At 56.6% G+C, this 57,671-nt stretch carries 53 protein-coding genes and 1 tRNA gene (2 of these 54 running past the window's edge); 14 read left to right on the top strand and 40 right to left on the bottom strand.

Annotated features, from left to right (window positions below; translation table 11 throughout):
- Nucleotides 1-706: the 3' portion of a ThiF family adenylyltransferase gene (locus ACLI1M_RS05605; RefSeq protein WP_248100394.1), read on the top strand. It extends 470 nt beyond the left edge of the window; only the last 706 of its 1,176 coding nucleotides appear in the window; the start codon falls outside the window, past its left edge; the stop codon is at nt 704-706.
- Nucleotides 707-843: 137 nt separating this feature from the next.
- Here the strand turns inward: ACLI1M_RS05605 and ACLI1M_RS05600 are convergent, their stop codons facing one another.
- The 20 genes from ACLI1M_RS05600 to uvrA form a co-directional block, all read right to left on the bottom strand.
- Entirely contained in the window at nt 844-1,017 is a 174-nt protein-coding gene (locus tag ACLI1M_RS05600; RefSeq protein ID WP_248100392.1) for a Trm112 family protein, read from the bottom strand.
- Nucleotides 1,018-1,073: 56 nt separating this feature from the next.
- Entirely contained in the window at nt 1,074-2,111 is a 1,038-nt protein-coding gene (locus tag ACLI1M_RS05595; RefSeq protein ID WP_248100390.1) for an ornithine cyclodeaminase, read from the bottom strand.
- Between the two features lie 12 nt (nt 2,112-2,123).
- Nucleotides 2,124-3,641, bottom strand: coding sequence for an amino acid permease (locus tag ACLI1M_RS05590; RefSeq protein ID WP_248100388.1), 1,518 nt, complete (start codon nt 3,639-3,641; stop codon nt 2,124-2,126).
- Between the two features lie 218 nt (nt 3,642-3,859).
- Nucleotides 3,860-5,290, bottom strand: a complete 1,431-nt coding sequence (gene argH, locus ACLI1M_RS05585) for an argininosuccinate lyase (RefSeq protein WP_248100386.1) — start codon at nt 5,288-5,290, stop codon at nt 3,860-3,862.
- A gap of 6 nt (nt 5,291-5,296) precedes the next feature.
- Complete coding sequence (locus ACLI1M_RS05580; protein ID WP_023021630.1) at nt 5,297-6,517, bottom strand: argininosuccinate synthase; 1,221 nt, start codon at nt 6,515-6,517, stop codon at nt 5,297-5,299.
- Nucleotides 6,518-6,598: 81 nt separating this feature from the next.
- Nucleotides 6,599-7,081, bottom strand: coding sequence for an arginine repressor (locus ACLI1M_RS05575; protein WP_049358438.1), 483 nt, complete (start codon nt 7,079-7,081; stop codon nt 6,599-6,601).
- Nucleotides 7,082-7,084: 3 nt separating this feature from the next.
- The gene (argF, locus tag ACLI1M_RS05570; RefSeq protein WP_248100384.1) at nt 7,085-8,005 is read right to left on the bottom strand and encodes an ornithine carbamoyltransferase; all 921 of its coding nucleotides are present in this window, start codon (nt 8,003-8,005) and stop codon (nt 7,085-7,087) included.
- Nucleotides 8,002-9,180: an acetylornithine transaminase gene (locus tag ACLI1M_RS05565; protein WP_248100382.1), complete on the bottom strand. Its 1,179-nt coding sequence runs from the start codon at nt 9,178-9,180 to the stop codon at nt 8,002-8,004. Before ACLI1M_RS05565 ends, argF begins: the two co-directional genes overlap by 4 nt.
- Nucleotides 9,177-10,112 (bottom strand): acetylglutamate kinase, encoded by a 936-nt coding sequence (argB, locus tag ACLI1M_RS05560; protein WP_411706720.1) that lies wholly within the window; start codon nt 10,110-10,112, stop codon nt 9,177-9,179. Before argB ends, ACLI1M_RS05565 begins: the two co-directional genes overlap by 4 nt.
- Before the next feature lie 13 nt (nt 10,113-10,125).
- Entirely contained in the window at nt 10,126-11,295 is a 1,170-nt protein-coding gene (gene argJ, locus ACLI1M_RS05555; protein ID WP_248100379.1) for a bifunctional glutamate N-acetyltransferase/amino-acid acetyltransferase ArgJ, read from the bottom strand.
- Nucleotides 11,296-11,311: 16 nt separating this feature from the next.
- Nucleotides 11,312-12,355 (bottom strand): N-acetyl-gamma-glutamyl-phosphate reductase, encoded by a 1,044-nt coding sequence (gene argC / locus ACLI1M_RS05550; protein WP_248100377.1) that lies wholly within the window; start codon nt 12,353-12,355, stop codon nt 11,312-11,314.
- Between the two features lie 149 nt (nt 12,356-12,504).
- On the bottom strand, nt 12,505-15,018 hold the full coding sequence (pheT, locus tag ACLI1M_RS05545) for a phenylalanine--tRNA ligase subunit beta (protein WP_411706719.1): 2,514 nt from the start codon (nt 15,016-15,018) through the stop codon (nt 12,505-12,507).
- Nucleotides 15,019-15,041: 23 nt separating this feature from the next.
- A complete protein-coding gene (gene pheS, locus ACLI1M_RS05540; protein ID WP_248100373.1) occupies nt 15,042-16,088 on the bottom strand; it encodes a phenylalanine--tRNA ligase subunit alpha in 1,047 nt (348 codons plus the stop codon).
- A 101-nt stretch (nt 16,089-16,189) separates the two neighbouring features.
- A complete protein-coding gene (locus ACLI1M_RS05535; protein WP_248100371.1) occupies nt 16,190-16,993 on the bottom strand; it encodes a TrmH family RNA methyltransferase in 804 nt (267 codons plus the stop codon).
- Nucleotides 16,994-17,100: 107 nt separating this feature from the next.
- On the bottom strand, nt 17,101-17,553 hold the full coding sequence (locus ACLI1M_RS05530; protein ID WP_248100369.1) for a TM2 domain-containing protein: 453 nt from the start codon (nt 17,551-17,553) through the stop codon (nt 17,101-17,103).
- A 155-nt stretch (nt 17,554-17,708) separates the two neighbouring features.
- Complete coding sequence (rplT, locus tag ACLI1M_RS05525; RefSeq protein WP_005323264.1) at nt 17,709-18,092, bottom strand: 50S ribosomal protein L20; 384 nt, start codon at nt 18,090-18,092, stop codon at nt 17,709-17,711.
- A 55-nt stretch (nt 18,093-18,147) separates the two neighbouring features.
- Complete coding sequence (gene rpmI / locus ACLI1M_RS05520; protein ID WP_023021641.1) at nt 18,148-18,342, bottom strand: 50S ribosomal protein L35; 195 nt, start codon at nt 18,340-18,342, stop codon at nt 18,148-18,150.
- Nucleotides 18,343-18,378: 36 nt separating this feature from the next.
- Complete coding sequence (infC, locus tag ACLI1M_RS05515) at nt 18,379-18,900, bottom strand: translation initiation factor IF-3 (protein ID WP_080970442.1); 522 nt, start codon at nt 18,898-18,900, stop codon at nt 18,379-18,381.
- A gap of 270 nt (nt 18,901-19,170) precedes the next feature.
- Nucleotides 19,171-20,019: a hypothetical protein gene (locus ACLI1M_RS05510; RefSeq protein WP_248100367.1), complete on the bottom strand. Its 849-nt coding sequence runs from the start codon at nt 20,017-20,019 to the stop codon at nt 19,171-19,173.
- Between the two features lie 8 nt (nt 20,020-20,027).
- Nucleotides 20,028-22,868: an excinuclease ABC subunit UvrA gene (gene uvrA, locus ACLI1M_RS05505; protein WP_284835792.1), complete on the bottom strand. Its 2,841-nt coding sequence runs from the start codon at nt 22,866-22,868 to the stop codon at nt 20,028-20,030.
- A gap of 65 nt (nt 22,869-22,933) precedes the next feature.
- Between uvrA and ACLI1M_RS05500 the strand changes: the two genes are divergently transcribed.
- The 4 genes from ACLI1M_RS05500 to ACLI1M_RS05485 all read left to right on the top strand — a co-directional run bounded on the left by ACLI1M_RS05500 (nt 22,934) and on the right by ACLI1M_RS05485 (nt 28,050).
- A complete protein-coding gene (locus tag ACLI1M_RS05500; protein WP_248100365.1) occupies nt 22,934-23,536 on the top strand; it encodes an MBL fold metallo-hydrolase in 603 nt (200 codons plus the stop codon).
- 77 nt (nt 23,537-23,613) lie between these two features.
- A complete protein-coding gene (locus ACLI1M_RS05495) occupies nt 23,614-24,630 on the top strand; it encodes a DoxX family protein (RefSeq protein ID WP_248100364.1) in 1,017 nt (338 codons plus the stop codon).
- Between the two features lie 157 nt (nt 24,631-24,787).
- Complete coding sequence (locus tag ACLI1M_RS05490; protein WP_023021647.1) at nt 24,788-27,013, top strand: HelD family protein; 2,226 nt, start codon at nt 24,788-24,790, stop codon at nt 27,011-27,013.
- A 20-nt stretch (nt 27,014-27,033) separates the two neighbouring features.
- On the top strand, nt 27,034-28,050 hold the full coding sequence (locus ACLI1M_RS05485; RefSeq protein WP_023021648.1) for an App1 family protein: 1,017 nt from the start codon (nt 27,034-27,036) through the stop codon (nt 28,048-28,050).
- 67 nt (nt 28,051-28,117) lie between these two features.
- Here the strand turns inward: ACLI1M_RS05485 and ACLI1M_RS05480 are convergent, their stop codons facing one another.
- From ACLI1M_RS05480 to rpsA, 7 genes are all read right to left on the bottom strand, one after another.
- Nucleotides 28,118-28,558 carry a universal stress protein gene (locus tag ACLI1M_RS05480; protein WP_005323273.1) on the bottom strand — a complete coding sequence of 147 codons (441 nt, stop codon included), beginning with the start codon at nt 28,556-28,558 and terminating at the stop codon, nt 28,118-28,120.
- Nucleotides 28,559-28,641: 83 nt separating this feature from the next.
- Nucleotides 28,642-29,094 (bottom strand): universal stress protein, encoded by a 453-nt coding sequence (locus ACLI1M_RS05475; RefSeq protein WP_023021649.1) that lies wholly within the window; start codon nt 29,092-29,094, stop codon nt 28,642-28,644.
- Nucleotides 29,095-29,225: 131 nt separating this feature from the next.
- Entirely contained in the window at nt 29,226-31,319 is a 2,094-nt protein-coding gene (gene uvrB / locus ACLI1M_RS05470) for an excinuclease ABC subunit UvrB (RefSeq protein WP_200287577.1), read from the bottom strand.
- 40 nt (nt 31,320-31,359) lie between these two features.
- Nucleotides 31,360-31,722 carry a DUF4259 domain-containing protein gene (locus ACLI1M_RS05465; protein WP_051138343.1) on the bottom strand — a complete coding sequence of 121 codons (363 nt, stop codon included), beginning with the start codon at nt 31,720-31,722 and terminating at the stop codon, nt 31,360-31,362.
- 67 nt (nt 31,723-31,789) lie between these two features.
- A complete protein-coding gene (coaE, locus tag ACLI1M_RS05460) occupies nt 31,790-32,398 on the bottom strand; it encodes a dephospho-CoA kinase (RefSeq protein WP_200287579.1) in 609 nt (202 codons plus the stop codon).
- Between the two features lie 81 nt (nt 32,399-32,479).
- Nucleotides 32,480-34,528 carry a glucose PTS transporter subunit IIA gene (locus ACLI1M_RS05455; RefSeq protein WP_023021653.1) on the bottom strand — a complete coding sequence of 683 codons (2,049 nt, stop codon included), beginning with the start codon at nt 34,526-34,528 and terminating at the stop codon, nt 32,480-32,482.
- Nucleotides 34,529-34,826: 298 nt separating this feature from the next.
- On the bottom strand, nt 34,827-36,287 hold the full coding sequence (gene rpsA, locus ACLI1M_RS05450) for a 30S ribosomal protein S1 (protein ID WP_023021654.1): 1,461 nt from the start codon (nt 36,285-36,287) through the stop codon (nt 34,827-34,829).
- 249 nt (nt 36,288-36,536) lie between these two features.
- Here rpsA and ACLI1M_RS05445 point away from each other — a divergent pair, with 249 nt between their 5' ends.
- Both ACLI1M_RS05445 and ACLI1M_RS05440 read left to right on the top strand, forming a co-directional pair.
- Nucleotides 36,537-37,268, top strand: coding sequence for a class I SAM-dependent methyltransferase (locus ACLI1M_RS05445; protein WP_248100363.1), 732 nt, complete (start codon nt 36,537-36,539; stop codon nt 37,266-37,268).
- Nucleotides 37,269-37,277: 9 nt separating this feature from the next.
- Nucleotides 37,278-37,748, top strand: a complete 471-nt coding sequence (locus tag ACLI1M_RS05440; protein WP_248100362.1) for an RDD family protein — start codon at nt 37,278-37,280, stop codon at nt 37,746-37,748.
- Here the strand turns inward: ACLI1M_RS05440 and ACLI1M_RS05435 are convergent.
- The 3 genes from ACLI1M_RS05435 to polA form a co-directional block, all read right to left on the bottom strand.
- A complete protein-coding gene (locus ACLI1M_RS05435; protein WP_248100361.1) occupies nt 37,712-38,068 on the bottom strand; it encodes a hypothetical protein in 357 nt (118 codons plus the stop codon). The two genes, ACLI1M_RS05440 and ACLI1M_RS05435, sit on opposite strands and share 37 nt — an antisense overlap.
- Before the next feature lie 93 nt (nt 38,069-38,161).
- Nucleotides 38,162-39,121 (bottom strand): DNA glycosylase AlkZ-like family protein, encoded by a 960-nt coding sequence (locus ACLI1M_RS05430; protein WP_301732511.1) that lies wholly within the window; start codon nt 39,119-39,121, stop codon nt 38,162-38,164.
- Nucleotides 39,105-41,753 (bottom strand): DNA polymerase I, encoded by a 2,649-nt coding sequence (gene polA, locus ACLI1M_RS05425; protein WP_248098839.1) that lies wholly within the window; start codon nt 41,751-41,753, stop codon nt 39,105-39,107. The genes ACLI1M_RS05430 and polA overlap by 17 nt, the downstream gene beginning before the upstream one ends.
- Before the next feature lie 149 nt (nt 41,754-41,902).
- Here polA and ACLI1M_RS05420 point away from each other — a divergent pair.
- Nucleotides 41,903-41,976: transfer RNA gene (locus tag ACLI1M_RS05420), tRNA-Leu, on the top strand.
- A 759-nt stretch (nt 41,977-42,735) separates the two neighbouring features.
- Complete coding sequence (locus ACLI1M_RS05415; RefSeq protein ID WP_239205600.1) at nt 42,736-42,918, top strand: hypothetical protein; 183 nt, start codon at nt 42,736-42,738, stop codon at nt 42,916-42,918.
- A gap of 106 nt (nt 42,919-43,024) precedes the next feature.
- Here ACLI1M_RS05415 and ACLI1M_RS05410 read toward each other — a convergent pair whose 3' ends face one another.
- Complete coding sequence (locus tag ACLI1M_RS05410; RefSeq protein WP_248098843.1) at nt 43,025-45,196, bottom strand: LamG-like jellyroll fold domain-containing protein; 2,172 nt, start codon at nt 45,194-45,196, stop codon at nt 43,025-43,027.
- A 443-nt stretch (nt 45,197-45,639) separates the two neighbouring features.
- On the opposite strand from ACLI1M_RS05410, the gene ACLI1M_RS05405 reads away from it, so the two are divergent.
- From ACLI1M_RS05405 to ACLI1M_RS05390, 4 genes are read left to right on the top strand one after another with little or no spacing between them, the layout of a single operon-like run.
- Nucleotides 45,640-46,476 (top strand): DUF368 domain-containing protein, encoded by an 837-nt coding sequence (locus tag ACLI1M_RS05405; RefSeq protein ID WP_248098845.1) that lies wholly within the window; start codon nt 45,640-45,642, stop codon nt 46,474-46,476.
- Entirely contained in the window at nt 46,476-47,363 is an 888-nt protein-coding gene (locus ACLI1M_RS05400) for an ABC transporter substrate-binding protein (RefSeq protein ID WP_248098847.1), read from the top strand. The genes ACLI1M_RS05405 and ACLI1M_RS05400 overlap by 1 nt, the downstream gene beginning before the upstream one ends.
- Nucleotides 47,356-48,309, top strand: a complete 954-nt coding sequence (locus tag ACLI1M_RS05395) for an amino acid ABC transporter permease (protein WP_023021665.1) — start codon at nt 47,356-47,358, stop codon at nt 48,307-48,309. Before ACLI1M_RS05400 ends, ACLI1M_RS05395 begins: the two co-directional genes overlap by 8 nt.
- Nucleotides 48,309-49,073, top strand: a complete 765-nt coding sequence (locus tag ACLI1M_RS05390; protein ID WP_023021666.1) for an amino acid ABC transporter ATP-binding protein — start codon at nt 48,309-48,311, stop codon at nt 49,071-49,073. Before ACLI1M_RS05395 ends, ACLI1M_RS05390 begins: the two co-directional genes overlap by 1 nt.
- An 84-nt stretch (nt 49,074-49,157) precedes the next feature.
- Here ACLI1M_RS05390 and ACLI1M_RS05385 read toward each other — a convergent pair whose 3' ends face one another.
- From ACLI1M_RS05385 to ACLI1M_RS05350, 8 genes are read right to left on the bottom strand one after another with little or no spacing between them, the layout of a single operon-like run.
- The gene (locus ACLI1M_RS05385; protein ID WP_248098849.1) at nt 49,158-49,901 is read right to left on the bottom strand and encodes a sulfite exporter TauE/SafE family protein; all 744 of its coding nucleotides are present in this window, start codon (nt 49,899-49,901) and stop codon (nt 49,158-49,160) included.
- Nucleotides 49,898-50,371, bottom strand: coding sequence for a pantetheine-phosphate adenylyltransferase (gene coaD / locus ACLI1M_RS05380; protein WP_023021668.1), 474 nt, complete (start codon nt 50,369-50,371; stop codon nt 49,898-49,900). The genes ACLI1M_RS05385 and coaD overlap by 4 nt, the downstream gene beginning before the upstream one ends.
- A 29-nt stretch (nt 50,372-50,400) precedes the next feature.
- Nucleotides 50,401-50,982, bottom strand: coding sequence for a 16S rRNA (guanine(966)-N(2))-methyltransferase RsmD (gene rsmD / locus ACLI1M_RS05375; RefSeq protein ID WP_023021669.1), 582 nt, complete (start codon nt 50,980-50,982; stop codon nt 50,401-50,403).
- The gene (locus tag ACLI1M_RS05370; RefSeq protein WP_023021670.1) at nt 50,983-51,195 is read right to left on the bottom strand and encodes a hypothetical protein; all 213 of its coding nucleotides are present in this window, start codon (nt 51,193-51,195) and stop codon (nt 50,983-50,985) included.
- Between the two features lie 19 nt (nt 51,196-51,214).
- Nucleotides 51,215-53,347, bottom strand: a complete 2,133-nt coding sequence (locus tag ACLI1M_RS05365; protein ID WP_411706718.1) for an ATP-dependent DNA helicase RecG — start codon at nt 53,345-53,347, stop codon at nt 51,215-51,217.
- A gap of 2 nt (nt 53,348-53,349) precedes the next feature.
- Entirely contained in the window at nt 53,350-54,693 is a 1,344-nt protein-coding gene (locus ACLI1M_RS05360) for a DAK2 domain-containing protein (RefSeq protein WP_411706717.1), read from the bottom strand.
- A 10-nt stretch (nt 54,694-54,703) separates the two neighbouring features.
- Nucleotides 54,704-55,342, bottom strand: coding sequence for a uracil-DNA glycosylase (locus ACLI1M_RS05355; protein ID WP_248098852.1), 639 nt, complete (start codon nt 55,340-55,342; stop codon nt 54,704-54,706).
- A 2-nt stretch (nt 55,343-55,344) separates the two neighbouring features.
- Nucleotides 55,345-56,382, bottom strand: a complete 1,038-nt coding sequence (locus tag ACLI1M_RS05350) for a thiamine-phosphate kinase (RefSeq protein WP_317001789.1) — start codon at nt 56,380-56,382, stop codon at nt 55,345-55,347.
- Between ACLI1M_RS05350 and ACLI1M_RS05345 the strand changes: the two genes are divergently transcribed.
- On the top strand, nt 56,330-57,229 hold the full coding sequence (locus tag ACLI1M_RS05345; protein WP_248098857.1) for a DUF3515 domain-containing protein: 900 nt from the start codon (nt 56,330-56,332) through the stop codon (nt 57,227-57,229). The genes ACLI1M_RS05350 and ACLI1M_RS05345 overlap by 53 nt on opposite strands.
- Before the next feature lie 14 nt (nt 57,230-57,243).
- Here the strand turns inward: ACLI1M_RS05345 and ACLI1M_RS05340 are convergent, their stop codons facing one another.
- Nucleotides 57,244-57,671: the end of a D-alanine--D-alanine ligase family protein gene (locus ACLI1M_RS05340; RefSeq protein WP_023021676.1), read on the bottom strand. It continues 634 nt past the right edge of the window; 428 of the gene's 1,062 nt are visible here — the last part of the coding sequence; its start codon lies off the right edge, out of view; its stop codon occupies nt 57,244-57,246.

The raw sequence follows: 57,671 nt of genomic DNA, 5'->3' as shown, positions 1-57,671 counted from the left end.
CCGGGGCGACTGCGCAGTGTGGTGGTCTGGGCCCGGCGCCGAGTCCGGCGTGGGCATGCGCGACCTCTATCCCCTGCAACCCGACCCAGATTCCGTGCCGGATTGCGCCACCGCCGGTGTGCTGGGCGTAACCACCAGCGTGGTCGCGGGCTTGATGTCCACCGAGCTAATCCAGTTCGCAACCGGCATGAACCACGACCGGGTGGGCTTGTTGAGCATCTACGATGCCCTGACCGCCTCCATCACTCACTTCCGCGTGCCCCACGACCCGGCACGCGAGCTAACCATACAGCTGCAGCAAGACTACGGTAGCGCAGCTTGTGCCGTGCCGGATGCCGATGCTGCCGCTGCCGCTGCCACTGCCCCCGAGATGTTCGAAGATCTGCGCGACGGTGCCACGGCCATCGACGTGCGCGAGGCCGGGGAGGCTGCCATAGATGATTTCTTTTTTGCTGCCGGCACAGAGCATTACCATTTACCAACCTCCGTGTGGCAGGACGATCCAGAGGTGGCGCGCTGCCTGCTCGATTCCCTGCAGGCCGAAGGGCAGCGCAAAGCGTGGGTATACTGTGCTTCCGGCAAGCGATCGGCCCACTTCATCTCGACCTTCGCCGCGGATGCAAAACAGCGTGGTATTAATATGCTAAACGTCGCAGGCGGCATAACAAGCCAGCCCGCAGCGTTCCACGGAATACCTAAGCACTAGCTAGACAATGATGTCGATGACAAGGTGATTCGGGTTTTCCGGTAGGTCCACCTTGAACTTCGCGTTGGATTCATAAAAAGGTGCTGGGGAGTCACCTGTTTAGCACAGAGTATCCAGACTTTACATAGAATCCAGATTCAGGAGGGCCATTTCATCGCGTGGCCTACCAGAATTACTGGAACGTCATCTTCAATGGGATAGGCAATACCCAGCCGCTCGTTGACGAGGACCTGTTTATCTTCCAGATATGTCAAAGGGCCCTTGTCTTGCGGGCAGACAAGGACCTCTAGCAACTTCGGGTCAAGACTCATGCGCCTTATCTTAGCGGGTAAAGGAAGAAGTTGGATCCCTCTACCCCACCTTGGCCTTAAAGAAGGGACGGAACGTTAGCCACCAAGGAGAAGAGATCCTTGGGATCATCCGGGTTGGCAATGATGTCGATCTCAGACTCCAATTCGGTTCCCTTGACGGAATCGCGCAGATAACGCAGGGCGGAGAAGTCGTTAATAGCGAATCCGACATCGTCGAAAAGCGTGATCTGCTCATCGTCATCACGGCCGGTGGCCTGGCCGGTGAGCACCTGGTAGAACTCGACAACCGGGAAGTCTTCCGGCTTCTGCTGAATTTCGCCCTCGATGCGAGTCTGCTCCGGGAATTCGACGAAGACCTTGGACTTGTCCAGAATGGAGCTTTCCAGCTCGGTCTTGCCTGGGCAGTCACCGCCAACAGCGTTGAGGTGGACACCTGGGGCGACGTGGCGCTCGGCCAGAATCTGGTTCTGTGCCTTGTCTGCAGTGCAGGTGGTAATAATGTCTGCACCAAGAACCGCCTCGTCGACGCTAGAGCAGGCAGTGATATTAAAGCCCAGTGGCTCCAGATTGCGCTTGAACTTCTCTACCGCCTCAGGGTCAATGTCATAAATAGTGATGTCCTCGATGCCCATCACGCCACGGAAGCCCAAGGCCTGGAATTCAGACTGGGATCCGGCACCGACCATGGCCATGCGCTTGGAGTCCTTGCGCGCTAGGTGCTTTGCCACCATGGCGGAGGTTGCAGCAGTACGCAGTGCGGTAAGCAGCGTCATCTCGGCTTCGAAGGTGGGGTAGCCATTGTCGACGTCGGCAAGCACGCCAAAGGCGGTAACGGTCTGGAAACCACGGGCCGGATTGGACGGGTGGCCGTTGACGTACTTGAAGGAGTACTCCTTACCGTTAGAGGTCGGCATGAGCTCGATGACACCGAATGGGGTGTGGGAGGCAACGCGCGGAATCTTGTCAAAGCGCTCCCACTCGCGGTAGTCAGCCTCGAGGTAGTCCACCATTCCGGTAATGATGTTTTCAACGCCCTCGCGCTGAATCCAGCGCGCCATATTTTCTACGTCTACGAACTTAACTGCGTGGTTCATAAAAGTTCCTTTCTATTTCTTTGGGTGAAGGTCTGTTTGCGGTGCGGCCGGGAAACTGGAGGTTGGCAGATGCTTGGCCTTCCTCTCTTCCGCGATTGTACGAATACGGTCGCGCCATGCGTACCACATTGCCATAAAGACCGGAACGAGGAGCAGGGTCGATGCAAGTGCAAAAGTGCCGATTGGATAATCAAAGGCCATCAAGATAATGACTAGGCCAATGAAGATGAGCACTGCCCAGTCTCCGCCTTCGCCAAACGGCGAGCGGTATCCCGGTCGGGTATAGCTTCCGCTCTTGGCTAGGCGCACAAACTTGAGGTGCGAGAGCGCAACTGCCGCCCAGGACGCCAATGTACCCAAGGCTGCCAGGTTGAGCACGATTTCAAACGCCATCTCCGGCACCACATAGTTGAGGAAGACGCCTACCAAGCCCACCATGGCCGCCATGACGATGCCGCCGTAGGGAACACCAGACTTGGACATGCGAGCGCCAAACTTCGGGCCGGAGCCGGAGGTGGACATGTTGTACATGATGCGCCCGGTGGAATACAGGCCAGCGTTGAGCGAGGAAATCGCAGCAGTGATAACAACAAGCTGGAAAATCGGAGCCGCCGCGCCAACGCCGAGGGACTCAAAGAAGGTCACGAACGGCGAAACGTCTGCGACATAGTTAGTGTATGGCAACACCAAGGTCAGCAATAGCACGGAGCCGAAATAGAAAATCAAGATGCGGAGCAGCACATTGTTGACTGCGCGCGGGATATGCTTTTCTACATTTTTAGTCTCACCGGAGGTGGTTCCAACAAGCTCGATGCCGGCGTAGGCAAAGACGACACCTTGGACAACGATGACGGCAGGCATGAGGCCATTGGGCAGCCAGCCACCGTTATCAGAAATGAGGCTAAAGCCGGTGGGATCGCCGCTCGGGTGGCCAAGAATAAGGACACCGATGGCCACCAACATGAAGATGATCAACGCGACAATTTTGATGAGGGAGAACCAGTACTCCAGCTCGCCGAAGATCTTCACCGAGAGCATGTTGAATACAAGGATGCCGCAGATAACAACGAGGGCCAGTGCCCACTGCGGAACGGCGTCGAGCCACGACGTGTACTGGCTAAACCACTTGATGTAGATAGCTACGGCTGTGCCGTCCGCCACCAAGGTCATCGCCCAGTTTCCCCAGTACAACCAGCCTGTGACAAAAGCGGTCTTCTCACCGTAGAACTCACGGGCATAGGAGACGAAGGAACCGGAGCTGGGGCGATAGACAATGAGCTCGCCAAGAGAACGCAGGATGATATAGCCAAAGAAGCCACAAATAAGGTACAGCACCGCTAGGAACGGTCCGGCGTCTTGCAAGCGGCTACCGGTACCCAAAAGAAGACCGGTACCAATGGCAGAACCGATGGCGATCATCTGGAGCTGGCGATTGCCCATCCCCTTTTGCAGGCCGTGGTCTTCCGAAGCGTAGACCGCCTTCTCGTGCTCGTGCGGCCCCGCTGTGGGCGGCGGCGAATTTACTGTCATGGGAGAGATCGTCCTTTCATTGACATGAATGAGTCTGTTAAGTCACATTCTCTGCAAGGATAGTACCGCACCACATTGTAACCCACGTCACCGGCACCCCCATTGTGTTCAACAATGCAGTTGGGGGGTTGGGAATAGGGGCTAATCCCCTACCCCCACATCTAGGCACAAAAGAACCGCATGGCCTACGGCCATGCGGTATTCCGAGGGAAAACTAGTTAGCGCAGTGGAGTCTGCGCCCAGGTACGGGCAGCGGCGGCCCGTTCACGTGCCTTTTCCCGTTGCTCTGCCACTCGAGCGCCGGCCGTGCCACCCTTGGTGTCACGAGAAGCCACTGCTCCGTCGATGGTGAGCACTTCGCGGACGCCCGGCTTTAGCCGCTTGTCGACGCCCGCTAGGTCCTCGTCGCTGAGGTCGATTAGGTCCACCCCACGTTCCTCAGCAATCCGTACGCAGGCGCCGGAGGCTTCGTGCGCTTCACGGAAAGGAACACCTTGACGGACCATCCATTCGGCCAAATCGGTAGCCAGCGTAAACCCCCGCGGAGCCAACTCGCGCATGCGGTCCTCATGAAACGTCAGCGTCGATACAAGACCGGTCATCGCCGGCAGCAGCAGGTTTAGCTGCGCCACCGAGTCAACGATAGGCTCCTTGTCTTCCTGCAGGTCGCGATTATAGGCCAGCGGCTGAGCCTTCAGCGTGGACAAAAGCCCAGTGAGATTGCCAATAAGGCGGCCAGTCTTGCCGCGGGTAAGTTCCGGCACGTCCGGATTCTTCTTCTGCGGCATGATGGACGAACCCGTCGACCAAGCATCATCAAGCGTGACATAGCCGTATTCCGGTGTGCACCAATAGATGATTTCTTCCGAGAGGCGGGACATATCCACCGCGATCTGCGCCAAAACGAAGGCAGTCTCGGATGCGAAGTCACGAGCCGCAGTGCCGTCCAAGGAGTTTTCAGCAGCGGAGTCGAACCCTAGCTCTTCTGCAATCGACTCTGGGTCGAGCTGCAAAGATGAACCAGCAAGCGCGCCAGAGCCATAGGGAGACACGGCTAGGCGCTTGTCCAAATCCTGCAGGCGCTCGATATCGCGCAGAAGCGGCTGCGCATGGCCCAAAAGTTCGTGTGCTAGCAGAATTGGTTGCGCGGCTTGCGAGTGAGTCTTGCCCGGCATGATGGCATCGGGATGGGATGCGGCTTGATCGGCCAAGGCATCCACCAAGTCGCTCACCTGGGCGGCGGTATCACGAATGGCATCGCGTACCCACATGCGAAACAGCGTCGCTACCTGGTCATTACGCGAGCGGCCAGCACGCAGGCGACCGCCTACTTCCGGCCCGACAATCTCAATGAGCCCGCGTTCCATCGCACCGTGGACGTCCTCATCTGTCGGCGCCGGGCGGAATTCGCCAGAATCCACCTTCTCCCCTAGCTCGGTGAGACCGGCGAGCATGGTGTCCAGGTCGGCGTCGGATAGCAAGCCTGCCTTGTGCAGCACTTTGGCATGCGCCTTGGAGGCTAATACGTCATAAGGCGCGAGGACCCAGTCAAAGTGGGTGGATACAGAGAGGGCAAACATTGCCTCGGAGGGTCCGCCGGAAAAGCGGCCGCCCCACAGGGCACCTTCATTAGTCTTATGTGATTCCATATGCTTCTACTTCTGGGCGCTGGTCGGGAAACCGCCATCGCGGTCGCGCTGATTGGAAATCTGGGTAGACAGGCCGTGCAGCTGAACAAAGCCCTTTGCGGCGGTTTGGTCGAAGGAATCGCCGGTGTCATAGGTGGCAAGATCAAAGGAATACAGCGACTGGCCAGAGCGGCGCCCGGTCACCGTGGCGGTGCCGGCGTGCATGCTTAGGCGAATATCGCCGGTGACGTTTTCCTGAGATTCCGCAATGAAAGCGTCCAGGGAACGCTTCAGCGGCGAATGCCAGAGGCCGTCGTAGACCTCCTCGGACCAACGAGCATCGGTGAGGCGCTTGTAGCGAGCCAACTCGCGCTCCACAGTGACATCCTCTAGCGCTTCGTGCGCTTGGATAAGGACCATTGCACCCGGAGCTTCGTAGACCTCACGGGACTTAATGCCCACCAAACGGTCCTCGACCATATCTAGGCGACCAATACCCTGTGCACCTGCGCGGCGGTTGACCTCTTCAATGATCTGCAGCGGGGACATCTTTTGGCCATCTACCGCCACGGGGATGCCCTTTTCAAAGGAGAGGATAATTTCATCCGGGGCATTGCCCAGACCCGGGTCCTCGGTGTAGGCGTATAGGTCCTTTGTCGGTGGATTCCACAGATCCTCTAGGAATCCAGTTTCGACGGCGCGGCCCCACAGATTCTGGTCGATAGAAAATGGCGAGGAGGCGGACTGCTCAATTGGCAGGTTGATCTCCTCCGCAAAGGCGATGGCCTTATCGCGGGTCCACGCATAATCACGTGCAGGAGCGATAATTTCGAGAGAAGGATCCTGGGCACGGAAAGAAACCTCAAAGCGTACCTGGTCATTGCCCTTGCCGGTGCAACCGTGGGAGACGTGGGTGCCGCCAAATTCCTGGGCAGCCTTAACAAGGTGCTTGGTAATGAGCGGACGGGAAATGGCCGATACTAGCGGGTACTGCTTCATATACATGCCGTTTGCCTGAATGGTGGGAACGCAGTACTCCTCTGCGAACTCATCCTTGGCATCGATAACGATGGACTCTACGGCACCGCAGTCAAGTGCACGCTGGCGCACCGATTCCATATCCTCGCCACCTTGACCCAAGTCCAGGGAAACGGCAACAACATCGCCGCCGGTCATTTTTGCCAGATACGGAATAGCAACAGAAGTATCAAGGCCACCGGAGTAGGCCAAGACTACGCGTGCGGACATGGTAAATCTCCTCGATCTATTGGAAACAATTCATTTAAGTACATAATATACGACGGTGGTAAGAATTTCCACTCCCACCGTCTAAAGATTCCGCGTGGTAAGCGTCACGGCCAAATCTGCGCCTGTGACACCCTCGCGCGCCAAGACGAAAATGGTGTCATCACCGGCGATACAACCAATGACATCGTGCAGCCCTACCCTGTCAATAAAACTAGCCAGGTACTGGGCCGCGCCAGCTGGCGTGCGCAGCATCGCAATATTGCCGGAAGAATCATGGGATACCACCAATTCATCGAGCATGCGTCGCAGCTTTTCGCGGGGCCCGCCCACCTGATCTTCAAATTGCTCCAGCTCACCGCCGACCATGTAATAGGAACGGCCGCCATCACGCTTTACCTTCTTCGCTCCCAACTCATCCAAGTCACGGGACAAAGTAGCCTGCGTGATGTCAATGCCGTCTGCGAGAAGCAGCTCGGATAGCTGCACCTGGCTGGTGACGCGATTGCGGTCCAAAATCTCTAGAATCTTGGCCTGCCGAGCATTGCGGGTGGTCGGGGTGTTCATTACTTAGTTGATCTCCTTATTTACTTCGAGCAACCAGACGAGAAGCGCCTTCTGCGCATGCAGGCGATTTTCCGCTTCATCGAAGACTCGCGACTGCGGACCATCGATCACCTCAGTCGTGACCTCATTTCCACGGTACGCCGGCAAACAATGTAAGAATATTGCATCCTTATGTGTTTTGCTCATTATGGTCGAGTCAACCTGATAAGGCAGGAACGGCGTGCGCCTATCACGACCATCATTTTCCTGTCCCATAGAAACCCAGGTATCCGTAATCACGACGTCTGCGCCTTCTACTTCATTGACATCATCGGTAATGGTGATATTGCCCCGCTGACGCGCACGGTCGACAAATTCCTGGCGAGGCTGAAATCCCTCTGGCGCAACGATGGAGACGTCCATACCGGCCGTGGCAAAACCGATCATGTACGAGTTGGCCATATTATTATCGCCATCGCCCAGGTAGACGGCCTTTTTACCCGGCAGATCACCTAGATTCTCGCGACAGGTCAGCAAATCAGCCAGGATCTGGCAGGGATGTAGGTCATCAGAAAGCGCATTAATCAAAGGTACGGTAGCAGTCTCTGCCATCTGGAGCAGATTGTCGTGCTCAAACGTACGCCACACAATGGCCTCCACGTACCTTGAAAGCACCGCCGCCGTATCTTGAAAAGATTCCCCCTTGCCCATCTGGGTTGTAGAAGTGTCGACGGTAATACCCCTGCCGCCCATATTCGCTACCGCGGTTTCAAAGGAAAAGCGGGTGCGCGTAGACGTTTTATCAAAGAGAACCGCCACGGTCTTGGGGCCTTCTAAGGGGCGCTCTGCAAAGGGCTCCTTCTTTAGCTTTTCAGCTAAATCTAAAACCGTCGCTTGTTCTTGTGGGCTGAGATCATCGTCAGCTAGGAAGTGCCGCAAGCTCATGCCAGTTCCTCCAATATGGTTCCGAGAGTTGATAGTGCTGTGTCGAGTTCATGCTGGGAAATGACCAAAGGTGGGGTTAGTCGAAGAACATTCTCGTTGGGAGCGTTGAGAATAAGCCCGTGTGCGAGCCCGTCCCGCACGGCCTGCTTAGCCACCGGTGCGCTTAATACAAGGCCCAGCATAAGACCTCGGCCGCGCACACGATCTACAATTGATAATTTTTCACATTCCTGCCGCACATAGTCCCCCTTGCGGGTCACCTCTGCGAGCAATTCCGCATCTACGGTGTCAAGAACTACGTTTGCCGCAGCGCACGCCACGGGGTTCCCGCCAAAGGTGGTGCCATGAGAGCCGGGCCCAAAAAGACCCTTGGCACGCCCTCGGGTAATCGTTGCGCCGATGGGTAGTCCGGCACCTAAGCCTTTCGCCATAGTGATAACGTCCGGTTGAATTCCTTCTACCTCGTGGGCAAAGAACGTCCCGGTACGGCCTACGCCTGTTTGTACCTCGTCAACGATTAATAGGACTCCGTATTCATCGCACAGCTCGCTGACCTTTTTCATGAACCCCGCAGGGGCCGGAATGACGCCAGTTTCTCCCTGAATAGGTTCCAGGATTATGGCCGCAGTGTCCTGGGGATCTTGTTCCACCAGCTGACGCAGATACTCCACATCCCCGAACGGATAGAACTCCACTCCTCCCGGCAACGGGCGGAAAGAGCGCTGTTTATCGGGCTGACCGGTCAAGGCCAGCGCCCCCATGGTTCGTCCATGAAAGCCGTGCTCGGCAGCGAGGATTCGCCGGCGCCCGGTCAGGCGAGCAAGCTTAAATGCAGCCTCATTGGCTTCGGCGCCAGAGTTACAGAAGAACACTCGGGCGCTATCGTCTCCCACGCGCTCAATCAGCTTCGCTCCCGCATCCAGCACTGGCTGAGTGGCGAAGAGGTTCGAGGTATGCGCCAAAGTGCGCGCCTGGTGGAATACCGCCTGTGCTACGTGCTCATTGCCGTATCCCAAGGAATTAACCGCAATGCCTGCTAGTAGATCAATATAAGACTTACCTTGCTCATCGTTAATCGTTGCCCCTTGGCCGGAGACGAGACCTATGGACGGTGTGCCATAGGTATCAACGACCGTCTCCGTCCACCGCTGTGTCAAGCCCTGTGCCTTGTTCATGCTGCATCATCCTTCCTGAATATGGTCCCCTCGGGGTAGTCGTGTTGCTTATAATCATCTGGCAACACCATGGTTCCGACGCCACCCGGGGTTAAAAGCTCTAGCAGCACCGAGTGGCCAATCCGGCCGTCGATAACGTGCGCGGCCGATACCCCGCCTTCTACTGCCTTGAGGCAAGATTCCATCTTGGGAATCATGCCGGAGTCCAGTCGGGGAAGAAGCCTGGAAAGTTGACCACGGTCGATCTTGGACACGAGAGATTCGCGGTTTGGCCAGTCCGTGTATAGCCCTTCCACATTTGTGAGAATGACCAAACACTCTGCCCCGATTGCGCTAGCCAAAGCCCCAGCCGCGCTATCGGCATTGATGTTATAAATTGCGCCATCCTCTCCCGGTGCGATGGTCGAGACCACTGGGATGCGCCCAGCGTCGATAATGTCCATCACGGCCGTGGGATTGACCTCTACAATGTCTCCGACCATCCCGATATCGGTAGGTTTTCCATCGACTTCCACCAACCTTTTGGTGGCCCGGAATAGTCCCGCGTCTTCGCCAGAGGTCCCCACCGCATATGGGCCGTGCGAATTGATGAGGTTGACTAACCCGCGACCTACCTGCCCAAAAAGCACCATGCGAACTACTTCCATGATCTCCGGAGAGGTCACGCGAAAGCCGCCTCGAAACTCCCCTTCTATACCAAGCTTGTGGAGCATGGAGTTGATCTGTGGTCCACCGCCATGCACCACCACCGGCTTAACGCCCACGGTGCGCAAAAAGACCATGTCCGCGGCAAAGGCAGCTTTAAGTTCTTCGTCCACCATGGCGTTGCCGCCGTATTTCACCACTACGATGGTGTCCCGATAGTGTTGAAGCCACGGGAGGGCATCCGCTAGGACGGTGGCGCGCTCTTGATCACTAAGCCCACTAAACATTTTCATCTCCTCCCTAGGAGCTATACGCCGAATTGATTTCCACGTAGGCGTGAGAGAGATCCGTGGTCCGCACGAACGCAGACCCAGCACCTCCCGTTCCAAGGTCCACGCAGACTTCGATATCAGTCCCGCTCAGGTCCACCTCGCGCGCGCCAGGTACACCCGTCGAGGCGCGACACACCGGCTGGCCATTGAAATAGACCGAGATATTTTCCGGGTCCATTTCTGCATCTGCCATCCCCACCGCCGCAAGGACGCGCCCCCAGTTCGGATCAGAGCCGAACATGGCGCACTTGAACAGGTTGTCGCGGCCCAAGGTGCGCGCGGCGTTGAGGGCCTGGTAGTCGGTGACAGTGCCTTCCACAGTGATCTTGACGCGCTTGGTTACACCTTCTGCATCTGCTTGCAGTTGGTCCGCAATGTCTGAGCAAACCGCCAGCACCGCCGTTTCAAGCTCTTCTTGGCTGGGCGAAACACCCGAGGCCCCAGAGGCCATGAGGATCACCGTGTCATTAGTAGAAGTTGATCCATCGACGTCGAGAGTGTTGAAGGTCTGCGACACGGCCTTGTCCAGGGTGCTCTGGAGGGCAGCGGCGCTTGCGGCGGCGTCGGTAGTAAGGCACACCAACATCGTCGCCAGCGAGGGGGCCATCATGCCCACCCCCTTGCCCATGGCCCCAACGGACCAGCCGGCCCCAACATAGGCGGCTTCCTTAGTTACGGTATCGGTGGTCAAAATAGCCTCGGCCGCTGCGTGAGCATGGTCCGTGCTGCCGCCTAGGGCCTTCGCCACAGCGCCTGCACCAGCCAACGCTTTTTCCATAGGCAAAGGCTCCCCTATAAGCCCGGTCGAGCATGCGGCAATTTTTCCTTCTGGAAGGGCCAAGGAGTGCGCAACCTCGGCTACCAGCGCGGAGGCATCCGCATCACCCTGCGGGCCATTGCACGCATTGGCGTTTCCAGAGTTAAAAACAATAGCGGCAAGCTGGCCATCGGCCACCGCCTTGCGGGAGAGTTTCACCGGCGAGGCCACAACACGGTTACGGGTAAATACCGCCGCCGCATCATAGCGTGGTCCATTATTGACAACTAATGCCATATCGGGTTTGCCTGAGGGTTTAATCCCCGCTGTGGTAGCGCCGGCGCTAAAGCCGGCCGGGCCGGTAATTCCTGCTGCAGTCATAATTTTCTCCTAGTTTTTATGGGGCCACGGCCGCTTGCGGCAAGCCCAAGGTTTCATCCCAGCCGAGTATTAGGTTCATACATTGCACGGCGGCGCCGGCTGTTCCTTTGCACAGGTTGTCCAGTGCTGCGGTAACCACGAGGCGTCGGGCGCGTTCATCCACATGGGCTTGGAGGTGCACCATATTGGTACCTACAACGTTTTGGGTCTCGGGCTGCTGACCGGCGGGAAGCACGTGACAGAAGGGCTCTTGGGCATAAAACTCACCGAATGCAGTCTCTACTTCCCGCTTGCTGACGCCCTCTTTCATCCCCGCCGTTATGGTCGCCAAGATGCCTCGGGGTAAGGGAGCTAGAACCGGGGTGAAGCTGACGTCAATTTTTTCCTGCGCAAACGGCTGCAGATTTTGCACGATTTCCGGGGTATGTCGGTGCGTGCCGCCGGGCTTATATGCCTTCAGGTTTCCCATAGTTTCCGCGCCGAGTTGTGCCACGGAGGCCTTCTTCCCGGCTCCGGAAACACCGGTAATAGCAATCACCGAGAGGCTCGGCTTAATGAGTTCGTGGGCAACAGCCGGCAAACCTGCGAGGGTTACCGCCGTGGGAAAACACCCCGGCACAGCTACCCGGTTGGCATGGCGCAGCACTTCTCTATTGCCTGGAATCTCGGGGATTCCATAAGGCCAATGCCCGGCGTACTCTCCGCCATAAAAGGCGTCCCAGTCCGTCTTATTGCGGAGGCGAAAATCGGCCGCACAATCGATCACCGTGGTCTGCGGCCCCACGTACTGAGCAATCGCCGCAGAATGACCGTGTGGAAGGCCCAAAAATACAATGTCGTGCCCGCGAAGATTTTCAGCGGTCGTGCCCACAATGGCACGGTCTGCCAGCTGCGGGAGGTGCGGCATAAGCTCAGCGACCTTCTTCCCTGCGGTGGAATAGGCAGTTAGCGCCCCAATGCGTAGTTCACCGCCAAGATACGCCGAGTGCGACAGCAGCAGGCGAAGGATTTCGCTTCCCGCGTACCCGGTCGCACCTGCTATTGCTACTGAAATCGTCATAGAAGGGACTATAGCAATAAATACACCCAACCGTATGTTATTCAGTCAGATTGTCCGATTCCGCAGGTAAATGAACGTCGAGTAATGAAAATAATGTATGAAAAAAGGGGGCGGTGAGTTAAATCTCACCGCCCCTGAGCAGGGTTTAACTACGCGCGCATTTCTGCGCCCAAGCGCTGCTTAGCCAATTCCGCCGCCGCCATGCGGTGCTCGTTGACTTCGTCATCCGTCAACGTGCGGTCCGCGGCACGGAATAGAAGCTGGAAGGCCAAGGACTTCTTGCCATCTCCTAGCTGCTCACCACGGAAAATATCGAAGAGTTCGACGGACTCGATGAGCTCTCCTGCTCCCTCTTCCACGATGGCGCGTACACGCTCGGCGGGTACGTCTTCATCCACTACCAAGGCAATGTCTTGGTGCAATGCGGGGAACGAGGACAACACCGGTGCGGGGAACTTTTCTTCCAACGGCATGGCGCTAATGTCCAGCTCCATAGCGCACGTACGCGCAGGTAGGTTCAGGGCCTCCAAGACCTGCGGGTGCAGCTCACCAGCATGGCCCAGTACTACGTCGGTGCCAGCCACCTTCACGGCCGCGCAGCGGCCAGGATGCCACGGCAGAACCTGTGCTGCCTCCAGCTCAATATCCACACCAGCGGCGCGAGCGACCTGACGGGCGGATTCGATAGCATCGGCGTAGGTATATGCACGGCCCTCGCCCCACGGGCCTTCATGTTCAATATTGCCCGTAGCCACCGTAGCAACGTGAAGCGGCTGCTCAGGCAGGGTATCAAGGAGCTGAGAAACCACCTCTGCAGAAGGTCGCTGTTCTACGGAAGGCATAGGGGATGCCTCGGCGCGCTTGACCGCCACTTGCTGCAGCCCGTACAGTGCGAGGTCGCTGCGGCCACGAGCCACATTGCGGGCGATGGCCTCCAACATGTTCGGCAGCAGCGTCGTAGACAAGATGGCCTTATCCGCCTCAAGCGGATTTTGCACTTCTACGGTACGGCGGCGAGCATCATCCTTGTCGAGGCCCCATACATCAAACGTATTATTAGCCACGAACGGTGCAGGCAATACCTCGGCATAGCCGGCATAGGCAAGACCATGCCCGATAGCCCGACGACGCTTCTGCGCAGGGGTTAGCCCGCGGCCACCGGCCGGGGTAGGCAGCACGGCTGGAATATCCTCCAAGCCCTCAAGGCGCAGAATCTCCTCGACGAGGTCAACATCCATTGCAATATCAGTGCGCCAGGTTGCTGGTGTTACCTGCAGTTGCTCACCTTCATCCGCGACGGTGCAGCCGACTTCTTCCAGACGGGAAATAACGGTCTCACGGGAGTAGTCAACGCCGGCATATTCACTGGCCTTTGCGGTGCGCAGAGCAATGGGCTCGCGCTTGGCGACGTCCCCGATAAGCGTACGACCCTTTTCAATGGTGCCGCCTGCTAGCTGCTGGAGCAGCGCACATGCGGTGTCTAGGGCGACCTCTACGATCGCCGGATCTACGCCGCGCTCAAACCGGCGAGAGGATTCGGAAGACAACTTATGGCGGCGAGAGGTACGCGCGACGGTAATCGGATCCCAAATAGCAGATTCAAAGACAACGTCTGTGGTTTCCGCCGAGATTTCAGAGGTAGTCCCGCCCATCACGCCGGCCAAGGACTGGATGCCATTGTCATCACAGATGACCACGTCTTCTGCAGAAAGTTCTCGCTTTACATGATCCAGAGTCTCAAACTTCTCCCCCTCCGCTGCGTTACGGACAACGAGGTTCCCCTGTATCACGTTGGCGTCAAAGGCATGCATGGGTGCGCCCAAAAGCAGCATCACATAGTTAGTAATGTCCGTTGGCAGATTGACGCTGCGTTGGCCGCAGAGCATTAGCTCGCGTTCCAGCCAAAACGGGGTGCGTGCCTGCGGGTCGATGCCGCTGACCTTGCGGAGGCCAAAGCGCTGTGCCTTGGTTTCGGGGGCCACAGTGACGTCGATAAGCGAGCCCTGCGCCTCCGGCACAGCGGAGGTATCTATGCCAGCCGCGGAAGGATCCTGGGCAATATCGGCAAACTCCAGATCAAAAGCGGAGGCAATCTCGCGGCTCAAACCGCGTGCGGAAAGTGCATAACCACGATCTGGGGTGATGTTTACGTCAAAGTCGGTATCGTGCAAGCCGATAATCGGGCGCGCATCCTCGCCCACCTTATCGGCGACTTCTTCGCCTAAGACGATGATGCCGTTGGCTTGCGCGCCCAAGCCGAGTTCAGCGCCGGAGCACATCATGCCATTAGAAATGTGATCGTAGGTCTCGCGTGCCGCGATCTTGAAGCCACCAGGAAGCTCCGAGCCGGGAAGCGCAACGACAACATAGTCATTCAGGCGAAAATTGCGAGCGCCACAAATGATGCCTTGCAGTTCGCCCGTGCCATTAGCCTGGCCTACATTCACCTGGCAGTAGCGAATGGGCTTTTTAAACTGAGTGAGCTCCTCAATCTCTACGACCTGGCCAATAACCAGAGGCCCCGTGCTCTCTGGAACAGCGGCGTATCCCTCGGTCTCAAAACCTACGCGCACGAATTCGGAATCCATATCGGCAGCGGAAACGCTCCAACCGGGGTTCTTAGCACCGAGGATGCGGGTAACCCAGTCTTGGGAAATAAGCATTAGTGTGTCTATCCTTTCTGGGTTTAGGCCTGTACGCTGAACGGTAGAGTAAAGCGAACATCGCCTTCGACCATATCGCGCATATCGGTCAATCCATTGCGGAACTGCAGTGTGCGTTCAAGGCCCATGCCAAAGGCAAAGCCCGTGTATTCCTCTGGATCTACGCCTACGGCGCGAAGAACATTGGGGTTGACCATGCCGCAGCCGCCCCACTCGATCCAACCGGCGCCGCCCTTCTTATTAGGGAACCACACATCAACCTCGGCAGAGGGCTCAGTAAATGGGAAGTAGTTCACGCGCATACGCGTAGTAGTTTCCGGCCCAAAGAGTACTTTGGCCAAGTGCTCTAGTGTGCCGCGCAGGTGAGCCATGGTCAGGCCTTTATCAACGGCCAATCCTTCTATCTGGTGGAAAACCGGGGTATGGGTGGCATCCAGCTCATCTGTGCGGAATACGCGCCCCGGGCAGGCAATATAAAGCGGCACGTCGCGCTCCAACATGGTGCGCACCTGTACCGGGGAGGTATGGGTACGCAGCACCTGCCTAGAACCCTCGCCCGAGACGTGGAACGTATCCTGCAAGGTACGTGCTGGGTGGTCCGGCTTGAAGTTCAGAGCATCGAAGTTAAAGTACTCTGCCTCGATTTCTGGGCCGTCCGCAATTTCCCATCCCATGCCGACGAAAATATCAGCGATGCGCTCAGACAACGCGGTAATCGGGTGAAGGGCACCGGTCTGGGTGCGGGTGGTAGGAATCGTGACATCTACGGTCTCGGCTCGCAACTGCTCCTCGCGAGCTTGCTGTTCCAAGACATCCTTAACCTGAGCAAAGCGCTTTTCCATCTTGCCGCGGGCCATGTTGACGGCCTTGCCGGCGCTTTTGCGCTGGTCCTTGGGCAGCTGCCCCAGCGATTGGCGAGCCTGCGGAATATAGCCGCCGTCTCCTAGGTGTTCACGGCGGGCAGCAGCCAACTCATCTAGTGTTTCGGCTGCGTCGAAGGCTGCGATAGCCTTATCGGCCGCGGCCCCAAGAGCCTCTTCGGTCAATTCGATCTGCGGTGTATCGGACACGTATTTCGTACCTTCTTCTCGCGCGAAAACTAACGCGTGCAATCTTACTCTGTTGCGGCTAGCGCGACCGCGCCAGGGACCCCCTTTTCATACGGGTCACACTAGTTATCCGCTTGCGCCTTAGCCGACTCATAAAGGCAAATGCTTGCGGCAGTTGCGAGGTTAAGAGATTCTGCGCGTCCACGCAGTGGAATCCGCACCCGCATGTCTGCTTCCTCCAGAAGCTCGCCGAGCCCGTGTGCCTCATTGCCAAATAGCCACGCTGTTGGCTGAGACAGGTCTGCCTCCGCTAGGTCCACTTCACCGTCGGCAGCAGTTGCCACAATCTGCATGCCCGACTTACGCAGCTGACCCAGCACGTCTTTAATATTGGGGTCCCGCGCTACAGGTACGTGAAACAACGAGCCGGCCGAAGCGCGCGATACCTTGCAGCTCAGGGGATCAACGGTCTCACCTGCGAAGATGACACCATCGGCGCCCATTGCATCCGAGGTTCTAATCAAGGTGCCGGCATTGCCCGGCTCAGAAGTGAGCACGGGAACGGAAACGAGGCTTGGTTTGCCGTTCAGAATTTTGCCCGCGGACCAGAGCACCGGCTTGCAAAGCGCAAAGAGTCCCGTAGTCGTGGCTGTATCGGAAAGGTGCTTAGCCGCCTTATCGGTGATGGGATGGACGTACACTCCCATGTAGCCGCACGCAGTGATGATGTCACCAAAACGCTCTGCCGCCTTCTCTGTAACAAAAACGTCGACTGCAGCACCGGTAGATACCGCCGCGTCTACCGCATTTTCTCCCTCAATGAGGAATTGCTTCCCCTTCTTCCGGTTAGCCGCACGATGCAGCTTAGCTGCGTTAACAATGCGCGGAGTGCGTTCAGTAAAGGCAGAGTCAAAATCCAAATTCATGGCTACTACCCTACCTGCCAATTCTCTCTTCTCAGACTCGCCCCTGAGTCCCTTATAACACCGAAAAATCCTGCTGCCGCACGGCAACAGGATCGTATAGGCGAGTTCTACTTAGCGAGCGGGACGCCGCGGGCGTCCTTGTCGTAATCACCGGCACCGGCGATGATCATGATGAACTCAATAAACACCCAAAGACCGAGGATGGCCCAGAAGGCGAATCCGAGCAAGAACCAGAAGGTAGCCCAGCCCAAGATATTGAGCACCAACTGTGACACGCCGAAAGTCGTTCGGCCAGTGTAAAAGTTGTGTGCACCGAACCAGCCTAAGAAAAAGCACAATAGCAAGGTGGCGATCCACGACTTCTGCTGGCCCGGAGCCACATACTGTTGCTGCACCGGGTAAGCACCCATGTTGGGTTGCGGTGCATAGCCTTGGCCATACTGCGGCTGGTAGTTAGCTTGCTGGTTATAAGGGTTGTACTGCTGACCCTGGTTATTGTAATCAGACGGTCCAGAGTACTCGCCATTATCAGGTTGGTAGTCTCCGTTTGGATTCGTCATAGGAAATGTTCTCCTGGGTCTCGGCTTTCACGGGGTCTGGATTAAATCTAGCATGTGAGGCCGAGCACCCTAGTTAAACAAAGGTAACGAAAACCAAAATGCCCGCATCCCCCGGTTAACAAGGCCGGAGAATGCGGGCACGAAAGCTCTAATGATTAGGCAGCCTTAGGAGCGTTTACGTCCTCAGGCAGAGCAGCCTTGGCAGCCTCGCACAGTGCGGAGAATGCCTCGAAGTCATTAACAGCAAGCTCAGCGAGGATCTTGCGGTCAACCTCGATCTCAGCCAGGCGCAGGCCGTGGATGAGGCGGTTGTAGGTGATGTCGTTCATGCGGGCAGCAGCGTTGATGCGCTGGATCCACAGCTTACGGAACTCAGACTTACGGGCGCGACGATCGCGGTAAGCGTAAGTCATGGAGTGCAGCCACTGCTCCTTCGCCTTACGGTACAGGCGGGAACGCTGGCCGCGGTAGCCCTTAGCGGACTTCAGAATCGCGCGACGTTTCTTCTTGGCGTTAACTGAGCGCTTTACTCGTGCCACAGTGATACTTCCTTAATTCAGATTGTGATGGCGGATGTGGGTTGATTCGGCGCTACTAAGCGCGGCCGAGCAGACGCTTTACGCGCTTGGTGTCAGGCTTTGCGACTGCCTCGGTGCCCTTCAGGCGGCGGGTACGCTTGGACGGCTTGCCTTCCAGCAGGTGGCGGCGGCCAGCCTGCTCACGGCGCAGCTTGCCGGAACCGGTCACCTTGATACGCTTTGCGGTGCCCTTGTGGGTCTTCTGCTTCATGAGTATTAAGTCCTTAAATCCTACGTGGAATCTGGTCTACTTCTTGCCCTTGCGAACCGGACCCAAGACCATGGTCATATTGCGACCATCCTGCTTGGGGCGCGACTCAACGACGCCAACTTCGGCAACGTCATCAGCCAAACGCTCCAAGAGGCGGAAACCGAGCTCCGGACGCGACTGCTCACGACCACGGAACATGATGGTCACCTTGACCTTGGATCCCTTCTCGAGGAAGCGGACTACGTTACCCTTTTTGGTCTCATAATCGTGATCATCGATCTTCGGACGGAACTTCTGTTCCTTCACCACGGTTTGCTGCTGGTTCTTACGGGCCTCGCGAGCCTTCTGAGCCTGCTCGTACTTGAACTTGCCGTAGTCCATGATCTTGGCCACTGGGGGCTTTGCCTTCGGAGCTACCTCGACTAGGTCAAGGTCAGCCTCGTATGCAAGCTTGCGAGCATCATCGGTACGGACGATGCCCACCTGTTCACCACCGGGGCCTACCAAACGGACCTCGGGTACTCGGATACGCTCATTGATGCGAGCTTCAGCGCTGATTGTGGTTCTCCTCGATTAGGGGGTGTATGAGTAAGTAGTTCACCTACCGGGACCACAAACGAAGCAAACCCGGTCTGCCATAGACAGCCGGGAGTTCTCACAGTGCCAAGCGTGAATGCTTGGTTACCTTTACCTTTATCCTACGAAGCGTGTTCGTGGCATCGGGTGGGAGAAACTCCGCTTGTGACCCACGAACCTCGACAAGGCGTCATGGGCGGTAGTGCCTTTGACAATAGCAGCTCCTTCCGCTCCTACCAAATTGCTACGCTCCTAGCGGGTTTTACAATGGGTGACTGCTTTAATGTCCCCTGCATCTACCCCAGTATCCACGATGTCTACCAGCTGATGGGCGAGGTACTTAACCGCTGGTTCGGCATCGGCGTAGTCCTCTCCGTCCATCACCACAGATAGCGCTACTCCCACGCGCTTTCCATCTACCTCATGAACTCCGAATTGACGGTAGGTGTACTCGTTTTCTTCCTCGTCCAAGCCCCAACCGCTTTTCGCACGGGTTCGCGGCTGCGCAGACAGGCCTACCCTTTGCCAAGACACAATGTCTTTGAGTACCTTGTGGACGTAGTCCGCTTCTGGAATGCACGGCAGTTCAGCGCCAAATACTGCTTGGTCCTTTAACGGCCACGTGGAATAGCCAAAAGCGGAGTCGTGAATATCTGCGTGTGATCCGTAGTCGTCGAGTAAAGCTTTGACCGCATTTTCTGCCGAACCCTCGCGCCATTGCACCTGCGACCACAAGGCAAAAGCGGCATCATTATCAGATTCCTTAATAGCCAAGTCCACCAAGCTTTTTTCCGCACCGTCTTTAAGCGCCGCAATGGCGATGGGCACCTTGATGGTGGACCACACTGGCCCCTCGCCTTTATCGCCCGACGCAAAAGTGTCTTCACCTGCGGAAATGGCGACCCCTACCTTTGCATGATACTTCTTTGCGGTTTTGTCCACCGCACGGTCAAGCTGAGCACGCACCTCAGCTGGATCCGGCACCGCAGAGGTAGTCGTTGACACTGGGGCATCTTCTATCTTGGGGTCGCTAGAGCAGGCACTCATGGTACACAGACCGAGAGCTGCGAGCAGGCTAACTACAAGGCGGATATTTTTCACGCTTTGCCTTACTTCAACATGCCCTTTAGGTAGCCACCGGTATAGGAGCCATCTACTTGCGCAACGTCTTCAGGGGTTCCCTGCGCCACAACGGTACCGCCGCCCGCACCGCCTTCCGGGCCCATATCAACAATCCAGTCCGCTGCCTTGATGACATCAAGGTTATGTTCAATAACAAGCACCGAATTACCCTTGTCCACCAAGCCTTGGATAACCAGCATCAGCTTGCGAATATCCTCAAAGTGCAGTCCAGTAGTCGGCTCATCCAGAATGTAAATCGTCCTACCGTTGGTACGCTTTTGCAGCTCGGAAGCTAGCTTGACGCGCTGCGCCTCGCCGCCGGAAAGCGTAGTAGCAGCTTGGCCAAGGCGTACATAACCCAAGCCGACGTCGACAAGCGTGGCAAGGTAGCGGTGAATGGAGTTGATGGGTTCAAAGAAGTCCGCTGCCTCAGAGATGGGCATGTCTAGAACCTCGGCAATGTTTTTGCCCTTGTAGTGCACCTCCAAGGTTTCGCGGTTATAGCGTGCTCCTTCACACACCTCACACGGCACATAAACATCTGGAAGGAAATTCATCTCGATTTTGATGGTGCCATCGCCCTGGCACGCCTCACAGCGCCCGCCCTTGACATTAAAGGAGAAGCGTCCAGCCTTGTAGCCGCGGACCTTTGCTTCCTGGGTTTCGGCAAAAAGGTTACGGATCTTGTCAAAGACACCCGTGTAGGTCGCCGGGTTAGAACGCGGGGTACGGCCAATCGGACTTTGGTCAACTTGCACCAGCTTATCTAGGTGCTCCACACCTTCGACGCGCTTGGCACGGCCGGGAACCTGGCGGGCGCGGTTAAGTTTATTGGCCAAAGTCTTAGCCAAAATCTCATTGACCACGGTGGATTTACCCGAGCCAGACACACCAGTAATACATACCAGCACTCCCAGCGGGATTTCCACGTTGATGCCCTTGAGATTATTCTCCCGAGCACCCACCACCTTTAGGGTGCGGTCCTTATCAATCTCTCGGCGCTGGTCCGGTACGGCGAGCACCTTCTTGCCGGAAAGGTATTGTCCGGTGAGGGACTCTTCTACCTGTTCGATTCCGGATGGTTGGCCTTGGTAGACCACTTCGCCGCCATATTCGCCCGCACGCGGGCCTACATCGACGAGCCAATCTGATTCACGGATGGTGTCCTCATCATGTTCGACCACAATGAGGGTGTTTCCGATATCGCGCAGCCGCTGCAGGGTTTTGATGAGTCGCTGGTTATCACGCTGGTGCAGACCAATGGATGGCTCATCGAGCACGTACAGAACCCCTGCCAAGCCGGAGCCAATCTGAGTAGCCAGACGGATACGTTGCGCCTCACCGCCGGAAAGCGTAGACGCGCCGCGATCGAGCGTGAGGTAATTCAAACCGACGTCCAGGAGGAAACGCAGGCGGGCTTGAGTCTCCTTAAGCACTGCCCCGGCAATGATTTCCTCACGGTGCCCCAGCACCAGGGAGTCTAGGAACTCAGAGGCGTCTTCAATAGAGAGCGCACAAAGCCCGGCAATGGACTGCTCACCGTGAGTCGTAGAGGCCAAGCGGACGGCCAAGATCTCCGGCTTCAGCCGGGTGCCCTTACAGGTGCTACACGGCACGCGGCGGGTATATTGCAGCAGGCGATCCTTTTGGGATTGAGAATCGGTAGTTTCCAGCTTGCGGTGAATAAACCCGGTAGCGCCTTCAAATGGGGCGGTCCAATTACGCTGGCGCCCGTAACGGTTCTTATATCGAACCTGGACTTCCTCATCGGTGCCATAGATCAGCGCGTGGCGCTGTTCCTCGGTTAATTCACTCACCGGAGTTTTGGGGTCAAACCCCATAGCCTTGCCTAAACCCTCTACTAACTTGACAAAGTAGCGCGAATTGGGGCTGGAGTGCCACGGTTGAATGGCATCTACAGCTGGAGCATCTGGATCCGGAATGAGCAGATCAACATCAACTTCCAATTTGGTACCCAGGCCATCACACACCGGGCAGGAGCCAAACGGAGCATTGAAGGAAAAGGCACGGGGCTCGTATTCTTCAATGGTCAACGTGTGGCCATTCGGACAGGCCGCCTTCTCCGAATAGGTATGGGTGAGTTCTTCCCTATCCACGAACTCAATGGTGACTAGACCATCTGCCAAGCGCAGCGCTGTTTCCACCGAATCCGTTAAGCGTTGCTTTTGTGAGGCCTTTACCTGCAGGCGATCAACCACTACCTCAATATTGTGCTTGATCTGCTTCTTCAACTTGGGCGGATCGCTTAGCTGATAGGTCTCCCCGTCCACTCGGACGCGGGAATAGCCCTGAGCGGACAAATCCTGGAAGAAATCAACAAACTCGCCTTTGCGCTTGCGCACCACCGGTGCGAGCACCTGAAACTTCAGTTTCTCTTCCAGCGCCAGCACGGCATCGACGATTTGCTGTGGCGTTTGGCGCTCGATTACGGCATCACACTTTGGGCAGTGTGGCGTTCCGGCACGGGAGAAGAGCAAACGCAGGTAATCATAGATCTCCGTAATCGTGCCCACCGTAGAACGCGGATTATGGTTGGTGGACTTTTGATCGATAGACACTGCGGGTGACAGACCGTCAATAAACTCCACATTAGGCTTGTCCATCTGCCCCAAAAACATGCGGGCATAAGAACTCAAGGATTCTACGTAGCGGCGCTGGCCTTCTGCGAAGATGGTGTCAAAAGCCAGCGAAGATTTACCAGATCCGGAAAGACCAGTAAAAACAACCATTTTATCGCGAGGGATATCGATATCCACGCCCTTGAGGTTGTGCTCGCGGGCACCGCGCACCACCAAACGATCAGCCACTGTGCTCAGACCTCCAGTACTAGGGATTGCAATCTTCCCTCGAATGTACCCGTAGGCTGGGACACATGACTAACGAGCTTCAGTTACATCAGATTTCTGTGTCCGAGATGGACAATAACTGCTACCTTTTGCAGGCGGGCGAAGAAGGCTTGCTTGTCGACGCCGCCGATGACGCCCCCGCACTCCTCGACATGGCCCAGAAGGCCGGCGTTAAAATCACCGCGGTACTAACCACCCACCGCCACTGGGACCACGTACGCGCGCTCAAAGAGGTTCTCTCTGAGACCGGCGCTATCCACTACGCGTCCTTCCTTGATTCTCCGGCTATCCCAGCCGAGGTAGACGTTGAGCTCCGCGAAGGCGACTCCATCAAGTTCGCGGGCCTCGACCTCCCCATCATCATCTTGCGCGGCCACACCCCAGGCGGCGCTGCACTAGTTACAAACATCGATGGCGTAATTAATCTTTTCGTGGGCGATTCACTCTTCCCGGGCGGCTTGGGCAAGACCACCTCTGAAGGTGACTTCGTACGCCTGTATAAGGACGTCACCGCGCGCATCTTTGATGAGTTCCCGGCCAATACGATCGTGCGCCCCGGTCACGGCAAGTCCACTACCTTGGGCGAGGAGCGCCCCAAGCTGGAAGACTGGTGGGAGCGCCGCTGGTGATCCAGTGGCCAATTTCCGCGTACAATGGTCTAGCACACGATAGGTCTAAAACAACGAGCTAAGGAGCTTTAAGGACTATGATTCGCAAGCTTGCCCGCCCCATGCTGGCATCTGTATTTGTATGGGAAGGCGTAGACAACCTGCGCAACGCGTCCGAGCATGTAAAGGAAACCGAAGGTTTCCTCAAGAGCGTGCGCAAGGCCGTTCCTTCTGAGTACCAGGGCTATATTCCCAATGACCCGGAACTGGTTACCCGCGCTATTGGCGGCGCTAAGGTAGGCGCCGGCTCCACCTTGGCTCTGGGCAAGGCACCGCGCACCTCCGCTGCGGTTCTGGCCGCCGCAACTCTGCCCAACTTGATTGCTAAGAACAACTTCTGGGCTGCAGATAACAAGGAAGACAAGGAAACTCGCCGCAACGGCTTCCTTACCAATACCGCTTTGCTCGGCGCCTTGTTTATCGCTACCCAGGACACCGAGGGCAAGCCTTCCCTTCGTTGGCGCGCACAAAAGGCTGGTCAGCGCACGAACAAGAAGATTCAGCAGGCGCTGCCTACCAAGTCTGAGTCCGAGCAGAAGCGCGAAGAGCTCTCCGCCCGTGCCAACGAGGTTTCCACCAAGGCCGGCGACTGGATCAACGAAACCTCTGCAAAGGCACAGGCTTATGTAGATGACAACAAGGATGACTGGCAGTCCACCGGCCGCGGGTTGCTCGATACCGCAAAGTCTTACGTTGACGATGCCAAGACTTATGTTGAAGACAATAAGGACGATTGGCAGGAGTCTGGCCGCGATTTGCTGGGCAACGCAAAGTCCTTCATTGAGGACTCTGTCGATAATGCCAAGACCTATGTTGAAGATAACAAGGGTGACTGGCTTGAGGCCGCACAAGCCAATCGCGACACCGCCCGTACCGGTGCTGTAAAGGCCGCTACCAAGGCTCAGGCACGTGCAGATAAGGCCGTCGCCAAGCTGGATGGTGCGAAGTCCAAGCGCGCAAGCAAGAAGGCTTCCAAGCATGCTGAGAAGCTGCAAAAAGAGGCAAATAAGAAGATTGAGGCAGCAATCAAGAAGCTGGAAAAGCGCTCTAAGTAGCCACAACTTCTGCGGCCGAATAACTCGGCAGTGACACACGGCCCAGCCTTATGCTGGGCCGTTGTTCTTTGTCATGGCAGGGTCTAAACTCATCTCTCCCCTTGCCGGACAGCGTGCCCGGCCCATCCCCATCAACGTCCAATTACCAAGGAGTCACGTGAACTCAGCATCCAATAGGCACGCGGCGGCTGCAGGTTCCTCGGAGCGCACAGCCATCGCTACTGAGCAAGATTATGTGGACGGACTTTTTTCGCGCCTCGACGATGAGGTGGCGGCAGCCAATAGAAGGCTTAATGAGGTGCAGGCGGATGTAGATCCTTCCACGCCGGACGCGGACGCCTTGGTGCGCCGTGAAACCGAATACCACGGGTTGCAGGCAAAGCTTGATCGTCTCAATGTGGCCCAAATGGGCTTGGTCTTTGGCCGCATTGATATCGACGCCCCCGGCGATAATCCCACCCCCGAAGGCCTAGACCGCCGCTACATCGGCCGCATGGGACTAGATGCACGCGAAGATGACTATCGCACACTGCTTTTAGATTGGCGTGCTCCAATGGCGCGGCCTTTCTATCTCGCTACCACGGCCCAACCGGAAGGCGTCCACACCCGTCGCCAAATTCGCACCAAGGGACGCACCGTCACCGGAATACACGATGAGGTTCTTTCCGGCCCCGGTGTGCGAGAAGAAGAAGCAGGAGTCGCGAGCGAATCGGCGCTCTACCACGCCATGCAACGGGCACGTACCGGCCACATGGCGTCAATCGTGGAGACCATCCAGCGAGAGCAAGACGAGATTATCCGCGATAACACCCGCGGCGTCATGGTAGTAGAAGGCGGCCCAGGTACGGGTAAGACCGCTGTTGCTCTGCACCGTGTGGCTTACCTGCTCTATACCCACCGCGAACTACTTTCTGCCACGGGTGTCCTCATCGTGGGCCCTAATAGCAGCTTTTTGGACTATATTTCACGGGTGCTGCCAGAACTGGGCGAGACTGGCGTGGTGCTATCAACCATCGGCGGGCTCTTCCCCGGAATCGAACCAGAACACGAGGAAGACCTCGTCGCTCGCGAAATCAAAGGTAGTGCCGCCATGGTGGAGATTCTCTCCACCGCGGTCAAGGACTATCAGCTTCTTCCTGCCGCCCCATGCGAGCTGGCAATTGATGGCCTCAGCTTAAGCGTTACGCCCGGCATGGTGAAAAGAGCCCGCACTCGGGCCCGGCGCTCGCGAAAGCCACACAATGAGGCTCGCGGTGCCTTTATTGAGCACCTCGTAGAAGACCTTGCATTGCAGATGGCTGAAAAGGTCGGGGCGGATCCGCTCGGCGGGAAGAACCTCCTTTCGCGCGCCGATATCGATCAATTCCACGATGACCTTGCAGAAGATACGGCCGTTACTGCATTGATCGATGAGTTCTGGCCCGAGCTCCACCCCACCGACGTGCTTGCTGGCCTATTCTCCTCACCTGAGCGCATTGCCTCTGCTGCCCGCGGGTACGACGATGAAACTCAAGAGGCGCTCTACCGAGAACAAGGGCGAGCATGGACAGATTCGGATGCCGCCCTCCTAGATGAGCTAGCCGTCCTCATCGGCCTGCCCAACCCTGAGGAAAAGAAGGCAGCCGATGATGCTGCGTGGCGCGAACAAGTGGCAGAAGCAGAAGACGCCCTAGATATCTTGTCTTCTTCCGAGTCCACAGATAATGACGATGACATGTTTGAAGCGGAAATTCTTTCTGCCCATGATGTCATCGACGCCGAGACCTTGGCACACCGTCAGGAGGTACGCGATAAGCGCACCACTGCCCAACGCGCCCGCGAAGACCATACGTGGGCGTATGGTCATATCATCGTGGACGAAGCCCAGGAATTAACTCCCATGGAGTGGCGGATGCTCTTTCGTCGTTGCCCTTCACGGTGGATGACCTTGGTGGGCGATACTTCCCAGACCGGCTCACCGGCGGGTGTTGATGATTGGGGCGAGGCTCTGGAGCCGTTCGTGGCGCAGCGCTTCCGCCACCATTTTCTCACCGTCAACTATCGCACCCCGCAGCCCATCACTGAGCTGGCTAATGGACTATTAGAGATGATTAACCCTGATGCCATCCCGGCTACAGCCATCCGTGATGGCGTGCAGGTGCGCCGACTTGCACAGGGCAGCTACACCCCTGGTGTACACAGGGAGGCAGACGGCAGGCTCACAGCAGTTATTGACGCCGCCACGGCAGAACGCTTTAAAGGCTTAGAGTTTGACCATGTGGTGGTACTCGATCCGCAGAGGATCGTCGATGCCTCCCCGCAGGGTTTGCAGAATCTCTATGTCTGCATCACTCGTGCTACCCAGTCGCTTACCCTCGTCGGTGACTGCGGCGAAGTTCTTTAGGCTCCCGTAAGCTTTAGGCCATGGCCTTATCTGACATTGCGCGCAAAACTGAAAGCTCGCTGAACACCTTTACTTTGAAGCGTTCTCTACGGCGGGGATGGAAGCCCCAGATTGTGGGCTATACCGGGTATGGCACCACCGAGCAAGTAAGGGTTGTTGGCCGCGTACTCATGCACGATCCTGATGAAGGCAAAAAGGATTCCTGGGGTGAACGCGGCTACCAGCAGTTTCTTACTATTCAGGTGGGAAACCACGACATTTCAGTGACTATTGGTGAAAAGACCGTCGCGGGCACAACCAATAGCAACGGGTACGTTGACATCCTCGTTCACGAACATGGGTTAGAACCTGGTTGGCATACGGCAACGATCGAGGCCGCCAACGCGCAAGCCGTGGAAGTCCAGGTGCTCATCGTGGATCCGAGCGCCAAGATTGGCATCATCAGCGATATTGATGACACGGTTTTAGTTACGTGGCTGCCACGTGCGTTGACAGCGGCGTGGAACTCTTGGGCTAAGCGCCCCAGCAAGCGACAGGCCGTTGCTGGAATGGCCGAGTTCTATGCTCAGCTGCAACAGCGATTCCCAAAGGCCCCAGTGTTCTATCTTTCTACGGGAGCATGGAATACTTTTGGCTCGCTGAAAAAATTCCTGTCCCATCATAATTTCCCCGCAGGCCCCATGCTGCTCACGGACTGGGGCCCAACTGAGACGGGCCTTTTCCGCAGCGGACAAGAACATAAGCGGGTTCAGCTACGCAATCTACTCATTGCTTACCCGGACATGCAATGGATCCTGATCGGCGATGACGGACAGCACGATCCATTGACTTACGGCGATGTGGCTAACGAGCACCCGGACCGGATTCACTCCGTGATCATCCGCAATCTAAGCCCGCAGGAGCAGCTGCTCTCGCATGGCTCCCTGAGCCCCCTGGCAGATGCCAATGAAGAGGGCCATTTCACAATCCCACTGATTCAGGGCGCAAACGGCAGTGCCCTTGCCGCAGCCTTCAACGCCGCGCACCCCACGGAGTAAGCAGCGCTTAACGACGAAACCCGCCTTGGCCTCTTTAACAAGACCAAGGCGGGTTCAATCACCACATTTAGCTGACAGTGTGAACGATCATCACGTCGCAGTCCGACTGGCGAGCAACGTCTGCAGGTACGGAGCCCAGCAGGCGGCCGGTCAGGGAGTTGATGCCGCGGTTACCCACGATGAGCAGGTCAGCATCGTTGTCATTGACGATGGACATCAGGGCCTGCACCGGAGTACCAGGGCGAACAGCGGTTTCGACCTTAGAAGCACCGAACTTCTCGGCGTGAGCCTTGGCGTCCTTCAGGTTAGCCTCGGCCTTCTCATCGCCCAAAATGGTAACGGAATCCTGGCGCAGGGTCTTGGAAGCCTGCTCCTGGTTCTCGTAGTAAGCACAACCGATGATCAGATTGGAATCGAATGCGGCGGCAATCTTTGCTGCTCGCTCTACAGCGAGGAGGGAAGACTTAGAACCGTCAGTACCGACAACGATCGAGTTGTAGTCGCTCATGATGACCTTTCTTTGTGGGAATGTACCCGGTGTGTTTATTTAGCCTACAGGGGCATTACTGCCAGTGTAACAACGAGAAACGATTAACGTTCCTCGGTGGTATTAACTACGACGACGTCTACCGTTGACTTGTGGGTTAGTTCCGTTGGCACAGAACCGAAGACTCGACCACGGACGGAATTCACGCCGCGGTTGCCCACAACGAACAGGTCCACATCATAGTCCTGGCCTACTTCTAACAAGGCTTTTACTGGGTCTCCAGATTTTCCTACGATTTCAATGTGCTCCGCACCTTCCGATTCGGCGATACGGGTGGCATTGGTCAAATAGGTCCCAGCCATGTCCTCACTTACAACGGGCAGACCGGCTTCGTCGCCCCTCGGAGCGCCAAGCATGGATCCAGCGTGGTTATAAAAGGCTGAGATAATAATCAGCTTGGCGTCGTACGCCCGTGCCATGGACGCCGCTGCGCGAACCGCGCGCAGGGAGGTTTCAGAGCCATCGGTGCCGACGGCAATGTTTTTATAGGTAAGCATCATTCTCCTTGCAGTTGAACCATTTCACAGTGACAACTAAACGGCGCTTCTGGCACCTATTCAGTATAACTAGCGCAGCCGTTTAGAGAAGCACCCGCAGAATCAATCAGCACACTTTTAGGGGGAGAAAACTAAATCCCCGCTTCTTTCAAGCCGCGCAACTCCTTCTTCAAATCGGCAATCTCATCGCGTAGGCGGCCGGCCAGCTCGAATTTGAGCTCACGCGCGGCTGCACCCATTTGGGCCGAGAGGTCGTCGATAAGCGCCTGCACCTCATCGGTAGCCATACTAGAAATATCCCGCTTTTCCACCATGGCGGAAGGATCGGAATTAGCCTCCTCGTCTCCGCCGTCTTCATAGACCTGGTCAAGGATATCCGCGATCTTTTTACGCAACGGCTGCGGATCAATGCCATGTTCCCGGTTATAGGCAATCTGCTTCTCACGGCGCCGTTCCGTCTCCTCAATTGCCTCTTGCATAGAGTCGGTGATTTTATCGGCATACATGATGACCTCGCCAGACACGTTACGGGCAGCACGGCCAATGGTCTGAATGAGCGAAGTTGTAGAGCGCAGGAAGCCTTCTTTGTCCGCATCCAAAATGGCAACGAGCGAGACCTCAGGAAGGTCAAGGCCCTCGCGCAGAAGGTTAATGCCCACGAGAACATCGAATTCTCCCAAGCGCAATTGCCGCAATAATTCGACGCGCTGCAAGGTATCGATATCCGAGTGCAGGTAGCGCACCTTTATCCCCTGCTCCAACAGATAGTCAGTAAGGTCCTCTGCCATACGCTTAGTCAGCGTGGTCACCAACACACGCTCTTGCTTCGATATGCGAGTGCGCACCTCATCAATGAGGTCATCAATCTGCCCTTTGGTGGGCTTGACAGTAACCTTCGGATCCACCAGACCAGTCGGGCGAATTACCTGCTCTACGTATTCGCCATCCGAGGACGTAAGCTCGAAATCGCCTGGGGTGGCGGACATGTATACGGTTTGTCCGACCCGCTGTTCAAACTCATCAAAGGTCAACGGGCGGTTATCCACTGCGGACGGCAAACGGAAACCGAATTCGACCAAGTTGCGCTTGCGCGACATATCGCCCTCGAACATGCCGCCAATCTGTGGAACTGTAACGTGTGACTCATCGATGATGGTGAGAAAATCCTCTGGGAAGTAATCGAGTAGCGTAGCCGGCGCTGAGCCAGCCGGACGACCATCGACGTGACGGGAGTAGTTCTCGATACCGGAGCAGAAACCTACCTGCTCGATCATCTCCAGATCGTATTCGGTGCGCATGCGCAGACGTTGCGCTTCAAGCAGCTTGCCGCGGTTTTCTAGATCCTCCAAGCGCTCAGCCAATTCCTCTTTAATCGCTGCCACGGCCTTTTCCATGCGTTCGGGCCCGGCCACGTAGTGCGTGGCCGGGAAGATGCGAACCTCATCTACTTCCTCTATGACATCGCCAGTCACGGGGTGAATGTAATACAGGGAATCGATATCGTCGCCGAAGAATTCAATGCGCACCGCACGTTCCTCGTAGGCCGGAATGATATCTACCGTATCGCCCTTGGCGCGGAAGGTGCCGCGGGTAAACCCCACGTCATTGCGTTCATATTGGATATCCACCAGCAGTCGCAGGAACCGATCGCGGTCCAGCTCCTCATCAACAGAAATGATTACCGAGCGATCCAGGTAAGACTGTGGAGTGCCCAAGCCATAAATGCAGGACACGGAAGAGACTACGACCACGTCCCTGCGAGACAATAGTGCCGACGTAGCCGAGTGGCGCAGGCGCTCTACGTCCTCATTGATGGAGGAATCCTTTTCAATATAGGTATCGGTCTGCGCAATATATGCTTCTGGCTGGTAGTAGTCGTAATAAGAAACGAAGTACTCTACTGCGTTATGCGGCAAGAGCTGGCGCAGCTCGTTCGCTAGCTGCGCAGCCAGGGTTTTATTGGGCGCCATCACCAACGTGGGCCGCTGCTGCTTTTCGATGAGCCACGCGGCGGTGGCAGATTTACCGGTACCGGTAGCACCCATCAGCACAACATCGCGCTCATCACGGTTGAGTCTGTCATTGAGCTCTGCGATGGCGGAGGGCTGGTCACCAGCCGGTTCATATTCAGAAACGACCTGAAACTCGCCCGGGGTGCGCTCGACCTCGCTGACAACGCGGTGCTCGGAATTTGGAATAAGGGGATGTTCAGCAGCAAAAGCCATACCCACTACTCTACTGTTTAGGTGGCGCGCCTAGCTACGTTCAGGGCAAGGAGTTCTGCGCGGTGCGAAGCCATTCTTCCAACTCGCCAGTGGTCTCCCACAGCGCATAAACGGAAGACGTCTCGGGCCGCATCGCACTATTGATGCGGCGGCGCAGCCAAGCCTTTGACTGCGGCGTGTACAGGGGCGCGAGATCCTCGCGCTCGATGCCTTCCGGCAGTGCATCAGCCTTTAATTTCAACAAGGCGCCGAGTGCAATCATAGTTTCTGCGTCATCCGAGTCGATAGGCTCTGTGGAACATGATTGCTGAAAGCTTTTGAGATCGAAGGAACCATCCCGCAAGCTCGCGAGTAGTTCTCGCGCCGCGTGATTATCAAAAGGCCCAGTATCCCACGTTCCCACGGCGGGTAGCTTAAGCTGCCCAGGTTAACAAGACTTCGAAATGGCGTAAACTTTAGCTACCCAATGGTTAAACCTTCGGTGACTCCGCTTCAATGCGGTCCAGGACCTCAGTCGTTCGCACACGTAGCTGGTCAAGCGTGCCGTTATTATCAATGACGTGCGTGGCCGCGGCAAGCCGCACCTCATCCGGTACCTGTGCCGCAATGCGACGGCGCGCATCTTCCTCTTCTATCCCTCGAAAAGCCACCAGCCGACGAACGCGCTCTTCAGGATCCACATCGACCACAATGACGTAGTCCATGTCTTTGTCCAGGCCATTATCCACCAACAGCGGCATATCATAAACGGCGAAGTCACAGCCATCTCCACGCGCCGTCGCAAATTGCCGCTGTGTCTCCTCTTGGATGCGTGGATGGGTAATAGAGTTCAGCAACTCAGTGTGCTCTTTGTCCGCAAAGGCCCGGCGTGCCAATTCCTTGCGGTTAAGGCTGCCATCCGACAGCAGGATTTCCTCTCCGAAAGCTGCGGCCAACTCGGATAAAGCAGGCTTCCCAGGCTTCACAACGTCGCGTGCAATGCCATCGGCGTCGACCACTCGCCACCCGCGTTCACGGCACAAGGATGCAACTGTTGACTTACCGCTGCCAATGCCACCTGTAAGGCCAATGAGTTTCATGGTCGCCACCCTACGCGAAAAGGAGCCCCACCATACGCGATGGTGGGGCTCTTCATTGCAATTCAGGAGAAAGCGTCTCTTTTACTCTGCGTCCTCCGCCTTTGGAGAAATGTGCAGCAACACATCGCTCGAGGAAACCTGGCCAGGCTCGCCGGTGACAGTTCCAAACTTGGTGGCGTTAGTAACTACCACAGGGGTAATCAGGTTATAGCCTTTGGAGCGGATAAATTCCGGGTCAAAGGAAATCAATTTATCGCCTGCGGAAACGCGTTGCTTCTTTTCCACATGGACTTCAAAACCTTCGCCTCCCAGCTCCACGGTGTCGAGACCTACGTGAATGAGTAGCTGTACGCCGTTGTCCAAGCTCAGTCCTACCGCATGGCCAGACTTTTGAACGGTGAGCACCTTGCCGTCGGCAGGCGCAAAGACCGCATTGCCCGCCGGCTGGACCGCCATACCCGGGCCCAGCTTTGCCGCGGCGAAAATGGGATCCGGAACTTCCGATAGAGCGACCGCCTCGCCCTCGAGGGGAGATTCCAGCGCAATAGCATCTTTCCCAGCCTGCTTAGTGGCCACGCCGGCAGCAGCAGCGCCTGCGGAGCTGGCGGGAACGGCGCCGCCCTCGATCGCGGAGTCTGTACCATTGCCCTTAAGGAACTTCATCTCTGCGCGAGCAGCTGCATCGTCAACAGTCTCGCCTTGTTCGCGCGCAATGCGCTCCAAGTCAGCTTGCTTTTCTTCTGCCGTGCGGTAGCCGAAGAACAAGGTGAGCAAGAAAGAAGTAAGGAATGCAGTCGTAATACCAAGGACATAGCCCAAATGCGGGGTCATGGCACTGGTGGTCAACGCCGAGGTAAAGACGAAGGCTTCTGCACGGACGTCGAAAAGACCGATGATTGCGCCACCCAAGGCACAACCTGGCAGCAACCGATAGTAGCTGCGGCGGAAGCGCAACAAGATGCCGTACAGGGAAGGTTCCGACACGCCACCTAGGATGCCCGCTGCAAACGCACCGATGGAAACCTGGCGCATAGCATTGTTCTTCTCCTTGAAGGAGATGACCATGACCGCGCCGACGACGCCGAAGCAGGCGAAGTTCCATGCGCCCATCGGTCCTTGAATGAAGTCGTAGCCGTAGGTGGCGATGTTCTGGATCATGATGACGTTCAGCGGCCAGTGCAAGCCCATGGGAACGAGGAACGGGTAAAGCAGCGGAACAACTATAGCCAAGATGAATGGAGAGAAATCATTGATTTGATAAAGGACCCAGGAAATGCCGTTGCCCACGCCAATGCCGAACGGGCCAAGGAGGAAGGCCGTTGCCGGAATCATAATTAGCAGGGAGAAAAATGGTACGAAAACCATTTGTACCGCACTTGGGATAATCTTCTTCAGTCCCTTTTCCACCCAGTACAGGCCGATTGCAGCCAGAATCGGGGGAAATACCTGGGAGCCATAGGAGTTAATAACCAACGGCAGGCCAAAGACATTAGCGGTATCTCCTGCTTCGCCCAGGGACAAAAACTCCGGGGTAAGAAGTGCCGCTGGGATAGCGGCGGAGACCCACATGTTCGCACCCAGCTTCTGAGCCGCGGTCGCACCCACCATTACCGGGAGGAAGTAAAAGACCGACTGGAACATGGCGTGAGCCAAACGGAAGCCTTCCGGCTGCTCATCCAGCGGCGCACGGAAGTCCTGAATACCAAAGGTGTCCGCCAAGATCAGCAGCATGATGATGAGCGAGGCGCCCAACAGTGCCCAGAGAACTGGGCGGAAGGTATCAGAAAGAAACTCGAAGCAGTAATCTACCCAGTCGTACTTGCCACGAACGCCGTCGTACTCCTTCTTGGAGGACGCCGTTTTCTCACCGGAAGCGTGTACACCGGGCTGCTTGATGATTTCGTTGTAGTAGTCAGCAACGCCGCCACCCATGACTACTTGGTAGCCGTGGGCGCCTTGTGGCACGGTGCCTAGCACCGCTGGGTCGCTGTCGAGCTTTCCTTTATCAACTTTCCCCGCATCAGCAAGTTGGAAACGCAAGCGCGTCGCACAGTGCGTCAGCGACGTAATATTGTCAGCGCCGCCGATACTTTCAACGATGTGGGCGGAAGTGTCCTTGGTAGATGCCACTTCTTACTCCTCAGTTCAAATACCACTTATAACCAGTGCAGCACTGGCTATAACGTCATAGTTGAGTATAAGAGGATTCCCACATGAACAAAAGCCCGTTTTGTGGGCTTGCCAGGAGATTTTTGCCTCCCCCTTCTTAACTGCGCTGGTCAGCCACTTAAAAACCTCAAATGGCTCAGCAAACGTTTGCAGGGCCTGTCTCAAAGATCACAAAAGCCGCGCCCACCCCGTCTATATGACGAAGTGAACGCGGCCTTGAAGCTGAGCTCTAAGCTCAGCAGGGAACTAAGCGGAAGCTTTAGTTGCCAGCGAGCTTATCGCGCAGTGCGGCGAGCTGCTCGTCGGAAGCCAGGGAGCCGCCAACCTCTGCCTGAGTCTCGGATGCCGGAGCTGCATCAGAGGAATCAGAGGAGTAGTTGGAGGACTCTGCAGACTCAGCAGCCTCAGCGGCTGCGGCGCGGTTGCGCTCGATCTGAGCAGTGTGCAGGTTGAAGCGACGCTCGGACTCTGCGTAACGTGCCTCCCAAGCCTGACGCTGCTCGTCGAAGCCTTCCTTCCACTCGTTGGTCTCAGGGTCGAAGCCCTCAGGGAAGACGTAGTTGCCCTGCTCATCATAGGAGTCAGCCATGCCGTACTTGGACGGATCGAACTCTTCGGTGTAGTCCTCGTCTGCCTGCTTAACAGACAGGGAGATACGACGACGCTCGAGGTCGATGTCGATGACCTTGACCATGACTTCCTGGCCAACGGTGACAACCTGGTCCGGAACCTCAACGTGGCGCTGAGCCAGCTCGGAAATGTGAACCAGACCCTCGATGCCCTCCTCGACGCGAACAAAGGCGCCGAATGGAACGAGCTTGGTGACCTTGCCCGGAACGATCTGGCCCACAGCGTGGGTGCGGGCGAATACGCGCCACGGATCTTCCTGGGTAGCCTTCAGGGACAGGGAAACGCGCTCACGATCCAGATCAACGTCGAGAACCTCAACGGTTACCTCGTCACCAACGGTGACAACCTCAGATGGGTGATCGATGTGCTTCCAGGACAGCTCGGAAACGTGAACCAGGCCGTCGACTCCGCCGAGATCGACGAAGGCACCGAAGTTGACGATGGAAGAAACAACGCCCTTGCGGACCTGACCCTTCTGCAGCTGGTGCAGGAACTCGGAACGAACCTCGGACTGGGTCTGCTCCAGGTATGCACGGCGGGACAGGACAACGTTGTTGCGCTGCTTGTCCAGCTCGATGATCTTTGCTTCCAGCTCCTGGCCGATGTACGGCTCCAGGTCGCGGACGCGACGCATCTCAACCAGAGATGCAGGCAGGAAGCCACGCAGGCCGATGTCCAGAATGAGGCCGCCCTTGACAACCTCGATAACGGTACCGGTGACAGGCTCTTCCTTGGCCTGCAGCTCCTCGATGGCGCCCCAAGCGCGCTCGTACTGCGCACGCTTCTTGGACAGGATCAAGCGACCTTCCTTGTCCTCCTTGGTGAGAACAAGTGCGTCAACCTCATCGCCGACCTCGACAACCTCATCTGGGTTGACGTCGTGCTTGATGGACAGCTCGCGAGAAGGGATAACGCCTTCGGTCTTGTATCCAATGTCCAGCAGTACCTCGTCGTGGTCAACCTTGACGACGGTACCCTCGACAATGTCACCATCGTTGAAGTACTTGATGGTGGCATCTACAGCTGCGAGGAAGTCCTCTGCGGTTCCGATATCGTTGATCGCAACCTGCGGGGTGTTAGAAGATGGCATATTAAGAAATGCTCCGAATAAATGTAGGAAATCGAAATTGGACAACTGCGCGTCTCTCGAAAAAAGCTTGCTAAGCTGCCCAAAGCAGCAAAAGAAAAGTATTCGATCCCGCCTCGTGATTGCTTAAAGCCTTCCTACAACGGCTTAGAACAACCCGTGGCATAGACACGCCCGTTCAACCCTACATCTGTCCAGCTTAAAGGGCAAATACAAGACGCAACTTTTTCTCCAAGGAGTTCTTCCCCCACCGTGATTTCCCCATCACAAGCAAATCAGGTCTACTGGGATGGCGACGCCGCTAGCTACCATGCCGAGCACCCCGACTATCTTTCTTCCTTCTATTGGTGCCCAGAGATGCTCCATGAGGACCAAGTGCACCTGCTTGGCGACGTCTCGGATTCTTCCGTCCTCGAAATTGGCTGCGGGTCCGCACCGTGCACCGAGTGGCTCCAAACGCGTGCCCGCTTTGCCACTGGCTTCGATATCTCTCGCGGCATGCTCAACCACGCTGCTGGTGTACTTCCCTTGACGCAAGCCGATGCGCTGTCGCTCCCCTATGCCGCAGACTCCTTCGACGCTGCTTTCTCTGCGTTCGGCGCTTTTCCTTTCCTCGCTAATCTCGACTTAGCTCTACAGGAGGTCTCCCGGGTTCTTAAACCAGGCGGTCGTTTCGTCCTCTCAGTCACTCATCCCATGCGCTGGATCTTCCCCGATGATCCTGCCGATTTAACGGCTGATATTAGTTACTTCGATCGCGCCTATCTGGAGCAAGACCGCGATGGCAACCTCACGTATGCGGAGTTCCATCGCACCATCGCCGACTGGTTCCAGGCCTTGCAGGGCAAAGGCCCGTTCCTTATCGAGGACATCATTGAACCCGAGTGGCCGCAAGACCTTAGGATCACCTGGGGCCAATGGTCTCCGGAGCGCGGCGAAATCTTTCCCGGCACGATTATTTTCGTCTGCCGCAATTCCCGCTAACCTATGAGCATGGTTTTGGACCGGATTGGCTTATTGATACGACGTGGCATTGCCTGGTGGATTGACAGTTTCCTAGCCGCTGCCATCGTCATGGTGGTGCGGTGGGTAGTGAATGCGGCAGCCGACCATCCGCTTACTGGAGAGACCTTAGAACTCTATAATGCCATTGCCGCCGCCGTGGTCTTTTACGCCTATCGAGTATGGGTGGAAGCTACGAAATCCACCTCGCTAGGTAAGTGGTCCCTACAGCTAGAAATCATTGCTACCCACCCGGGATTCTTCACCGCTTGCCTGCGCAATTCCTGGTTATTGCTAACAATGCTTACGCTGACAGGCTGGCCCGGAGTCATGCCGCTACTTTTAGCGATTCTCAGCATAAGCATGCTCGCTTTTGGTCAAACCCCTTTCGACATGCTCGCCAATTGCCTAGTGGAGCGCCGACCTCAGATAGACACGCCTTCTTTTCGTGGCCAGAGGTAATAAGCAAGTGCGAAAATAACCAACGCAGCAAACATCCACCCGGACGGAAAGAGAAACGCAAGCGCCGTGGATACGACCATCACCCCAACGGCCGTCAATCGCCTGACCTTAGGGTTTGGCGCCACGCGCGCCATGATCATGGCCATCAAAAAGTAACACCCGGCTAAAACCGGGTACGAAATTGCAGAAACCTTATATTCTTCAAGGAATTGGGCTAGCCCGAGTTCATTAATATCGGCTGCAGGAAGATTCACTTGAATTGCCCACAGGCTTTCAAAAGAGCGGAGATTCCATTTATTTATTTTCTCTTCCGGAGTCACTGTGCGCTTTTCCTTTCTGTCTGAATGTCTATCGGTGTTCTAAGAACCGTATATCCATAACTTTTCTACAATGAACAGGCTATCTAAAAAAACTTAACGCGCATTCCGCCAAAGTTTCTGAACCTTCCGCTCTGCGTAGCCGGGTATACCCAGATCCTCGATAGCTTGTTTATTCCACGTCCCACGAACTTGGCCGTCCACCACAACAGCGCGGCGAAATACACCACGGTTTCCAGGGGCAAGTATCTCGTGAACTTCTGAAGTCATTGCAAATGACCGATCTCGGTATCCCAGGATGTACTCGTCGAAAGCTCCCAATAAGAGCACCGAACGCTTTCTTCGCGCCTCGGCCATATCCATTACAACTTTCGAGACAAAGTCCTGGGACTCTTCTCCACACCGCTCGATGTCCGGCGGAAGGCTGTCAGCTGCTGGCCTAATTAGTCTTTGCGGTAGCTTTGTCCACCACGCAAAGTCCCGCAGCGTCGCTGGGCCGTGAGTGCGGAAATATCGGACCATTAGGTCAGCGGTAGCTGCGACCTGGTCTCCATTGAAGGCTTCGTCTAATCCCGGCAACTCAACCGGTGTGATGAGTTGTTCGACTCCGGAGTAGACGGCGTGTCCGCTTTCCATTGCTACACGCACAACATGCCAGAAGGGCACCTCGGGCAACGTTGTGGCAGCCCGCTCCTTAAGCTCGGCACGCGAAAGCGGACGATCAATAAGCTTGTTTACCTTTGCCACTAACTCTGCGTCGCCCTTTCGCCGTTTAGCACAGAGTTCAGTTATCCAGCCTATGTCCTTGATAGAAGCCGCAAAAAGCGTATGACGCATGGGATACCCACGCACAATATTTCCGGCATCTGAGCGGTCTTGCGCCCGCAAGGCCAGCGATCGGCGCACGGAGTGCAGGTCCTGGCCTTGCATAACACCGAAAGCCCGGACCACTTCCTCCGCACTCTCCCACCGCTGAACGCTTAGGCCTTGCGAGGCGAGCCTAAGACGCGCCTTTTCCCGGCGAGAGAAAGAAGCCGCGCTAGTGGGCTGCGGCATCCCAATCCTTGCCTGCACCAGCGGAGACCTCCAGCGGGACGTTGAGCTCGATGGCGGAGTCCATTTCTCGTTCGAGAATTTCACGGACCTGGTCAGCCTCGCCATGGGCGACCTCGACTACCAATTCATCGTGGACCTGTAGCAGCACGCGGGACTTCATGCCCTGCAATGCGCGGTCCACGCGAATCATTGCCACCTTGATAATGTCTGCCGCGGTACCTTGAATCGGTGCATTTAATGCGGCTCGCTCTGCGTTCTCGCGCGCTAGGCGGTTATCGGAGTTGAGCTCTGGCAAGTAGCGGCGGCGGCCGAAGAGGGTGGCTGTATACCCATCCTTACGTGCCTGGACCACAACTTCATCGAGGTATTTCTTTACCCCGCCAAAACGCTCGAAGTAGCTTTCCATGATGGACTTCGCTTCCCCAGCCGGGATTCCCAATTGCTGGGATAGACCGAATGCGGACAGGCCATAGACCAAACCATAAGACATTGCCTTAACGCGGCGGCGCAGCTCCGGCGTGACTTGGTCGACGGGGACGTCGAAGACTCGGGAGCCGACGTAGTTATGCAGGTCTTCGCCGTCCTTATAGGCCTCGATAAGCCCGGGATCTGCCGAGAGGTGCGCCATCACACGCATCTCGATCTGCGAATAGTCCGCGGTCATGAGTTCTTCGTAGCCCTCGCCTACGACAAACGCGGAGCGAATCTGTCGCCCAGCCTCGGTCCGCACCGGAATATTCTGCAGATTTGGCTCCGTCGAGGACAAGCGGCCAGTCGACGTCACTGTCTGATTAAACGTGGTGTGGATGCGACCGTCCGGCTGCACGGTCTTGATTAGACCTTCGAGGGTGGTTTTCATCTTTTGGTACTCACGGTGAGCCAAAAGGTGGTCTAAGAATGGGTGGGGATTCTTAACCGCGAGCTGTTCAATCTCCTTAGCCGCGGTAGAATAACCGGTCTTTGTCTTCTTGGTCTTGGGCAGATCAAAAGTCTCAAAGAGTACCGTTTGTAGCTGCTTGGGTGAGTTGAGGTTGAGCTTATCGTCACCGGCAAGCTCGCGGGCGGCACGCTCTTGTTCGGCGACCTGCTCTACGAAGGCATCCTTTTGTGTTTCGAGAATGTCTACGTCAACAGCAATGCCGGTAGCTTCCATGCGCGCCAAAATGGTCACCAAGGGCAGCTCCAAGTCGGTATAAAGTTCGAAAGAATCAATCTCTTGGAGCTCTGCAGTGAGCCTTTCTGCCAACTCCATAATTGCTGCGGCTTGGTCCACCAAGGTGGAATCATCCAGCAGGGAAAGCTGCTCCGTGGCAGCGCCGAGGGTCTTCTGGAGATGGCGCTGGTAGACGTCGGCAAGCGCGTAAGTGCGCTGACCGGGGCGCAGCAAGTAGGCGGCAATGGCCGTGTCGTGGGCAATGCCGGCTAGCTCAATGCCTCGGCCGGCAAGCATATGGAAGGCCGCCTTCGCCTCGTGGAAATACTTCGGCGCATCGGAGGCCAGCCACTGCGCTAGGGCCTTATCGTCCGCGGCAGAAAGGTCGCCCAACTCCACTTGCAGGCCGTGGCATTCCTGGTCTACGAAGGCAATGGCAGAAGCATCGCCCTGTCCTGGGTTTCCCTCGCCTTGGACATAGACCGCAACGTGCTCTCGGCCTGGCAGCCACTGGGACAATGGCTCATCGTCGATGACTGTCTCTAACTCTTGGACCTCCTCGGTCTGCTCCGCTGGCTCAGCGCCGTCATTGGGAATGGCAGCCAGGACGCGATCGCGCAGGTTGGTGCCAAATTCGAGGTCATCGAACTTAGCAGCAACGTCAGCAACCTTAGCCTCCTTGAAAGCCAGATCGTCCGGGCTTACCTCTAGGTCCATATCCGTGATCATTTGGGTGAGCTTGCGATTCATCTGCACCTGATCGATGCGCTCGCGGAAGTTATTGCCCACCACGCCCTTGATTTCTTCGGCGTGCTCAACCAGTGATGCCAAGTCCCCGTATTTAACAATCCACTTAGTCGCCGTCTTCTCGCCCACCTTGGGAATACCCGGCAAATTATCGGACGGATCGCCGCGCAGGGCAGCGAAATCTGGGTACTGCGCAGGCGTGAGACCATACTTCTCTTCCACCGCGGCAGGCGTAAAGCGGTGGAGAGTGGATACGCCTTTCATGGGATAGAGCACCGTCGTAGATTCATTTACCAATTGCAGGTAGTCACGGTCACCGGTGACGATGAGGGTCTCATAGGCCTGCGCCTCGGTCGCCAGCGTGGCGAGGATGTCGTCGGCTTCGAAGTTCTCGCGGGAGAGGGTGGTAATCCCCAGCACCTCGAGCACCTCGCGGATGATGTCAACCTGGCCCTTAAATTCCTCCGGCGCGGCTTCACGCTGCGCCTTGTAGTCCGGGAACATTTCGGTGCGGAAGGTCTTTCGCCCTACATCGAATGCCACCGCGATGGCATCGGGCTTCTCCTCCGCCACGATATTGGAAAGCATCGATAGAAAGCCATATACGGCATTGGTGTGCTGGCCGCCCGAGGTAGAAAAGTTATCCACCGGCAGGGCGTAGAAGGCACGAAAGGCCATAGAGTGGCCGTCAATGAGCAGAAGTCGAGGCTGTTTAGTAGTCACCTGCCCCATCCTAGAGAAGCGAGCCGATATACGAACACCCCGGTGCACATTTATTGGATGACGTGGGCATTCCCCCGCTTCCCCTACCCAATTAGGAATTCCCCTAGTCCCTGCGCTACTATTTTCACAGTCACAGGCAGCAAGCCTTGGCACTGTGCGCCCCTGTAGCCCAATTGGCAGAGGCAACGGATTCAAAACCCGTCCAGTGTGAGTTCGAGTCTCACCAGGGGCACAGATAGAAAAGACCTCGCATGTCCGGTAAATCGGAAAGCGGGGTCTTTTTTCATGTTCGCCCCTCCTACCGACGTGTAGTTGAACGGGTAGAAGCTTGCCAGGTTTTCAAGCTCTGGAAACATAGATAGGCCGCCAAAAAGCCACAAATACTAGCCTGTGTGACCCGTATGGCTTCCAAGCTCGCCAGTTCCGCCCTCAACGCGAGATAGCCAAAGCCGCAGGCAGAGGCGATGGAGTACACCCCCATTAACAGAAATCTCTTTCTAGTCGCCTTAGCTAACGTCTTTTTAAGGTGGAAAAAGGATGTAACCCACGAAAGGGCTGCTAGGGAGCGAATAAGTAGAAGTACACCCATTATCCACCGCCTCACGCGTGCATCCTCGATTCCGTCGAATGAACTGCGGTGAATAACGACAAAAGCGTCGACATAATCGTCGAACCGAACTATGCACAGAACTAAGCCAAGTACGGAAAGCATGAGAACGAAAGCAACAACCGTCAGGAACATTCCTTCGACCTTATCCCCTAGGTTGTCCCCAGACTTCTGTGTTTGATCACTAGACATTTCCCAAACCTCACATCTCGCCGCCTTGTGCTCGAGGCGTCTTTCAGCCGCCAGCGAAACAATCTAGGACATCGATTCCAAAATTTAAGCACATTTCACGTTACATACCGTAAACTATCATTGACACTCTGACAAGAGTCTCCTATTTTGGACTGTGTAAATTTGGCATACCTTCCACATTGAGGAGATTTCATGAACCGATTGCGAGTGGAAAGAATTAAAGCGATAGTTTTCACTGCATTGACGCTCATTACATTGTTGGCAATGATGGCCGTGCAATCCCCTTCCCTAGCCTGGATACCCGTCGTGTTGGGTGCAGCCTCCGCTTGGTTTTGGTGGAAGGTGGATTATCTCTCCAAGCAGGGCGAAGATTAAAACCAAAACGCGCTTAGGTTCTCTCCCCTTATGGCGAAGAACCTAAGCGCTTTGGTGCAGCTAAAGCTTTAAAGCCTGATACTGCAAAATCCCTCTACCCAGTGCTTTAGCCCAACTCGGGCAGAGTCGGCAGGTGGTACTTGCGCAGGAGCGCGTTAATCTGCGGGATGGAAGCCTTCAGCTGCGGCAGTGCTAGTCCAATGAGGCCAGCCACCCCGGCAATACCAAGGATTGCTCCTAAGATGGCAGGCTTCGAACTCGTACTAGAGCTCAACGCGGAGCCATCCGTGGCAGGTTGCGCGGTATCGGCCGGCTTGCCATCGTTGTGTGCACGGGCGGTAAGCCACTGGTCCTTGCCCAGGACGCCCTGAGTCAGGCGGGTCTCGCCGATCCAGCCATACCACGGGTCTTGTGGGCGCTGGTTGTCAAAGCCACCACCCATGACCCACTGCAGGTCGCGCGGGAGGAGTCCCTCGGCGCCTACGGCATTGCGCAGGATGGGCGCGCCGTTGATGAACATTTCGACGCTATCGCGTTCGGGATCATTGACCACGGCGATATGCATCCACTCGTCTTTGGGAACCTCGTGGGACCACACGGTAGTGCCGCTTCCCTGCTTCGGCTCCGCCCACCAGCGCAGCTCACGAAGGTTGGAGATGCCGAACATGACGGTTGGGTCCGTGTCCTCGGAGCCGTCTACCAGTTTATTGATGGCAGAGTCACGGCTGAGCGCACTTCCCCAACCATGCTGTGCGCCGTTGAAATCCTCCGGAATCTTGACAAAGGATTCGAAGGTATATCCCTTGGTGGTATCGACGCTATTGGCAGCCACGCCCTTATCGGTACGGAACTCGGCATTGCCAACTTTGCCGGCAGGGTCAGACCAGAAGAGGGAGCCGGCATCAGAGGACAACGGGTGATGGTCGGTGCTATAGGTCACCCTGTCTCCGAGCATGGCGCCAGCGCGATGCAGGTCGCTGCCAGAATCGCTGGCAATATCGGGGATGGTGGTGCCACGGCCGGCAACCGCGCCATCGACAAGCGCATGCCCATCCTTGTCCCGCGCTTCGCCCGGGCGCCAGTGGAATACCGTGTGGTCGTTTTTGGCAAAATCGTCCGCGCCCTTAGGAAGCTCGTCCTCCGCAATGGTGTATGGCCTATAGCCCTCAGCGGCGATGTCGCGGGCGCGCTGCGCTAGGTCCGGCTGGTGGCCCTCGCCCACGGTGAATTCCGGGGCGAAGGAGGAAAAACGCTGTTCAAAATCGAACGGAATGCTATAGCTATCGCCCTTATCATCCAAGGTGAGCTTATCGAACTGCGTGAGCTCCTCATGCGGCTTTTGCGCCACCCACGGCGAAAGCGCGGTCATCTCCAGCTGCTTGCCCGTAAGGTCAAACTCGAGCACGCCTAATAAACCATTTCCGCCCTGGTAGGCCATCTGATAGTCCTGCAAGATGGAAACGACGTCATGTCCAGCATCGTTCTTGTCCACGCGGTATCCGGCACCGTGGTGGTGGCCGCCCATCACGAGAAAGATCTGATCATTGCTCTTGATGAACTTATCCCACAATCCCTTGCCATAGTCATCGGAATAGAAGACGTTTCCTTCACCATCAATATTGAGGGCCTCATGAGTGGTCACAATGACCGGAAGGTCTGGATGCTTATCAATGATGCCTTGTGCCCAGGCAATAGCCTTCTCATCAGCGCGCCAGCCCAGGGCTAGATTGAGATATTTCTGGCCTTCGGCTTCAAAGATATGCGCCTCGGAGTCATTATTGACGGCGGTGTAGCGCTCTTGAAAAGTCTCCGAGTTGGCGGCCTTAGCGCGGTCGGCGCTAAACCACTTGTCATACGGGTGGGCTGCCGCGCCCTCCACGTCCATATCGTGGTTGCCTGGCAGGATCGAATAGTTCAAGTCCGAATCGTCGAGGACCTGCATGGCCTTATCAGCCACCTGCCATTCGCCCTCCACGTTCCACTGGTCTACAACATCACCCAGGTGGGTGACGAAGTCCATGTTCAACTCGTCTTGATGGTCCACTAACCATTGGGTTTGCGCCAAGTAGGGTTCGCTGCCGTAGCGAGCTTGGGCCAGGTTGCCGGTCTCTGGGGTGGAATAGCGCGAATAGAACTGGGTATCCGGCAGTACACCGATGCTAAAACGAGAGCCTTCGCTTGGCGACGCCCCCTCCGCAGCACTTGCTGCCGGCACAAAAATGAGGTTTCCCACCACCGCGGTGACAGTCACCGCGGGCAGGACAAAACGATTCTTCATAGAGAGTCCTTGGTCACTGAAAAGGAATGTTTGCACGGGAGAAAGACGGGAATACGCAGGAAATAGTAGGCAGTCAATCTTTCAGTTAGTTGACACCTACGTAAACACCAGACTGAATAATGGGAAACTTATAGTTTCTTCCATATAGAACAGCCCTGACTGCGGGAGGCCGCGCCTACCATGCCCCAAACTGCATAGTTGCACTGAAGTGTATTATTCTGACAGAATATTCATGAACGAGGATTCGCCTCAATGATTGTTTCACCTCTACGGTCAGAGAAATCACGTCCCTTTCCGTGACGGATAACCAATCGCCTTTCAATGAAAGATATGCATCACTATTAACAGCGGTCCACATGGCCACCACCGGGAAGCACTTTCTCCCCGCCCGCCTAGGCCAGTCGCCCGCCACTCCAGCCCTCTCCCAGGTAGATTTTAAATTTATGCAATACATTTTGAACGCTATCCGCGGTGCCCTCATCGGCATGGCCGAACTTGTGCCCGGAATCTCCGGTGGCACCGTGGCGCTCATCGTGGGTATTTATGAACGCGCAGTCCACAATGCCAATGACCTCATCTCTGGTCGCTTCAAGAGAGTCGAGTGGAGCTTCCTTGTCTCCGTAGCAGTCGGCATGTTTATCGCAGTCTTCGCAATGTCCACCGTGCTATCTAACTTCGTGGAAAATCACGTATCCGCGTCCGGGGCACTATTTTTGGGCATGGTCGCCGTGTCTATTTTCGTACCACTGTCTATGCTGTCCAAGCAGGAGCGGTTGCGCCCTTCTTCCATCATTGCGTTTGTGATCGCCACTATTGCCATCTTCTTTATCACCGGCTTTACTTCCGAGCCGCATGAGAATCCCAGCCTTATCGTGGTTTTCTTTGCCGCCGCCATTGCTGTGTGCGCACTCATCCTGCCGGGCATTTCCGGCTCGCTCATCTTGTTGACCATGGGGCTGTACCAACCCATCATCGGCGCTGTATCGGATCGAGATCTTGGCACCATAGCCGTCTTTGCGCTGGGTGCCTTGTGCGGCCTCGCCGCGTTTATCAAGGTCTTGAACTTCTTACTGGATCATCACCGAGCCCCTACGCTGATGGCCATGGCAGGTTTCATGCTCGGTTCTTTGCGTGCACTGTGGCCGTGGGGTGCTGACCAGGATGCCTCCAGCGGCATTATCATCGGCATGTTCATCCTCGGCGCTCTTATCGTTTCCGCGTTCATTTTCATTGACCTGAAGAAAGCTCGCGCCATAGATGAAAGGACGGCGCAGAAATAATGCCGCGCACGTTTTCTCGCCGCGCTACAATTGCCGCGGTCCTTATCCCAACTTTGGGTTTAAGCGCTTGCGTCACCAACGAGGAAGATTCCACTCCAGAGGGCTGGGAAGAACCCCACACCACTGTAGTACCGGAGATTGCCGCCATGTATGACGACAATGATGGCGTCCTCACCGCTGGCACTAACCCGCCCTACGCGCCATTTCAGCTTAAGGATTCCCACGGAGCCCTCCAAGGCGTCGAGCTTGACCTAGCCCGCGCTGTAGCAGGTGTCTTGGGCCTCGATTTCCAGCCCTTGGAGCAGGACTTCTCCATGATCTTGCCGGCCGTGCAATCGGGCCAGATCGATATGGGTGTCTCCGGTTTTACGGATAACCCAGACCGCCGGAATGAATTCGACTTTGTAGACCACCTCTACGCCGGTATCCAGTGGGCCGAGCGCGTGGACGGGCCTAGGAAGGTCGACCCCGATAACCCCTGCGGATTGACAGTCGCAGTGCAGCGCACAACGGTCTCCGAAACCGATGATGTTCGCCCTAAGCAAGAAGCTTGTAATGGCGATCTCACCGTCTTGTCTTATGACACCGGGGATAACGCCGCGCTGGCCGTCCTGATGGGGCGCGCGGATGCCCTGTCTGCGGACTCCCCGGTCACAGCGTGGGCGGTCAATCGCTCTGAGGGAAAAATGCAGCAGGTAGGCGATATGTTCCAAGCCTCGCCGTATGGCTTCGCAGTTCCTAAAGATTCCGATTTGGGCAAGGCATCGGCCGCAGCGCTGCAGCACCTCATCGAAACCGGCGAGTATGCAGAAATTTTGTCCCGCTGGGGCATCGAGGATGGATTAATAGACCAGGCAATGATTAATGAAAGGCCGATCAATGGTTAATGAGAATGCGGCGACGCCGGCTACGGCCAAGCCTAAAGAAGAACCCGCGCAGATCGAGGCCCGCCCGCTGCGCCATCCATGGCGCTGGGTCTTCGCTGGCCTACTCATCGTGCTGGGAGTGTGGTTCATCATTGCCTCCGCCCGCAACGAGGCTTTTGGCTGGGGAACCTATTTCCAGTACCTCTTTGATAAGCGCATCGCGCTCGCTTCCCTGCACACCATCGCCATCACTATTTTGTCGATGATCATCGGCGTTATCGGTGGTGCCGTGCTTGCGGTCATGCGCATGTCACCTAACCCGGTGCTGCGCGCCGTCTCCTGGATTTTCCTCTGGGTATTCCGTGGCACGCCGATTTATGTCCAGCTGGTGTTTTGGGGTCTGCTCTCTGCCATCTACCAGTCCATCAACCTAGGCTTTACCGAGGTGTCTTTGCAGACCATCCTCACCAACGCCTTCTTCCTTGCGGTAATGGGCCTAGGACTTAATGAAGCGGCCTATATGGCCGAGATTGTGCGCTCGGGCATCACTTCCGTTCCAGAGGGCCAAAAGGAGGCCTCCAAGGCACTCGGCATGTCGTGGTGGATGACCATGCGCCGCACCGTCCTTCCACAGGCCATGCGCATTATCATTCCGCCTACGGGCAATGAGTTTATTTCCTTGCTCAAGACCTCTTCCCTCGTCGTGGCCATTCCTTATACAGAGGAAATCTTCGGCCGTACCACGGATATTTCCGCCGCCCTTTTCCAGCCCATCCCGCTGCTATTGGTCGCGGCTTCTTGGTACCTCGTGGTTACTTCCCTACTTATGGTGGGTCAGTACTTCTTGGAGCGCCGCTTTGAGCGCGGTGCAACCCGCGAACTCACCGGCCGCCAGCTTGCTGCTCTTGCAGATGCTGAAGGAACCATTCCCCGCAACGTATCCGTGATTTCGGAGGCTCAAAAATAATGGCTACTCCCATGATTTCTGCCCAGAACGTCCACAAGTCCTTCGGGCAGCTTGAAGTCCTCAAAGGCATTAACCTCGAGGTCCAAGCCGGCGAGGTGGCCTGCCTATTAGGACCTTCGGGTTCCGGCAAGTCTACCTTCCTGCGCTGCGTTAACCACTTGGACAAAGCAACGGCCGGGCGCTTATACGTCGACGGCGAGCTGATTGGCTACCGCGAGAAAAACGGGACCCTCTATGAGATCAGCGAAAAGGAAGCCGCCGAGCAGCGCTCCGATATCGGCATGGTCTTTCAATCCTTCAATCTCTTCCCCCACCGAACGGTGATTGAAAACATCATTGAGGCACCGGTGCAGGTGAAGAAAATCCCAGAGGAAACCGCCCGCGCCCGCGCCATGGAGTTGCTCGAGGATGTTGGCTTAGCCTCCAAGGCCAATAATTACCCCGTACAGCTCTCCGGCGGCCAGCAGCAGCGCGTTGCTATCGCTCGTGCGGTAGCGATGGACCCTAAGCTCATGCTTTTCGACGAACCCACGTCAGCCCTTGACCCCGAGCTTGTCGGCGAAGTACTACGCGTAATGAAGGATCTCGCGGCCGAGGGCATGACCATGCTCGTAGTCACCCACGAGATGGGTTTTGCCCGCGAGGTGGCAGATAAAGTCTTCTTCATGGACGGCGGCGTGGTCATCGAGTCTGGTAGCCCCGCTGAAGTGCTGGATAATCCGCAACAGCCACGTACCAAGGACTTTTTGGCCAATCTACTCTAAGCCCATAGCACATGATTGACTGTGCAAAGGCCTGTCAGCTTCTGTCTCTGCAGAGGCGACGGGCCTTGTCCATGGTATCGGCGTTTAACCGAGGCTCACCAGGCCGCGAACCAATGCGCTCGCTGCGCCCAGTCCGGCAACGCTTAGCGAGAGCACGCGGGCGTTCTCCCGGGGCACACGCTGCGCGATGCGGGTGCCGGCCCAAATCCCGACGAACATTCCCATAATTCCGGCGGGCCACATTACCCAGGGCAAACCATCAAAGTGTGCCGCCCCCGTAAGCGTCTTTGTGATGACAGAAAAGAATCCGCCTACGACAAAAATGGGTTGCAGCGTAGCTGCGTACACTTGCTGAGGCCACTTTGCCGCTTGCGCGTAGACGGTAATAACTGGGCCTGCCACACCGGCCAAGGTATTGGTAAAGCCGCCGAGGATGCCCGCGGAAATAGCTGGGCCTTTGCCTTCCATTGGCGGGACAAACTTCTTGCCAAAGGTCACTACCGTCAGCGCGGCCAAAAGCGCAAGGCCCACAACGACCATAAGACCTGCTGTATCCATGCGCCTAATGAGCAGCGCCGCGGCCAAGGAACCAATCACCATGACTGGGGCTATGAGTCCAAATTTCTTCCAGCTCACATTCTCGCGCACGGAATAAGTGGTCAGCACCGCATTAATGCAGGCCAAAACGTTGATGACCAAGATTCCTTCTACCGGCCCCATAATCAGCATGAGAATAGGACCGCCGATGAGACCGAGGCCCATTCCAGATACTCGCTGGAGGGTCGAACCTACGACCACAACGAGAAAAATGACCAGTGCTAGGCTCACTTTCGGTATTTCTCCTTTACCGCACGGCCTACGGCTTCAGGAAACATGCCGGTCACGTCCCCGCCAAACTTCGCCACCTGCTTACACAGTGAGGAACTGATATAGCCGTATTTTTCGTCCGTGAGCAAAAAGACGGTATCAATGCCGGAAAGGCGCCGATTCATCTGCGCCATAGGCAGCTCATATTCATAATCTAGGGAGCTGCGCAGCCCTTTCACCAAAACATCCACCCCATGCTCAGTGGTGTAGTCCACCAAAAGCCCAGAGCAGTAGTCCACCTTGATGGAAGAATCCACGCTCTGGCGAATTAGTTCCATACGCTCATCCACGCTAAAGAGCCCGGAGGGTTTGTCAGGATTACCGGTTACCAATACGGTGACCTCATCAAACATTTGCTTAGCGCGGTTAATGATGTCGACGTGACCTAAGGTCACGGGGTCGAATGATCCTGGGCACACGGCCTTAGTCATGCTTTTGTCGCTTCCTTTTCTTCAGGGGTTTAGTCTTCGGGTTCCTCGCTGCCAGGGCGGGTATAGACCGCCATATCCATGCGCGCGATGCCAAAGGTACGCTTCTTCAGTTTCTGACCAGTGGGCTCAAAACCTGCAGGCCACGCAGTTGCCGCGGAATCAACGTGGCGCTCAATGACTACCATGGCGTGATCGCAGAGCACCGGTTCAATAGCGGCGATGAGCTCATCTACCTCATCAAAAGCATAGGGCGGGTCCGCCAACACCAGATCGAAGTGCCGCCGCGGGGCACTTCCCAGGTAGGTGCCTACCTTCATCTCTTGCACGCGCACGCCGGGGTGCTTGACGACGCCCATGTTATGCCGAATGATCTTCACCGCATCCGCCGAAGATTCCACTAGTACAATTTCTTCTGCTCCACGGCTAGCTGCCTCAAGGCCTAGTGCGCCGGAACCAGCAAATAGGTCAAGAACCGAAGAACCGGCAAAGCCCCAACGTGCCGCGAGGGATGAAAAAAGCCCTTCACGGGCACGGTCTGCAGTAGGCCGGGTTCCTTCGGTGGGCACCTTAATGGTGCGGCCGCGGGCCTCGCCGGCAATAATGCGCGTCATTTATTTTTCTCCAATCTCCATCAAAAGGTCTCCGGCTACCACGTCCCTCAAGCCAGCGACCACAATGCGGTATGCCTTGCTTAGTCCTGGGCTCGCTACGGAAGCAACTAGTTCCGTGGCGTCGACGATCGCGGGCGCGACGCCGATACCAACGGTGCCTCCCCCATTCACCTGGCAGCGGAAGATGCCTGCAAAGGGGGCAAGGACGTTCATGCTTCTAGGTTAACCTGTCTTAGTTCTTCTCCAAGTATTCCTGTTCGCTTTCACTCAAGTTGCGCGTGAGTTCCTCGGCCAACTCGGGATTGCGCATCACCATTGCGCGGGCATCCGTATGGGTGCGTTCCACAATGTCTTGGTCATCCGCCAGATTTAATAGCCGCAGCGTACGGTGTGTTCCGGACTGCATGGTGCCCAAAATGTCTCCCTCTTGGCGCTGACGCAAGTCGAGCTCGGCCAGCTCAAATCCGGACGAGGTTTGGGCAATCTGATTGATGCGGCGGAAGGACGGAGTGTTATCGCCTGCCATAGTGTGCAGAAGACAGATAGAGGCATTGCCGCCTCGTCCCACACGCCCACGCAGCTGGTGCAACTGGGAGACGCCGAAATGCTCGGCCTCACGGATGAGCATCACCGTGGCATTGGGAACATCCACACCCACCTCGATGACCGTGGTAGAGACCAAGACATCGATTTCTCCCCTAGCAAATGACGTCATAACCTCGTCTTTATTAGGCATCTTTCCATGCAAGATTGCTATGCGCAGCCCCTTAAACGGCCCGTTTTCTAGCTGCTCCGCAAGCTCTAGCACTCCGCCTTTTCCCTCAATGCGCGGGCAGACGATATAGGCTTGGTGGCCGTGGGCCACTTCCTCGCGACTCCGCTCGAGGGCGCGCAATACCCAGGTAGGGCGCCACTCAGCTACCACCGCTGACTGAATAGGTTTGCGGCCACCAGGCAGCTCAGTAAGGGTCGATACGGCAAGGTCGCCGAAGACGGTCATCGCGATGGTGCGAGGAATCGGCGTAGCCGTCATCACCAGTACGTGGGGACTTAGTCCCTCGTTAGCCTTCAGTCTCAGGCTATCGCGCTGCTCTACGCCGAACCGGTGCTGCTCATCTACTACCACTAGTCCAAGGTTGAAGAACTCCACTGTGTCTTGGATGATGGCATGGGTTCCAATAATGATGTCCGCATCTCCGGAAACGATATCCAGCAATGCCTGCCGTTTATCCGCAGTGCGCATCGAGCCGGTGAGAAGTACCACCGTGACGCCTTCAGGAACTGCGGTTCCGATGGAGGCAGCGTGCTGGGAAGCCAGCACCTCAGTAGGCGCTAGCAACGCCGCTTGAGTTCCTGCGTCAACAGCCTGCAGCATAGCGCAGGTAGCCACCATGGTTTTGCCCGAGCCGACCTCGCCTTGCAGCAAACGCATCATGGGCAATGGGCGGGCTAGGTCATCTTCAATCTCACTGATAACACGCCGCTGCCCTTGGGTGAGCTCGAAAGGCAAATGGCTTAGCAGTTCTTCGCGGAAGCCGCCTAAGGTTGCCGGCATGGTCGGAGCGGTTCGAGCTTCCGCATCGCGCTGGCGCAATGCCATCACCAAGCCAATTGACAAAGCCTCGTTATATTTAAGCCTTTGGATAGCACGATAAGGCCCTGCCTTACCAGGCTCGTGAATTTCCCGCACCGCTTTATCCAGGCTGATTATCATTTGATAATCCAGTGGCTCTTCGATGGGCGGGGTCTTTGATAGGACGTAGTGAATAGCCCCCATGATGTACCAGGAGGTCACCTTGGACGTGGCTGGGTACACCGGGATCCATTCTCGTTCCAAAAGGAGCTGGTCGAGCCTCCCAAACTGTGAGAGGTTCCGCAATGAGCCGGTGGCCTTGGGCCGATTCTTCTTTCCAGATTCGGCCGCCGGCTGGCGGTAGCCATCCACTTCACCATCGGGACGGCCGAACGCATCGATTTCCACAAAGTCTGGCTGTTGCAGCTGCGGTTGGTTACGGAAGAATTTAAGCTTGCCGCTCATCATGACGCGCTGTCCGCGATGCAGCATGCGCATGACGTAATTGGCATTGAAAAAAGTCGCCATAATGCTGTCATCGAGCTGCACATTGATGATGGTGGTCTTGCCCCTGTCATGCCGGTTGAAGCCGGTAATAGTCCCGGTAACGGTGACGATATCGCCCTCCGCAGCGTCTCCTAGGCCAACGTCCTTGTTGTGGCGAATATAGTCTCGCGGATAGTGAGCCAAAAGCTCACCGCAGGTCTCATACCCCAACGCCTTGGTAATCTTCGCGGCGTCTTTCGCCGCAAGAACCTCCGTCAACGGTCGGTTGTCCTGCCAGCCGAGCATTGCTACTCCACTCCGATTTCGGTTGCAATATCCGGAACGTTAAGCGCCACCACATCCACATGTAGCTGTTGGCCTAAATCCTCCTCATCTACGTCAAGGGCACTTAAGATGGTGACCTGCTCCCCGCCTTCTGCCAAGAGATCGCGACAGGTGGCGCTGATTGACGCAAGGGTTTCCTGGCTGGGATGAGCTACGCGCATGGAATTGGCTGCATCGCGCATAGCAGCGACCACAGCACCCGTATCTGGGTTATTAGGTTCATTGACAGAGATAGCGGCCAAGGCAGCAACTAGCGACTGTGCAGGCACTACTCGCCCGGCACCAGTCTGCGAACTCAGCCCCGTAACTAGGACAATGTCCTCATCTTCGGCCGCAATGGGTTTCTCCGGTGGCACAACGGTAACGCCCGCAGATTCCAAAAGATCGGTAATAGGCCCGGCCGGCGCGGCTGCGTATACTCGGCGAGCAACTGATTCTTCGGCGGCGGGTTCGGTGGGAGCCGGCAGCACCTCAAGGTGCAAGTTGGTCACCTTTCCTTTAGCAAAGGCGGTTTCAATGACGGCGCCCGCCTGCGGAGAGTGGATATGCACATTAGCGCTGTCCTCGGTAGCGCGAGCGATGACCAAGCTATCTCCCATCGGTGCAATTGCCGCCTGCAGCGCGTCGATATCTCCTTCATAGAAAAAGACCACTTCCAGCACGGTGACCTCCTCTGGGGCGGGTAGACCTGCATGCCCAGTAGAGCCCTCAATCTCCGCGAGAAGGGACTCTAAGAGAATCACGAGGCCGGCTCCGCCAGCATCCACTACTCCAGCCTCCTGCAGGGCTGGCAATTGCGATGGGGTGCGCTCTAGAGCAGTCCGAGCGGCCGAGATTGCGCCGCTGACGATGCCGTGCAAGGTCGCGCCAGGACGCGCTGCGGAGTCGTCGGCGGCTTCCGCTGCTGCACGCAAAACCGTAATAACCGTGCCTTCCACTGGCTCGGCGATGGCTCGGTCCACCAACTCCACGACCTGCTGCAAAGAACGGGCAAAAACGGAACCGTCAATAACTGAGTCCACCGTGGACTCCGCTACGCCGCGCAGAACCTGAGACAACACCATGCCCGAATTTCCGCGTGCCCCACGCACCGCCCCACGCGCGAGGGAATCAGCTACATCGCCACCTTTGTCGAGCTCCGCAACCGCTGCTTCCATGGTGTGCGCCATATTTGAACCAGTATCCGAATCCGGTACGGGAAACACATTGAGGGCGTTAATTTCCTCGCGGCGATGGGCTAATTCCCCCACGGCGCGGGTAGCCCAATTGCGCAGACCGCAGGAATCCAGCGTGCTGGGATATGACATGCGCAATAGTTTACAAGCGCCAGTCTATTTCCTGCGCGCCTTGGTCCCGCAAAAGGGCGTTTGCCCGAGAAAAGGGCCTAGAACCGAAAAAGCCACGGCTGGCAGAAAGCGGTGAGGGGTGTGGAGACTTGATGCACGGGACGTCGGGAAGAAAGCGCTCACACGCTTGCGCATCGCGGCCCCAGAGGATCGCCACCATGGGGCTGCGGTTGAGCGCGCGGATGGCAGCCTCGGTGATTTCTTCCCATCCGATGCGACGGTGCGAGCCTGCTTGGCCTAGGGCTACGGTCAGCACCCTGTTAAGTAGCAATACGCCTTGGTCAGCCCAAGCACTCAAATCGCCGTCCTCTCGGCCGTTGATCCCCACATCATCGTGAAGTTCACGGTAAATATTGACCAAAGAACGCGGGGGCTTCACGCCGGGGCGAGTAGAAAAGGCCATGCCCATGGCATGCCCTGGGGTGGGATACGGGTCTTGGCCCACGATGAGCACACGGACCTCATCCAGTGGCATGCGCAGCGCACGACAAACATCCTCAGCTGGGGGCAGATATTCCTGGCCCTCAAGGGCGTGAGAAATCCGTGGCCATTGCTCTTCTATTACCGGCGCCAGCACCGGCTCCCATGAAGGGTGATAGGTGGGGTGCATATTTAAAAGCTTCGCCAGCCTTTCTGATAGCTCGGTGTCTTTCCTCCCACCGTAACCCCGCAGCCCCGAGTTACGGTGCCAATTTTCCGGAATCCGGAGGGGGTGTCCTTCGCGGTCGTGCCTATTAAGGTGTGGTCTTCACCGCCGCTTAGTACCCATTCCCACGGGTCACAGTCCACAAGGTCTGCGGCCTCGCACAGCAAATCTTCCGGCTGCAAAGCCTGCGGATCCAAATCCATATGCACGCAAGAGTGTTCAGACATCGTGGTGCAGTCTTGGATCAAGCCGTCGGAGTTATCCGTCATGGCGGTAACCCCAGCGGCGCGGGCAATGACACCGCGGCCGGGATTAAGCCAGGGTGCGCAATGGGCGTCAATAAGCGGCTGGAGGTGCTCATGCCCTGCAGGCAGGTTCCGACCGAAGCGCTCTAACAAGGCCAGGCCGGCGGCCGAGTGGCCGATCTTGCCGTGCGCTACCACGTGCTGGCCTGCCCGCGCACCGTCCAAGGTCAGGGCAGGAAGGCTGCCGCCGAGGAAACCCACGGCCGAAATGTTGATGACCAAAAGATCAGACTTCGTGAGGTCACCGCCCACCAACTCGGCATTATAGAAAGAGCTATGCTCCGCAATGCCCTCAGCGATGCCCCGCACGAAGGACACTGGGGTATCACCTGGCGCGGCGATGGCTAAAAGGGCAGCAACGGGTCGCGCCCCCATGGCTTCAACATCGGCGAAGTTGCGCAAGATAGCTTTCTTACCAATCTCGCGCGGGGTAGACCACTCGCGCAGGAAATGACGCCCCTCCACCATCAAATCCGTGGCTGCCACGGTGCGGGAATTCGGTGGTGCGCTAGGCAATACCGCCGCGTCATCTCCGTTGAGCCTGCTCGAGGCCACAGAGGTAATTTCCCGAATGGCGTTGCGTTCTCCCACCTCTGCGAGAGTCTGAGTTAAGTTCACCAGCGTCCTTTCGATACTATGAGCCCTTATGACATCCCAATTTAACCGCACCGCGATCTTCATTTCACTTGGGTTGTCCATAGTGATGGTTCTGGCGGTCCTCTTCGGCGCAAAGTACGTATTCAATAACATCGCCAAAGCACCCGTGGCGGTCTCCCCCGTGGAATCCAAGGAAGCAGATTCACAAGCCTGCCACAGCTTTATCGACTCCCTGCCGGATGAGGTCATGGATAAGCCGCGCGCAGACATTGCCGAGCCTGTGCCCTCCGGTGTCGCTGCGTGGGCAGCTAACTCTGAGGATAAGGTCACCGTGCGCTGCGGCGTGGACATGCCTTTCCAGTACACCGAGTATGCCCAGACCCAAGACCTAGAGGGAGAAAAGTGGTACAAGGTGCGCGATGCCACGCCGGGATCCAACCTAACCACCTGGTATGCGGCGCAGCGCTTCCCTATCGTCGCCGTTACTGCCCCCACCGACGCCGAGCCGGGCGAGCTTAACGACGCCCTCTCAGAACTCAAAGAAAAGCCTGCCCCCGCTCATAAGGCCCCGCTCAAGGAGCTCAAGGCGGGCGATGAGCAAAGGTGCGCCGATATCGCAAAGGCCCTGCCTGATTCGGTGGCCGAGGGCTACCACCGCCGCGAGGTTGCGGAGAAGAATACCTTTGTGTGGAGCGCCGATGGCCGCGAAGACATCGTGGCCCGTTGCGGTGTGGCCAAGCCCGAAAACTATCGTGCTGGGGTCAAGCTGCAGCAAGTCAACGAGATTCCGTGGTTCGAGGACACCACCTTGGCCCACGGCACCACAGCCGGCACGTGGTTCGCCCTCGGCCGCGAAAACTACCTAGCCCTGCACGCCCCACAGGATGCCGCGCAAGCGGCACTGGTGGAGATTGGCGATGTACTCGCCAAGCACACCGCTGAAAAGTAGAAAGTACTCCGTCCCTACTTTGCTAGCGCCTGCTCAATGAGGGCCTCAAGCAAAGCGGGGTACTCCACACCCGAAGCGGCGAGCACCTGGGGATACATCGAAATCGGGGTAAAGCCCGGCAGAGTATTGATTTCATTGATGTACACGGAATCTTCGGTAACGAAGAAATCCACCCGGGATAGGCCCTCACAATTTAGGGCCTCGAATGCGCGAACAGCCATGTCGCGCAGCTTCTCGGTCAACTCAGGCGTGAAAGGCGCAGGGATTTCCGCGGTAACCACATTATCGAGGTACTTTGTGTCAAAGCCATAAAAGCCCTCGTCAGAATCATCAATGCCCGCCAGCAGTGCTGGAACAGACGCCAACAGTGTGCCGTCGGCATAGTGCAAAACACCGATTTCTACCTCTTGGCCTACGATTTCTGGCTCCACCAGGATTTTCT

This window comes from Corynebacterium sp. LaCa54, from assembly GCF_046717495.1.
Taxonomy (GTDB): domain Bacteria; phylum Actinomycetota; class Actinomycetes; order Mycobacteriales; family Mycobacteriaceae; genus Corynebacterium; species Corynebacterium kefirresidentii.
This window is presented reverse-complemented; position numbering and strand designations above follow the sequence as displayed.

Excerpts from the sequence above, each read along its gene's own strand:
- ACLI1M_RS05600 (WP_248100392.1), bottom strand. The coding sequence starts at position 1,017 with ATGAGTCTTGACCCGAAGTTGCTAGAGGTCCTTGTCTGCCCGCAAGAC.
- ACLI1M_RS05595 (WP_248100390.1), bottom strand. The coding sequence starts at position 2,111 with ATGAACCACGCAGTTAAGTTCGTAGACGTAGAAAATATGGCGCGCTGG.
- ACLI1M_RS05590 (WP_248100388.1), bottom strand. The coding sequence starts at position 3,641 with ATGACAGTAAATTCGCCGCCGCCCACAGCGGGGCCGCACGAGCACGAG.
- argH (WP_248100386.1), bottom strand. The coding sequence starts at position 5,290 with ATGGAATCACATAAGACTAATGAAGGTGCCCTGTGGGGCGGCCGCTTT.
- ACLI1M_RS05580 (WP_023021630.1), bottom strand. The coding sequence starts at position 6,517 with ATGTCCGCACGCGTAGTCTTGGCCTACTCCGGTGGCCTTGATACTTCT.
- ACLI1M_RS05575 (WP_049358438.1), bottom strand. The coding sequence starts at position 7,081 with ATGAACACCCCGACCACCCGCAATGCTCGGCAGGCCAAGATTCTAGAG.
- argF (WP_248100384.1), bottom strand. The coding sequence starts at position 8,005 with ATGAGCTTGCGGCACTTCCTAGCTGACGATGATCTCAGCCCACAAGAA.
- ACLI1M_RS05565 (WP_248100382.1), bottom strand. The coding sequence starts at position 9,180 with ATGAACAAGGCACAGGGCTTGACACAGCGGTGGACGGAGACGGTCGTT.
- argB (WP_411706720.1), bottom strand. The coding sequence starts at position 10,112 with ATGTTTAGTGGGCTTAGTGATCAAGAGCGCGCCACCGTCCTAGCGGAT.
- argJ (WP_248100379.1), bottom strand. The coding sequence starts at position 11,295 with ATGACTGCAGCAGGAATTACCGGCCCGGCCGGCTTTAGCGCCGGCGCT.
- argC (WP_248100377.1), bottom strand. The coding sequence starts at position 12,355 with ATGACGATTTCAGTAGCAATAGCAGGTGCGACCGGGTACGCGGGAAGC.
- pheT (WP_411706719.1), bottom strand. The coding sequence starts at position 15,018 with ATGCTTATTTCCCAAGACTGGGTTACCCGCATCCTCGGTGCTAAGAAC.
- ACLI1M_RS05535 (WP_248100371.1), bottom strand. The coding sequence starts at position 16,993 with ATGAATTTGGATTTTGACTCTGCCTTTACTGAACGCACTCCGCGCATT.
- ACLI1M_RS05530 (WP_248100369.1), bottom strand. The coding sequence starts at position 17,553 with ATGACGAATCCAAACGGAGACTACCAACCTGATAATGGCGAGTACTCT.
- rpmI (WP_023021641.1), bottom strand. The coding sequence starts at position 18,342 with ATGAAGCAGAAGACCCACAAGGGCACCGCAAAGCGTATCAAGGTGACC.
- ACLI1M_RS05500 (WP_248100365.1), top strand. The coding sequence starts at position 22,934 with ATGACTAACGAGCTTCAGTTACATCAGATTTCTGTGTCCGAGATGGAC.
- ACLI1M_RS05495 (WP_248100364.1), top strand. The coding sequence starts at position 23,614 with ATGATTCGCAAGCTTGCCCGCCCCATGCTGGCATCTGTATTTGTATGG.
- ACLI1M_RS05485 (WP_023021648.1), top strand. The coding sequence starts at position 27,034 with ATGGCCTTATCTGACATTGCGCGCAAAACTGAAAGCTCGCTGAACACC.
- ACLI1M_RS05480 (WP_005323273.1), bottom strand. The coding sequence starts at position 28,558 with ATGAGCGACTACAACTCGATCGTTGTCGGTACTGACGGTTCTAAGTCT.
- ACLI1M_RS05475 (WP_023021649.1), bottom strand. The coding sequence starts at position 29,094 with ATGCTTACCTATAAAAACATTGCCGTCGGCACCGATGGCTCTGAAACC.
- uvrB (WP_200287577.1), bottom strand. The coding sequence starts at position 31,319 with ATGGCTTTTGCTGCTGAACATCCCCTTATTCCAAATTCCGAGCACCGC.
- coaE (WP_200287579.1), bottom strand. The coding sequence starts at position 32,398 with ATGAAACTCATTGGCCTTACAGGTGGCATTGGCAGCGGTAAGTCAACA.
- rpsA (WP_023021654.1), bottom strand. The coding sequence starts at position 36,287 with ATGCCATCTTCTAACACCCCGCAGGTTGCGATCAACGATATCGGAACC.
- ACLI1M_RS05440 (WP_248100362.1), top strand. The coding sequence starts at position 37,278 with ATGGTTTTGGACCGGATTGGCTTATTGATACGACGTGGCATTGCCTGG.
- ACLI1M_RS05430 (WP_301732511.1), bottom strand. The coding sequence starts at position 39,121 with ATGCCGCAGCCCACTAGCGCGGCTTCTTTCTCTCGCCGGGAAAAGGCG.
- polA (WP_248098839.1), bottom strand. The coding sequence starts at position 41,753 with ATGGGGCAGGTGACTACTAAACAGCCTCGACTTCTGCTCATTGACGGC.
- ACLI1M_RS05415 (WP_239205600.1), top strand. The coding sequence starts at position 42,736 with ATGAACCGATTGCGAGTGGAAAGAATTAAAGCGATAGTTTTCACTGCA.
- ACLI1M_RS05410 (WP_248098843.1), bottom strand. The coding sequence starts at position 45,196 with ATGAAGAATCGTTTTGTCCTGCCCGCGGTGACTGTCACCGCGGTGGTG.
- ACLI1M_RS05405 (WP_248098845.1), top strand. The coding sequence starts at position 45,640 with ATGCAATACATTTTGAACGCTATCCGCGGTGCCCTCATCGGCATGGCC.
- ACLI1M_RS05400 (WP_248098847.1), top strand. The coding sequence starts at position 46,476 with ATGCCGCGCACGTTTTCTCGCCGCGCTACAATTGCCGCGGTCCTTATC.
- ACLI1M_RS05395 (WP_023021665.1), top strand. The coding sequence starts at position 47,356 with ATGGTTAATGAGAATGCGGCGACGCCGGCTACGGCCAAGCCTAAAGAA.
- ACLI1M_RS05390 (WP_023021666.1), top strand. The coding sequence starts at position 48,309 with ATGGCTACTCCCATGATTTCTGCCCAGAACGTCCACAAGTCCTTCGGG.
- coaD (WP_023021668.1), bottom strand. The coding sequence starts at position 50,371 with ATGACTAAGGCCGTGTGCCCAGGATCATTCGACCCCGTGACCTTAGGT.
- rsmD (WP_023021669.1), bottom strand. The coding sequence starts at position 50,982 with ATGACGCGCATTATTGCCGGCGAGGCCCGCGGCCGCACCATTAAGGTG.
- ACLI1M_RS05370 (WP_023021670.1), bottom strand. The coding sequence starts at position 51,195 with ATGAACGTCCTTGCCCCCTTTGCAGGCATCTTCCGCTGCCAGGTGAAT.
- ACLI1M_RS05365 (WP_411706718.1), bottom strand. The coding sequence starts at position 53,347 with ATGCTCGGCTGGCAGGACAACCGACCGTTGACGGAGGTTCTTGCGGCG.
- ACLI1M_RS05360 (WP_411706717.1), bottom strand. The coding sequence starts at position 54,693 with ATGTCATATCCCAGCACGCTGGATTCCTGCGGTCTGCGCAATTGGGCT.
- ACLI1M_RS05355 (WP_248098852.1), bottom strand. The coding sequence starts at position 55,342 with ATGCACCCCACCTATCACCCTTCATGGGAGCCGGTGCTGGCGCCGGTA.
- ACLI1M_RS05345 (WP_248098857.1), top strand. The coding sequence starts at position 56,330 with ATGACATCCCAATTTAACCGCACCGCGATCTTCATTTCACTTGGGTTG.
- ACLI1M_RS05350 (WP_317001789.1), bottom strand. The coding sequence starts at position 56,382 with ATGGACAACCCAAGTGAAATGAAGATCGCGGTGCGGTTAAATTGGGAT.